Source organism: Streptomyces sp. NPDC018610, from assembly GCF_044391765.1.
Lineage (GTDB): Bacteria > Actinomycetota > Actinomycetes > Streptomycetales > Streptomycetaceae > Streptomyces.
Genome location: NZ_JBISAL010000004.1, coordinates 148,558 through 204,647, shown reverse-complemented (window position 1 = coordinate 204,647; position 56,090 = coordinate 148,558). Strand labels below are relative to the sequence as shown.

The following is a 56,090-nucleotide window of genomic DNA, read 5'->3' as shown; positions in this document are numbered from 1 at the left end:
CGAAGAAGATGACCATGTTGTAGCCGGTCCACTCCCACACCGCCATGTTGACCACGGCCGCCAGCGGATGGCCCAGCAGGTCGGCCTGGGCGCCGATCGAGTCGAGCGCTCCGATCACCGGGCTGATGCCGGGCGTGTAGAGGTACACCCAGATCAGGGCGGCGATGGTGCCGGGCACCGCGTGCGGCAGGAACAGGGCGAGCTGGAAGAAGCGGCGGGCCCTGACCAGGGCGGAGTCCAGCAGCAGGGCCAGCACCAGGGCGAGGCCGATCATGAGCGGGATATAGAGCAGGCAGTACTCGGCGAGGTTGACGAAACCGCCGCGGAAGGCGGCGTCGCCCAGCGCCCTGGTGTAGTTGCCGAGTCCGGTGAAGACGGTCTCGCTGCCGCCGAAGCCGAGACCGGAGCGGTGTTCGGCGTAGAGGCTGAGGTGGACGGCGTAGCCGATCGGTATCAGGGTGGCGCCGGTGAACAGGACGAAGAACGGGGTGAGCAGCACGGCGGGCGCCCCGTACCGCCTCCGCCGTCGCGGGGCGGCGGCGGTCCGGGAGGGTGCGGTGTCCACGTCGGCCGGGCGGGTGGCCGCCGGAGAGGTCGGAGTCACCGTGCGGAGACCTTCAGGCCGCGGTTCTTCAGTTCGGTGACGGTGTCCTTCTGCGCGGCGGCGAGTGCCTGGGCGAGGGTGCCGGAGTGGTCGGCGAGCTTGCCGAAGGAGTCCTTGAGGGAGTTGTTGGTGACGCCCATCGCCGGGCCCCAGGTCCACTTCTGTCCGATGGTGCGCGCGGCCCCCTGGTAGACGGCGTAGACGTCCTGCCCGCCGTAGAACTCGGCCTTGAACGCCTTCGCGGCGACCGGCACCAGGTCCGGGTCGGCCGGGTAGGTGGAGGAGTCGCCGGAGGAGATCCGGGCCTGGATGCCCTTCGAGGTGGTCGTGGCCCAGGTGGCGAACTCGACGGCGGCCTCCGCCTTGTCGCTGTCCTTGGAGACGGCGAAGGTGGTGCCGCCGAGCATGCCGCTGGCGGCGCCGTTCCAGGAGGGCAGCGGGGCGACGGCCCACTTCCCGGCCTGGTCCTCGGGCAGGGTGCCCTTGAGCACGCCGCCGCTCCAGGAGGCGCCGAGGTAGCCGGCGGTCCGGCCCTTCTGCAGCGAGGCGGTCCACTGCTGGCTGAACGACGGTTCGACCCGGACCAGGTCGTCGTCGATCATCTTCTGCCAGTAGTCGGCGGCCTTCTCGGTCTTGGGGCCGTCCAGGTCCACCTGCCAGGTGTCGCCGGAGGTGCCGAACCACTGGGCGCCGGCCTGCCAGGCCATCGCCTCGAAGGTGGTCGGGTCGTCGGGGAAGAAGGTGGCGATACGGCTTCCGGGATCCGCCTGCCTCAGCTTCACGGCGTCGGCGCGGAACTCCTCCCAGGTGGTGGGGGCCGCCGTGATGCCGGCCTTGGCGAACAGGTCCTTGCGGTAGTAGAAGACCTGCGGTGCGGCGTCCAACGGCAGCGCGTACGTGGCGCCGCCGAGGGTGGTCAACCGCACGGCCTGCGGGAGGTACTCGGCCTTCAGATCGGCGTCGACGTACTTGCTGATGTCCTGTACGGCGCCCTGGCTGACGAAGTCCGGCAGCTGCGGGTACTCGACGTTGAACACGTCGGGGGCGTTGCCGGCCTTGGCCGCGTTGGACAGCTTGGCGTAGCCGCCGGCCGCGCCGGAGGGGATCTCCTCGTAGCTGACGTGGACGTTCTTGTGGGAGGCGTTGAAGGCGTCCACCACTTGTCTCGTGCCCTTGGCCCAGCCCCAGAACGTGATGTCGACGGGCTTGTCCGAGCCCGTCGACGTGTCCTTGCCGTCGCTGCCGCAGGCGGCGAGGAGGGTGGCGGAGAGGGCGGCCGCGGTGAGCGCGGCGGCGGCACGCAGGGTTGTGCGACTACGGGCGGGGGCAGCGGACATGGCTCGGCTCCTGAGGAACGGGACGGTCGGATGTGCCCGGTGAGGCGCCGGCGAGGAGGTCGGCCGGACGCCGAGGCCATGGGGCACCGGCTGGCCCACATCTTGGGAGTACCTCAGGTCGAAGTCAACACTGTTGGATCGAACGATCGCATCCGATCAGAGCGACGGCGGCGTATCTTCTGCATTCGCCCAGTAATGTTCTCCCCTCCCGCCACTGATCCGTATCATTCGATCGGTCGTATTGACGAACGATCTGACGGCTCCTAGATTCGGGATCCCCTGAGCAAGGAGCCGCCGCCATGTCGCGCATCCCCTTCCCGCCCGAGGACCGCTCGCTCAGCGCGTACACCGGCTGGGGGCGCGCCCACTGGGAGGCGGCCGCGGACGGGCTGCTCACCGCGGCGCTGCGGCACGCTGGCCCGCACCACGCCCTGATCAACCTGCCCGGCCCGCGCCCGAGCCGGTCCGGTCCCCGCTCGGACGGCCTGGAGGGCTACGCCCGTACGTTCCTGATGGCCGCCTTCCGGGTCGCGGGCGCCGACGGTCAGGATCCGCCGGGTCTGCTCGACCGGTACGCCGAAGGGCTGGAGGCGGGCACGCGTTCCCCCACGGCGCTGCGGGAGGTGACCGACCGTGACCCGGTCTCCTGGCCGGCCGTCACCGACCGCGGACAGGCCATGGTGGAGGCGGCCTCGATCGCGCTCGCCCTCCGTCTGACCCGGCCCTGGCTGTGGGACGGCCTGTCCCCGCGGACCCGCGAGCGGGCCGCCGACTGGCTCGCCGGCGCGCTGCGTCACACCCCCGTCGACAACAACTGGTGGCTGTTCCAGGTCACCGTCGGCGGTTTCCTCGCCGAGACGGGCCACCACGTGAGGGCCGCCGAGGAGGCCGTGCGCCGGGGACTGGACAGGATCGAGCGGTGGTACACGGGTGACGGCTGGTACACGGACGGCCGCCCGCGCGCGTTCGACCACTACAACGGATGGGCCTTCCACCTCTACCCCGTCCTCCACGCCCACCTGTCCGACGACGCGCGGGCGCTGGACCGCTACGGCACCCGCCTCGCGGACCACCTGGAGCAGTACACGCGCACCTTCGGCGGCGACGGCGCGCCGCTGCACCAAGGGCGTTCCCTCACCTACCGGTTCGCCTCCACCACCGCGCTGTGGGCCGGCGCTCTGACCGGCCGCGGCCCGCTCGCTCCGGGCGCCACCCGACGGCTCGCCTCCGGCACCCTGCGCTACTTCCTCGACCGCGAGGAGGTGCGTGCCGACGGCCTGCTCACGCTCGGCTGGTTCGGCCCCTGCCCGCCGTTGGTGCAGTCGTACTCGGGGCCCGCCTCGCCCTACTGGGCGAGCAAGGGTTTCCTCGGTCTGCTGCTGCCGCCCGGGCATCCGGTGTGGACCGAGGCGGAGGAGCCCGCGCCCGCCGAACGCGCCGACTCCGTACTCCCGTTGGCCGGTCCGGGCTGGCTGGTGCAGTCCACCGCGGCGGACGGGCTCGTACGCGTCCACAACCACGGCAGCGACAACCAGCCCGAGGACGAGGTCCTGGCGGACGATCCGCTGTACGCGCGTCTGGCGTACTCCACCGCCACCGCACCGGCCTTCGCGGAAACGGCCGACAACCACTTCGCGCTGGTGGTCGACGGCGAGGCGAGCGAGCGCGGCCGGATCACGCCGCTGGGCACCGGAGAGAACTGGGCGGCCTCGGCCCACCGGCCCCGGGCCGGCGGCGTCGAACTGCCCGGTGTCCGCGTCACCTCGCTGGTGTTCGCCGCCGGCGCGCAGGAGGTCCACGCGCACCTGGTCACGGGGGCCACCGTGGGAGCCACGGTGCGCCACACCGGGTGGGCCGCGGCCGGCGACGCGGTCCGGACGTCGGTGACCGACGCCTCGGCGCGGGTGCGGGTCACCGGGCGGCCGCTGGTCTCCGAGGCGGTCGCCCTGCACGGTTTCACCGACGCGACGGTCATGACGCCGGAGGACGGCACCGCGTTCGGGCCCGCGGCCGCGTTCCCCGCCCTGACCGGCACGGTCACGGCGGCGGAGTGCCTGTTCGTCTCCGTGCTGCGGCTGAGCGGCGCCGACGCCGGCGGCGCCGAGCGGCCCGACGCCGGCGTCGCCGAAGGGACCCACGTCGGCGTCACGGTGCGGCGCTCGGCGACCGGGCACCGGCTGCTCGTGCAGTGGCCCGACGGCGGCCGGTGCGAGGCGCTGATCCGCTCGGGTGCCGTGGCCGTCACGCGGGACGACACTGACGGGCGGGGCGACAGCTGACGGGCCGGTCCGGCTCCCTCCGCTCGGCGCCTCCCGGACCGGCGGGTCCGAGCGGAGGAAGGCGCGGACAGGCATCCGGTGGACCGGCGCCCGACGGACCGGCGGCCCGTCGACCGACGGACCGGCGGCCGACGGGCCCGCGGCCGTGCCGGAGCCTTACAGGCCGGGTCCGTTGTCCGCCCCGCGGTTCGGCTTGGCGGTGGCGGAGACCGGGGCGCCCCAGTAGTCGCGTCCGCCGTTGTCCGCGACGACACCACCGTTGCCCAGCGCCGGCGAGGTCGCCCTCAGCCGGTAGCCGACGGCCGAGTCGAGGGTGTCGCCGCCCGTCCCCGGAGCCACGAACAGCGGGTCGCCCACGATGCCGTTGGCGGTGGGCCGCGGTACGCCCTGGAAGACGTTCCACTGCCAGGAGACGCCGGCTCCCGTGGGCAGCCGTGAATCCTCGCGGGCCACCCAGATGTTGTTCTCCAGCAGCGAGTTCGCGGGGACGGTGACGTCGAGCTTCCTGCCGGGGCAGTGGACGACGTTGCCGTAGAAGCGCAGGGCCGAGCGCCCGCCGCCGGCGCCGACCATCCGGCAGTCGTTCTGCGAGATGTTGTAGCGCACCACCTCGGTGGCCCCGCCGACGGTGCCGCAGCCGTCGCAGTCGAGGAAGAGACCGCCGGCGTTGTCCCGGCTGAGGTTGTACTGCACCGTGCAGGTGCCGGTGTTGCCCCAGTCGCAGTCGAAGGCCTCGCTGTCGTAGGCGGACATGACACTGCCGTGGACGACGTTCTTCTGGATGACCGCGTCGTGGTCGCCGAGCACCCAGATCCCGGCGAAGTTGCCGCCCGTCCACGGGTAGGCGCCGGTGCCGAGGTCGGCGGCCGTGTTGTACTCGATCAGCGGGGACTCGGCGTAGGAGACGATGATGCCGTCGCCGCCGACCTCGCTGACGGTGTTGTGGTCGACGTGGACGTTCTGGCCGAGACGGGTGTTGACGGTGCCGGTGCGGACCTTGATCCCGCCGCCGCCGCAGTCGCTGACGCGGGTGTTGTGGACGTGGACGTCACTGAGCAGGGAGCCGGCGCCGGACGCGCCGGTGCGGATGCAGGCGGACAGGGAGAAGGCGGTGGCGTGGGCGGCCTTGTCGGTCTGGCCGGCGACCCTGTCGACGATGAGCCCGTCGATGTCGAACCCGGAGTGCGTCCGGCCGTCCGTGGACTCGATCAGCAGTCCCTGGCGCTGGGCCGTGTCGGCGGCCGGATCGGTCAGTTCGATCGCCTTGACGGTCCAGTGGTCCTGGTCGGTCAGACGCAGCGCGTTCTCGGCGCCGTCCGCGTCGACGACCGGGGCGGCGCCGGGGCCGTAGGGGACGATCAGGACGGGTGCGGCGGCGGTGCCGCTGCCCTTCGGCGCGAGCGTGCCGTGGCAGGTCATGCCGGAGGCCAGGGCCAGCGTGTCACCGGGCCGGAACGTCAGGGCGTTCACGGAGGCCAGGTCGTTGTACGGCTCGTCCGCGGAGCCGGTGCCGTTGTGCGGGCGTGAGCAGTCCAGGTGGACGGTGACGGGCGAGCCGGGAGCGGCCGTGGCGGTGGTGAGCGCGGCGGCCGGGGTGCCGGTGAAGGCGGTGATCGCGGCCACCGCTGCGGCGGCCAGGGCGGTGGCCCGCGTCCCGGCTCTCCTGCGGTCGGTCATGGCGGTGCCCTTCTGCGCGGGGTTCGGGAGGCCAGAAGCTAGGATCGGCGATCCATCACGTCAACACATATGAACTATTCGATCGAATTCCGATCAGAAGAGGCTCGACTGAGGAGGCGTGATCTCCGGTCCTCGCGCCGGGCGAGGGTCGGCGCCATGTGCGCTGCGCCCACCCCAAACACCTTGTCCCACCAGGGGTTTCGAGGCCGACACCGAGGTCGGGCGTCCGCGCGGGCCGGAGTCGGTCGACTGCTGAGCAGTAGATCAACGACGTATCGAATGATAAAGTCGGGGGCGAGTCGGACCGGCCAGGAAGGGACCGTCATGTCGATCGCCGCTGACGAGCGCAGGACGCGGATCCTCGAGATCGTGCGGAAGCTCGGCACGGTGCGGGTGACCGACCTCGCGGACCGTCTGGACCTTCCGACGGTCACCGTGCGCCGGGACGTCGCGGCCCTAGCCGAGACCGGCCTCGTCCGCCGCTCCCACGGTTCCGTCTCCCGGCCCGAGACGGGCGCCGCCGCCCCGGCGGACGCCCGCACCATGGGGCTGATCGTGCCCACGGTGAGCCACACCGTCAGCCAGTACTTCGACGAGGTGATCGCCGGGGCGCGCGCCGCGGCCGCCGACGCCGGGGCGCATCTGGTGCTCGGCATCTCCTCCTACACGCCCGGGGCCGACCGGGCCCAGGCGGAACAACTGCTCAAGTCGGGGGCCGAGGGGCTGATGCTCACCCCCAACTGGATGACCGGGAACGAACCCGAGGACCGGCTCTGGGTGCACGATCTGCCGGTGCCGACCGTGCTGGTGGAGCGCAGGGCCGCGGCCGGCGACCCCGCCGTGGAACTCGACTCCGTCAGCTCCGACCACCACCACGGCGTGCTGCTCGCCCTGCGTCATCTGGCCGCGCTCGGCCACGACAGCGTCGTCCTCGCCGCCCGCTGCGACACCTGGACGGCGATGAAGGTGCGCAGCGGCTACACCGAGGCGTGCGAGGCGCTCGGACTGACGCCGCAGCCGGTGATCGACGTCGAGGATCCCGCCACGGCTCCCGAGGCGGTGGCCCGGCGACTCGCCGACGCCGTCGGGAACGGGGTGCGGGCGGCACTCGTGCACAACGACCAGGACGCCATCCAGCTTCCGGCGCTGTTGCGCGCGCGGGGCCTGTCCGTGCCCGAGGACCTGGCGCTGATCAGTTACGACGACGTCTTCGCGGCGCTCGGCGCACCGCCGCTGACCGCCGTCGCCCCGCCCAAGCGGGCCGTCGGCTCCGCCGCCGTCGACCTTCTCCTGCGCCGGCTGCGGCACGGGCACTCCCTGCCGGTCCACCGCCTCGAACTGCTCCCCGAGCTGAAGGTGCGCGCCTCGTGCGGCGGGGCGGCGTCCGCCTGAGGCGCGTGCGCCGCAGCCGGACGGCGCCCCGCCGCACCGCGTGAGCCGCACCGAGACCGGCGGTTCCGCGCGCCACACGACACATACACGCCGGTGACGGCGGCGGCGATCGCACCGCCTCGGTCTCGTTCCCCGTCCCGGCCCGGCTCCGTCCCGCCAAGGTCCGCCCGAGCCCGTTCCCGTTCCCGTCCCGTCCTCCCCAGCCGGACCCGGGTCCACCGGGCCGCCCGACACGTCACGGAGAACCTCATGTTCCAGGTGTCCCCCGAGGGCTTCACTCTCGACGGGCGTCCCATGCGCCTGCTCTCCGGCGCCCTGCACTACTTTCGGGTGCTGCCCGAGCAATGGCCGCACCGGTTGCGGATGTTGCGTGCGCTGGGCCTGAACACCGTGGAGACGTACGTGCCGTGGAACCTGCACGAGCCACGTCCGGGCCGGTACGACTTCGACGGGCCGGCCGATCTGGACGCCTTCCTGCGCGCCACCCGCGACGCCGGACTGCACGCGATCGTCCGCCCGTCGCCCTACATCTGCGCCGAGTGGGAGAACGGCGGCCTGCCCTGGTGGCTGCTGGCCGATCCCGAGGTGCGCGCGCTGCGCTGTCAGGATCCGGCCTATCTCGCGCACGTCGACCGCTGGTACGACGAACTGATCCCGCTCCTGGTGCCGCACCAGGCGTCCCGGGGCGGCAACGTGCTGATGATGCAGGTGGAGAACGAATACGGCTCCTACGGGACGGACACCGGCTACCTGGAACACCTGGCGGACGGGCTGCGGGCACGGGGCGTCGACGTGCCGCTGTTCACCTCGGACGGACCGGAGGACTTCTTCCTGACCGGCGGTACGCTCCCCGCGCACCTGGCCACCGTCAACTTCGGCAGCCGCGCCACGCAGGCCTTCGACCGCCTGGCGCGGCTGCGGCCGCAGGACCCGCCGATGTGCGCGGAGTTCTGGTGCGGCTGGTTCGACCACTGGGGCACCGAGCACACGGTCCGCGACGCCCGGGAGGCCGCCGAAGCGCTGGCGGAGACGCTCGGCGCCGGCGGCTCGGTGAACCTCTACATGGCGCACGGCGGCACCAACTTCTCCACCTGGGCGGGCGCCAACACCAAGGACCCCGCCACCGGTGAGGGCTACCTGCCGACGGTCACCTCGTACGACTACGACGCGCCGATCGACGAACGGGGCGCCGTCACCGAGAAGTTCGAGCGGTTCCGCGAGGTGCTGGCGCCGTACGCCGGCGGACCGCTGCCCGAACCGCCGCCCGCCGCACCGCTGCTGCCGCCCGGGCGGGTGGCGCTGACCGAGTCGGTGCGGCTCTTCGACGTCCTCGACCGTCTCGCGGCCGAGGAGGTACGGGCGCCGCAGCCGCCGTCCTTCGAGGAACTGGGCATCGGCCACGGGCTGGTGCTGTACGGCACCCGCATCCCCGGGCCCCGCGAACCGTACCCGCTGTCCGTGCACGGACTCGGCGACCGTGCCCATGTCTTCGTCGACGGGCGCCCGGCGGGCGTGCTGGAGCGGGACGCCGTCGAGTCGCTGCCCGGCCTCTCCGTCCCCGGGACGCACGCGCGCCTGGAACTGCTCGTGGAGTCGATGGGCCGCGTGAACTACGGCAGCGGCCCCGTCGACCGCAAGGGCGTCCGCCGGGTGCTGCACACCCAGCAGGTGCTGCACGGCTGGACGGCGCGGGCCGTGGAACTCGGCCACGGCACACCCCAGGGACTGCCCTGGGGCGCCGGGGCCGACAGCGGTGCCGGACCCGTCTTCCACCGGGGGTTCCTCGACGTGGCCGAACCGGGCGACGCATACGTGGCGCTGCCCGGTCTGCGCAAGGGCTACCTGTGGGTCAACGGCTTCTGCCTGGGGCGTCACTGGCAGGATCGGGGCCCCCAGCGCACGCTGTACCTGCCGTGGCCGCTGCTGCGGCCGGGCCGCAACGAGATCGTCGTCCTGGAACTGGACGGCGCCCAGGAGCCCGCCGCGGAACTGCGCCGCACCCCGGAACTGGGCTGAAGGAGAGGTGGGGCTCCGGTCCCATCCGGTCGGCCTGGCCGAGGCCGTCGTCGTGACAGGCGCGCGGACGCCGTGCGGGCACGGTCACCCCCACCTCGCCCGGCACGGTGGTCCCGTCGTCCTCGGCTGTGCCGCCGTGCACAGGCGTTCGGCCGCGCGCGACGACGCGTCCCGGATGCCGCGCCCGCGCGGCTGCGCCAGAATGCGGCTCGGGACGACAAGACCGCGACGGGCGGAGTGAGCGGACCGCAGCGGGGTACCCGCGGCTGCGTTCAGCGAGCGCATCGGGGAAGGCAGAGGTGATGGGCGTACGCACGTGGATCGACTCCTGGCCGGTCTACCGACAGCTCAAGGGCACCGACCCCCTGGGCCGCGGCGCCGCAGCCAAGAGCGGGCCCAGCTCACGGCTCACCCCCCGGGTGGCCTCCGCCGACCGGGTGGTCAAGTCCGTCTGCCCGTACTGCGCGGTGGGCTGCGGCCAGAACATCTACGTCGAGGAGGGCCGCGTCACCCAGATCGAGGGCGACCCCGACTCCCCCGTCTCCCGCGGCCGGCTGTGCCCGAAGGGCTCGGCGAGCCTGCAGCTCACCACGGGCGGCGCGCGTGAGCACCACGTGCTCTACCGGCGGCCGTACGGCGCCGAGTGGGAGCGGCTCGATCTGCACACCGCGATGGACATGATCGCCGACCGGGTGATCAAGGCCCGGCGGGCCGGCTGGCAGTGGGAGGTCGACCAGACCCGGACGCGGCGCACGCTCGGCATCGCCAGTCTGGGCGGGGCCACGCTGGACAACGAGGAGAACTACCTGATCAAAAAGCTGTTCACCGCGCTGGGAGCGGTGCAGATCGAGAATCAGGCACGTGTTTGACACTCTTCCACCGTTCCCGGTCTGGGAACCTCGTTCGGCCGCGGCGGCGCGACCACCTTCCAGCAGGACCTGCAGAACTCGGACTGCATCGTCATCCAGGGCTCGAACATGGCCGAGTGCCATCCGGTCGGGTTCCAGTGGGTGATGGAGGCCAAGGCCCGCGGCGCGAAGGTGATCCACATCGACCCGCGGTTCACCAGGACCAGCGCGCTGGCCGACGTGCACGTGCCGCTGCGCGCGGGCTCGGACATCGCCTTCCTCGGCGGCGTCATCAACCACGTCCTGAGCGCTGACAAGTACTTCCGTGACTACGTGGTGGCCTATACCAACGGTCCTATGATCCTCCGGGAGGACTTCCGCGACACCGAGGACCTCGACGGCGTCTTCTCCGGCCTCGACACCGACAGCCGCAGCTACGACAACAGCTCCTGGCAGTACGAGGGCACCGAGATGCAGGCCGCCTCGGGCGAGCGCGACCTGGAGTACGACAAGCGCACCAAGGGCGGCAGCACCGTGACGGAGGCGGCCCGCGGCGAGGCCCACGGCTCGGGCGGCGCCGACATCGGCCGGGGCGAACCCGAACGGGACGAGACGCTGACCCACCCGCGGTGTGTGTTCCAGGTGCTCAAGCGGCACTACGCCCGCTACACACCCGAGGTGGTCGAGGAGGTCTGCGGCGTGCCGCGGGACCTGTTCCGCCAGGTGTGCGAACTGGTCACGGAGAACTCCGGACGGGACCGGACGACGGCGTTCGCCTACGCCGTCGGCTGGACCCAGCACACGGTGGGCGTGCAGTACATCCGGGCGGCGAGCGTGCTGCAGAGCCTGCTGGGGAACATCGGCCGGCCGGGCGGCGGCATCCTCGCCCTGCGCGGCCACGCCTCCATCCAGGGGTCGACGGACATCCCCACCCTGTTCAACCTGCTGCCCGGGTACATCCCGATGCCGCACGCCCACCAGCAGCAGGACCTGGACTCCTTCGTCGAGGCCGAGGCGGCCCGCAAGGGCTACTGGGGCAACATGCGCTCGTACCTGGTGAGCCTGCTCAAGGCCTACTGGGGCCCGGCCGCCACCTCGGACAACGACTTCTGCTTCGACTACCTGCCGCGGCTGACCGGCTCCCACTCCACCTACGAGACGGTGATGGCCCAGTTGGAAGGGACCTGCAAGGGCTACTTCCTCATGGGCGAGAACCCGGCGGTCGGCTCGGCCAACGCCAAGATGCAGCGCCTCGGCATGGCCGCGCTGGACTGGCTGGTCGTCCGCGACTTCTCCCTCATCGAGTCGGCGACCTGGTGGAAGGACGGCCCGGAGATCGAGACCGGGGAGCTGCGCACCGAGGACATCGGCACCGAGGTGTTCTTCCTGCCGGCCGCCGCTCACACCGAGAAGGACGGCAGCTTCACCAACACCCAGCGGCTGCTGCAATGGCACCACCAGGCCGTCCAGCCGCCCGGCGAGTCGCGCAGCGACCTCTGGTTCACCTTCCACCTCGGCCGGATCATCCGGGAGAAGCTGGCCGCGTCCACCGATCCCATGGACCGGCCCGTGCTGGATCTGACCTGGGACTACCCCACGAAGGGCGAACACGTCGAGCCGGACGCGGAGGCCGTCCTCGCCGAGATCAACGGCCACGACGCCGAGGGGAACCCGCTGAGCTCGTACGAGCAGCTGAGCGACGACGGGTCGACGGCCTGCGGCTGCTGGATCTACTGCGGGGTCCACGCGGACGGCGTCAACCAGGCGGCGCGTCGCAAGCCGGGCGAGCAGCAGAACTGGGTCGCGAACGAGTGGGGCTGGGCCTGGCCCGCCAATCGCCGCATCCTGTACAACCGTGCCTCGGCCGATCCGGACGGAAGGCCGTGGAGCGAGCGCAAGGCCCTGGTGTGGTGGGACGAGGACGAGGGCTCCTGGACCGGCCACGACATCCCCGACTTCAAGGCGGACAAGTCCCCCGACCACGAGCCGCCCCCGGACGCGGAGGGACCCGAGGCGCTCACCGGGACGGACGCGTTCATCATGCAGGCGGACGGCAAGGCGTGGCTGTACGTGCCGTCCGGCGTCACCGACGGTCCGTTGCCCACCCACTACGAGCCGCAGGACTCGCCCTTCCCGAACCTGTTGTACACCCAGCAGCGCAATCCGGTACGGCAGTTGCTGCCGCCGCACCCGGACAACCGCTACCAGCCCAGCGGCACGGAACCCGGCTCGGAGGTCTTCCCCTACGTCGCCACCACCTACCGGCTCACCGAGCACCACACCGCGGGCGGCATGTCCCGCTGGCAGCCGTACCTCGCGGAGCTCCAGCCGGAGTTCTTCTGCGAGGTGTCGCCCGAACTGGCCGCCGAACGCGGGCTGGAGCACACCGGCTGGGCGACGATCGTCAGCGCGCGCGGGGTGGTCGAGGCGCGGGTGCTGGTCACCGACCGCATGGCGCCCCTCGATGTGCAGGGCCGGCGGCTGCACCAGGTGGGCCTGCCCTATCACTGGGGCCCGAACGGCTACACGACCGGCGACGCCGCGAACGAGCTGCTGCACATGTCCCTGGACCCGAACACCCACATCCAGGAGACCAAGGCGTTCGCCGTCGACGTCAGGCCGGGCCGCCGCCCGAGGGGACCGGCCGCGCCCGAGCTGGTGCGCGCCTACCGGATCCGGGCCGGCATCGACGAGAACACCGGCACCGAGCCCTGAGGAGGACCCCAGGCGCGGGCGTCGGCACGCGGCGGGGCGACGGCGTCATGGAGCGGTCGGGCAGCGGTCGGGCGTCCACGAGGACACGTCGGCCGCCGGTCGCCGTGAACGCCCGCGCCCCGATCGTCGCCGTCGGCCGATGACGGCGGGCCCGCCCCGTCGCGCACGGCCGCTCGGGGACCTCCGTCGCGGGCCGTGGTCGTCGTGAGCGGGCTGCCCGGGTTCACAGATGGACGGGCGGGTTGCCGGAACAGGTGAAGTACGGCGTGCCCGTGGTCGTGCCGGCGGTCGAGGTCAGCGCGCACAGGTACGAGGCCGCTTTGCCGCCCACGGAGGTGAGGCCGCCGCCGGTGTCGCCGTCGCCGGCGTGCGCGGGTGCCGCCAGGGCAGCGGCGGCCAGGACCAGCACGGCGGAAGTGATCGTCTTTCGCATACCTACTGCAACGATCACGGGGACTGGAGGGCACGTCGGCCGCGGGCGTCCCGATCACGGCGACGGGCGGGGCCGGGACCGGCCGGTCCCATCGACGGCTTCCTCGGGCACGGGCCCGCCTTTCCGGCCCGCGCCGCGGCGCGGGCCTCCGCACGGGACGACTGCGCCCCCGTGCGCTCAGTCGATGCAGAACTCGTTGCCCTCGATGTCCAGCATCGGGATGCACGAGTCGGTGCCGTCGTACAGCGTCCGCACGTGTACCGCGCCGAGCGGGACCAGTCGCGCGCGTTCGGCCTCGAGTGCGGCGAGGCGTTCCTCGCCCACGAGTCCGGTGCCGACCCGCACATCGAGGTGCACCCGGTTCTTGGCGGCCTTGCCTTCGGGGACGCGCTGGAAGTACAGCCGCGGCCCCGCACCCGAGGGGTCCACGCAGGCGAACCACGCGTCCCGCTCCTCCGGCGGCCGCGAACGCCAGTAGTCGTCCCAGGTGGCGCGCCCCTCCGGCGGCGACGGTACGACATACCCCAGCACCTCGCACCAGAAGCGGGCGAGACGCTCGGGTTCCGCGCAGTCGAAGGTGACCTGGAACTTCCTGATCGCTGACATCGGGGCACCGTACCAAGGGGATTCGGGACCGCGCCGCTGTTTTTCCGGCTCGCGGGACCGGGGCCGGGGCCGGGCGGGATGCGCACGGTCGGCATCAGGGGGCGGGCTCCGTCGCCCGCGCCACATAGGTGTGCGGGGCGTCATCGTCGGAGGCGGCGGCCCGGTGTCCGGGCGCCGATGCCCTTAACGCGGGTGTCCGTGCGGGCCCCCGCCGCTCCGAAGGACGCGCCGCCGGTCAGTGGTCGCCGGCGAGTTCGCCGCTGAGCCTGCCGTGCAGGCGGGCGCTGGAGTCGTTCAGGCCGACGATCTCGACGCTCTTGCCCCGCTGGGCGTACTTGGTCTCGATCGCGTCGAGCGCGGCGACGGAGGAGGCGTCCCAGACGTGAGTGCCGGTGAGGTCGATGACGACCTCGGCGGGGTCGCCGGCGTAGTCGAACCGGGTGACCAGGTCGTTCGAGGAGGCGAAGAAGAGCTGGCCGGTCACGGCGTAGACGACCTGGGCGCCGTCCGGGTCGGTGACCGAGGTGACCTCGGTGAAGCGGGCGACGCGCCGGGCGAAGACGATCATGGCGATGAGGGAGCCGACCACGACGCCGATGGAGAGGTTGCCGGTGGCCACCACGACGATCACGGTGATCACCATCACGGCGGTCTCACCGACCGGCATCCGCTTGAGCGTGGCCGGCTTGACCGAGTGCCAGTCGAAGGTGCCGACCGAGACCAGGACCATCACGGCGACGAGGGCCGCCATGGGGATCCGGGAGACGACCGGTCCGAGCCCGATGCACAGGACGAGCAGGAAGAACCCGGCGAGGAAGGTCGACAGACGGGTCCGGGCGCCGCTCTTGACGTTGATCATGGTCTGGCCGATCATGCCGCAGCCGCCCATGCCGCCGAAGACGCCGGTCACGATGTTGGCGATGCCCTGGCCGATCGCCTCACGGGCCTTGTTCGAGTGGGTGTCGGTGAGCTCGTCGACCAGTTTCGCGGTCATCATCGACTCCATGATCCCCACCAGCGCCACGGCGAAGGCGTACGGGGCGATCACGGCGAGCGTGTGCGGGGTGAACGGCACGTCCGGGAGGCCGGGGACGGGGAGGGAGGAGGGCAGCCTGCCCTTGTCGCCGACGGTCGGCACCGCGATCCCGGCGGCCACCGTGATCACGGTGAGGGTCGTGATGGCCACCAGCGGCGCGGGGACCGCCCGGGTCAGCTTCGGGAACAGGACCATCAGGAGGAGGCCGGCGGCCACGAGCGGGTAGACCGCCCAGGGCACGTCCCGCAGATTGGGGATCTGCGCCGTGAACAGCAGGATGCCCAGCGCGTTGACGAAGCCGACCATGACGCTGCGCGGCACGAACCGCATCAGCTTGGCGACGCCGAGCGCGCCGAGGATCACCTGGAAGATGCCGGCCAGGATGACGGTGGCGATGAGATAGCCGAGGCCGTGGGCACGGACGACGGGCGCGACGACGAGGGCGACCGCGCCGGTGGCCGCGGAGATCATCGCGGGCCGGCCGCCGACGAAGGCGATCACCATGGCCATGGTGCAGGCGGCGTAGAGCCCGACCTTCGGGTCGACACCGGCGATGACGGAGAAGGAGATCGCCTCCGGGATCAGGGCCAGACCGACGACCAGCCCCGCCAGCGTCTCGGTGCGCAGCACCTTGGCAGACAACCAGGAGGGCCTGTCGGGCCCGCGCAGAAGGCCTGCGGGCACGAGGCGGGAGGAGGAGACGGAGGCAGGCAAGGGTGTTCGACCTCGGATTCGGGCGCACCGGCGCGGCGGGGCACGAGGATGGAGCACGGGATGCCGGGCGGCAGGCCGTGGTCGGCCCGCTCGGTTCAGGGGCGGGCCGCGAGTCTTCGCGGGAGTGGGGGGCGGAGCGGGCGGATCACCCGGCTCAGGGGTCAGGGGTCACGGCGGGCAGACGCCCGCCTCGGGCATCATGGTCTCGCGCACGTGTGTCTCCCGGGGCGTCGCTGTCCTGCCGAAGACGGCATCGGCCCCGGCACGGCAGTGCGGGGCAGCAGACCGCCGCCCCGCCCGCACGACTCTACCCTAACGTTAGAGTAGAGATCGATGAGGCAGTCGCGAGAACCGCTCGCGGCACGGGAAAGGCTGGAACGACGGACGTGGACGGCACCTACATGCAGATCGGCGAGGTCGCCGCGCGCACCGAGCTGTCCCTGCGCACCATCCGCCACTACGAGGAGACCGGACTCGTCATCCCCTCGGCCCGCTCGCAGGGGGGCTTCCGCCTCTACACCGAGACCGACGTCGCCCGCCTCATGGTCATCCGCCGCATGAAGCCGCTCGGCTTCACGCTGGACCAGATGCGCGACCTGCTGGACGCCACCGATCGCCTCGACGCCTCCCCCGCCCCGGCAGACGAGGAACGGGAGGCCCTGCTCGCCCGTGTCCGCCGTTACGAGCGGACCGCGGCCGAGCAGATCGACACATTGCGCACCCGGCTCTCCCGCGCCGAGGACTTCGCCCAGACCCTCCGCGCCCGCCTCGCCCGCGAGGCCGCCACGGGCCGCACTCCCGAGCCCCGGACCGCACTCGAGCGGCCCACTCCCTGACCGGGGCGCTCGACGCGGGCGCGCGGGAGAGTGCGACGTCCGGCGGTCACGTTCGGCTTCCGCCGGGTCCGGCCTTCCGTGCGCCGTGGCGGATCCAAGGCCAACGGACGACGCAGGCCACCACGGGAGCGCCGAGCATGGACAGCATCCACAGCCCGACGCTGGCCGGCGAATAGACGTAGTACTGCCACCGGTCCGGCAACAGCGCCGGCAGGAGCACCAGGACGACCAGCGTCACCCAGGTCGCGATCCAGGTGAGCACCAAGCGCGCCACGACGACCATGCATCCCCCCGCACCGAACCCACCCCGGTTTGAACGTGTTCAATATAGCGGGGGCGGGGCGGCGGTGGGTCCGGCGGTCACCAGAGGGCCGGCACGGCAGCGACCACGGGGCACGGCAGCGACCACGCCCCAGGGGCCGTGAGGCTCTCAGTCGAGGCAGAATTCGTTGCCCTCGATGTCCCGCATCACGATGCAGGACTCGTTGTCGTCGTCGGCGGGCAGTACACGCTCGCACTCCGCGCCGAGCGCGACCAGTCGGTCGCATTCGGCCTGGAGCGTGGCCAGGCGTTCCTCGCCCACGAGTCCGGTGCCTGCCCGCACATCGAGGTGCACCCGGTTCTTGGCGACCTTGCCTTCGGGAACGCGCTGGAAGAACAGCCGTGGGCCCACACCCGTGGGATCGACACATGCGAACCGTGAACCCTGGTGCTCAGGCGGCAATGAGCCGTCGAACTCCTTCCAACTGGCGAACCCCTGCGGCGGCGGCGGAACGACGTACCCCAACACCTCACACCAGAAACGGGCGACGCGCTCGGGATCCGCGCAGTCGAAGGTGACCTGGAACTGCTTGACCGATGCCATCGGGTCACCGTAGCAGGGGGAATCCGCTGAGCAACTCCCTTTCGCGGGCCCCCCGCAGGGGTCCGCGAAAGCGGCACGTCGATGTCCATGACGGCCGCCTCAGGCGCTTCAAACCGGCGCGTGAGGCATGCCGGCGGCCCGCGGCGGCGGACGGCTGCGTCCTCGCACCCCCGGGAGCCGTTGTGTCGTCGGCCGGCGCGGGCAGCATGCTCTCGGCACCGCGAGTGAGGAGGCCGGTCATGGCCAGTGAGTTCCAGCGGAACAAGCTTCAGGCGATGTTCGACGCGTTCGATGTGGACGGCAACGGCTGTCTGGAGGAGGGGGACTTCGTGGCGTTGGCCGACCGCTGGGCGCGGTTGCCCCGTGTCGAGCCCGGATCGGAGCTGGCCGGACGGGTGAAGGACGTCATGCTGGGATGGTGGCGGCACCTGTCGGCGGCGGTCGACACCGATCAGGACGGCCGCGTCGACATGGACGACATCCTCTCCATGGTGGACCGGCTGCCGGCCATGCCCGAGCAGGTCACCGCCACCGCCGACACCATCTTCGACGCCGTGGACGAGAACGGCGACGGCCGGATCTCCCGCACCGAGCACCAACGGCTCGTCGACACCTGGCACGGGCGGAGCGTGCGCACCGGAGACGTCTTCGACCGTCTCGACCAGGACGGCGACGGATATCTCAGCCGTCCCCAATTCGCCCTGCTGTGGACCCAGTTCTGGACCAGCGACGACCCGGGAGAGCCCGGCAACCTGCTGTGCGGGCCGCTCCCCCGCGCGGCCGGCTGAACGCGCGACGGTACGGGCCTCCTCGCGGGAGACCCGTACCGTCCGGGCTGTCGGCGCCCTACTCGACGTCGATCTTGAACGTGCTGGTCGTGTTGCGGATGTCCTGGGCGTTGCCGCTCATCCGCAGATTGCGGAAGGTGGCTTCACCGACGGCGGGTCCCTGACCGGGCTCGGGGAGTTCGTTGGCCCAGATGCCGAACCCGGACTTGGCGTCGAACGCGTCTCCGCTCTTCTTGGAGTTCGTGATCGAGATGTCGGTGAAGATCGTGTCCTTCACCGGGAACTGCGGCTGTCCGCCTACGTAGTTGGTTTGGAACATCACGCCTCCGTAGGTGGAGTCGTCGATGTCGACGTCGTTGACGCGGATGCCCTGGAAGACCTTGGACGCGGAGAACGCCCAGATGGCGGGGAAGACCTGCGAGCCCCAGAAGTGGCCGCCGGTCCGCTCCAGGGAGACGTTCTCGATGGTCGTCGGATCGGTCCCGAAGCCGTTCATCGGGTAGCCGAAGTCCAGCGAGGAGATGGTGATGCCGGAGTACACCAGGGTGTCGGCGACGCGGATGTTGCGGAAGGTGTTGTCGTAGCCGCCGTAGACGGCGATCCCGGCCGCGCGCCAGGTGAGCGTGGCGGTGAGGTTCTCGTAGAGGTTGTTCTTCTCGTCGGCGCCGCCCGCGTCGATCGCCGAGAAGAGGGCGAAGCTGTCGTCGCCCGTGGCGCGGGCGTCGTTGTTGACGACGTGGTTGTCCGTGGAGCCGTTCGTCATGTTGACGCCGTCGGCGAACGTGTCACGGATGCGGGAGTTCTCGATGGTCATGCCGTCGGTGTTGGCGCCCCAGTACAGGCACACCATGTGCTCGACCCAGATGTTGTCGATGGTGATGTCGGAGACGTTGGCGAAGTCGAACACCTTGCCCGGGCCGTCGATGCGGGACGTATAGTTGCCGAAGTAGGCGAATCCGCTGAACACCGAGCCCTTGGCGGTGGCGTCGGCGCGGAAGCCGATGTCGGTGTTCTCCTGCGAGGACGGCGCGTGGAAGCGGGTGAACCACGGCCCGGCTCCGACGATCCTGACCGCCTTGCCGTAGACCTGGAACTTGCTGGAGGTCTCGTAGTCCCCGGCGGGCAGGTAGACGCCGACGAGCTTGCCGGTGGTGTCCATGCGTACCTTGTCGAGCGCGTTCTGCACGTCCTGCTGCGAGAATCCGGCCGGGACCGTGTAGGCGGCCGGGTCGGGGTTCGGGGCCGCCGTCGCCTGCTCGGTGTTGACGAAGTCGATGGCGTAGGTGGAGGTGTTGGCCGTGTCCTTCTGGAGGCGGATCCGGGAGCCGGCCGGAACGGTCCTGCCGAGCAGCAGGTTCGCCTCGTCGTAGATGTGGCGGGGCGCGCCGGAGCCGGGCGAGTTGCCGGGCGCGGTCTCGTTCCCGTACAGCCAGGCGTACTTGGACGTGAGGTCGATCGCCTTGAGGAACTGGCCGTCGACGTAGACGTCCAGCGTGGTGTTCGTGCCGTCGGGGATCGAGAAGCGGGTGACCAGGGTGTTGGTGTCGGCGCGGGTGGTCCACTCGACGTACTGGCCGGTGGCGCTCAGGGTGACCGCCTTGCGGCCGCTGGCCTCGCCTGCGAGGTCGCCGACGGTCCGGTTCGGGCCGACGACCTTGGCGCCGCCGCCGACCGTGCCGTCCTCGGCCTCGTACATGTCGTACGGCATGTCGGCGCCGCGGCCGACGAACAGGGGTTGCGTGGTGGTGTTGTTGGCGCGCTTGACCGGCGCTTCGTCGGCGTCGTCGGCGATGACGGTCTTCACGGTGTACTTGCCGTTGACGGCCGTCCACGAACCCAGGCTGACGGGTGCGGTCGTCTGGCCGGGCGCGATGGCGCCGTTGTAGGAGCCGGTCAGGGTCTTGACGGTGGCGCCCTTGGAGTCCTGGACCGACAGCGTCACGCCGTGGGCGCCGGAGGCCGAGGCCGTGGTGCCCTGGTTCTTGATGGCGATGGTGAACTTGACGGCGTCCCCCGCCGACGGGCTGGACGGTGACCAGGCCACCGGTGCGGCGACCAGGTCGGAGCTGGAGACGGGCTTGACGACGAGGGCGTCGGAGCGGGTGAAGGTGTTGTTGGCCTCGTTCTGCTCGATGACCTTGTTCGAGGGGTCCACCTCGGCGCCGAGGGTGTAACTGCCCGCGTCCCGGACGCCGATGCTCGCGGTGACCGTCTTCGACTCACCGGCGGCGAGCGCGGGGACGTCGGCCGTGGCGGCCTTGGTGCCGCCGAGCGTGAAGTTCAGGTCGGTGGCCTTCGACGCCTTGGTGCCGCTGTTGGTGACGGTCGCGGAGAGGCTGACGGCGTCCGTCTCCACCGGGGCGGCGGGCGAGTTGGTGATGCCGGTGACCTTGAGATCCGGATTGGCGGCCGGGATGCCGATCACCTGGAACTCGGCGACCTGCGCGCCCGGGGCACCGGAGTTGGACGTGAACTTCAGCTGGACGTCGGCGGCCGTGCCGGAGACCGGGATGGTCACGGTGTTGCCGCTCGCCGGGTTGAAGGTGTAGTCCTTCGCCGCCGCGAGGCTCGTGAAGCCGGTCGCGTCCTGGTCGCGGCCGAGGACCTGGATGTTCTGGGTGCGGGTGGACCAGGCGGCGTCCGGGTTGAGCTTGACGACGACCCGGCCGAGGTCGGCGTCGGCGCCCAGCCGGGTGGTGAGGGTGGCCGGGTAGGCGCCGCCCGCGCTCTCCCAGTACGTGCTGGTCTGGCCGTCGTTGGCGTTGGCGGCGACGTAGGTGAAGGTGTACGAGGAGGCCTCGACGGGCTTGCCCTGCGCGAGGTCCGAACCGGCGCCGGAGCCGGGCCGGGTGACGCTGTTGCCGGCCGCCGACACGTTCCCGGCCGCGTCCTTCGCCTTCACGTAGTAGGTGACGGTGGCTGCCGCCGACGGGGTGTCGGTGTACGTGGTGACGTCGCCCGCGACGGACTTGACGAGCTGGTCGTTGGCGTAGACGTCATAGCCGGTGACCTTGACGTTGTCGGTCGAGGCCTGCCAGGTGAGCTTCACGTCGTCGCCGGACTGGGTGTAGGTGAGGTTGCCCGGCGCCGTCGGGGCCTGGGTGTCGCCGCTCGCGCCCTTGCGGGTGACGCTGTTGCTGTTGGCGGAGACGTTGCCCGCGGCGTCCTTGGCCCGGACGTAGTAGGTGATGTCGCTGCCGGCCGGCTGGGTGTCGGTGTACGTCAGGACGTTCCCGGCGACACTCGCGCGCAACTGCCCGTCGGCGTAGACGTCGTAGCCGGTGACGCCGGTGTCGTCGGTGGCCGCGCTCCAGGTCAGCTTGATCTGGCCGGTGGCCGGCTCGGTGTAGCTCAGGTTGGACGGCGCGGTGGGCGCCTGGGTGTCGCCGGTGGCGGGTCCGTAGACCTCCAGCTCGGACAACTGGCCCGCCGGCCAGCCGGTGTTGGCGGTGATCAGCACGCGCACGTAGCGCGTGGTGGTGGTGTCGAAGCCGATGGTCGCCGACTGGTCGTCGCCGCTGTCGAAGGTGTACGCCTTCGAGACGGTCAGGTCGGTGAAGTTCCTGTTGTCCGTCGAGCCCTGGATCTTGAGGGTCTGGCTGCGGCTCGGCCAGCCGGCGGGCAGCCGCAGGGTCACCTGGTTGATCTTGACCGAGGATCCGAGGTCGACCTGGAGCCACTGGGGGAAGGCGTTGTTCGTGCTCTCCCAGTAGGTGTTGCGGTTGCCGTCACCGGCGTTGGCCGCCGGGTAGACGTCGGCGTGCCCGCTCTCGGTGAAGGGCCTGCCCTGAGCCAGGTTGGGTGTCGATGCGGTGGTGGTGAGGACCTGCATCTCGCCGAGCTGGGCGGTGGGGGCGGCCGAGTTGTCGCTGAAGTCGGCGCGCACGTACCGCGCGAGGGTCGCGGGGAAGGAGATCTCGACCGTGTTGCCGTTGCCGGGGCTGAAGACGTACCGCGCCGACGACTTGAGCGTGGTGAAGCTCTTCCCGTCGGTGCTGCCCTGGAGGGCCAGCGTCTGCTTGCGGGTCTGCCAGCCGGCGGGCAGACGCAGCACGACCCGGCGGACGCGCTCGGTCCTGCCGAGGTCGGTCTGCACCCACTGGGCGGCCTTGGTCCCGGCCTGCCAGTAGGTGTCGGCGTCGCCGTCGGCGACGTCGGCGGCCGTGTGGGCGCCGAGGGCGCTGCCGGACTTGACCGGGGCGTCGGCGGCGGCCTCGTGGCCGCCGGCCCCCTTTGCGCCGGCCGCCTGTGCGCCGACGGCGGGCAGGCCAAGCACCATGACGGTGGAGGCGAGCGCGGCGGTCGCCGCGCGTCGTCTCCAGGTTCTCGGCTTGTGTCGGATCATGTGGGGTCACTCCCTGCGGAGGTTCGCTCGCGCCGGTGAGGCGGCGAGGACGGCTCTTTCCTGGGCAGAGCGGTGGCGCGGTACGACAAGGCGGTGCGGAGGCTCCCCGGTGCGGAGAGGGCGTACCGGCCCGGATGTGCGTTCAGTTTTTTCGCTGTTTCATCGAAATATTGCAGACGGCTGTAAGCACGTCTACGGTCAGGACCACACACTTTTCAACGAGTACGGGCCAGGATCCCGTGCGGAACGTCGACGTCCGATCGCATGGCGAGCCGGTGAGCAGGGCAGGGGACCGCCACGGAGAGAGCCGGCGGCGAAGCGTCCCCTGAGCACCAACCCCCTCACCGGTACTCGGTTCTGGCGCTTCCCACCGTGTCCGGCACTCCTCCCGGGAGGACCGAACGGACCGCTGTCACCCGGTTCAGGAGCTTTGGGCGCGAAGGGAGTGAGGCCACGACCCACACGACGCAAGTTTACGCAAGAAGCGCAAGTTCTTGCGTGACACTACGGGTCCTGTGACGCAGATTTGCGTAAAGCGCCGCCGGACCTGGCGGCGCGGTGGCCGGCCCGGCTGCCGACGGGAGCGACGCTCCCGCACCCGCGCTCAGCGGGGCCCGGCCGGCCGGACGACGGGCGACGGGGCGTTCTCCGACCGGCGGTGGATGCTGACGGCATAGCCGCCGCCGTCATAGGGGTCGGCGTCCCAGGTGGCGAAGCGGTCGACGAGAAGGAGGCCGGCCGCCGCGCAGCACTCGTCGTACTCCGGCAGCGTGATGCCGGGCGGCACGGGCAGATGGGCCGCGTCCAGGCCGAAACCGGCGACCAGAAGACCGCCCGGACGCAGGGCCGCGGACAGTCGCGCGGCCACCAGGGCCTCGGTGCCGGGAGCGAGCAGCGGGAAGATGTTGCCCGCGGCGACGACGAGATCGAAGTCGCTCGCGACGCCGAGCCGGGCCGGTTCGAACTCGGTCAGATCGGCCCGCAACCAGGGCAGCCGCGGCGCCTGCTTCCGGGCCACCGCCAGCATCGACGCGTCGAGGTCCACCCCGACACAGTCGTACCCGAGCTCCGCCAGCCGGATCATGACCCGTCCGGTACCGCACCCGGCGTCCAGCACGCGCGCGCCGGCCGGCACCAGGGCCGCGCAGAACCGCGCTTCGCCGTGAACGTCCTCGCCGGTGCGGGCCAGGGCCGCGAAGCGTGCGGCGTAGTCCTCGCCGGACTTCTCCCCGGTCAACTCCGTCCAACGGCTCATGAGGCCAACTATAGGTCGGCCGTACGGCCGCTCGGGAAGCGGCCGTACTCGCGGCAGACCGCGCTCGGCCGGCGGTACAGGCTCAGCCGGCGGGTACGGCTCAGCCCGCGCGTACGGAGTGGTGGCGGGGTTCGGCACGCGGGGCGGGCGGCTCGGCGGCCGGCTCCGGGTGGTCCGCGGCCGGCGCCTCCCGCAGGGGGTGTGCGGACTCCAGCCGGAGCATGGCCCGCTCGTCCGGGCTCCCGGGAGCCGCCTGGTAGACCACCATCCGCTGGCCCCCCGTCCGCGCCAGGCGCATCACCTCGTACGTCAGGGTCATGGCCCCGACGTTCGGATGGCGGAAGCACTTCTGCCCGCCGCCGCGCTCGCAGACGTCGTACCGCTCCCAGATGCGCGCGAAGTCCTGTGACTTCAGGAGCAACTCGCCGACCAGCGTCGTCAGTTCGGGGTCGTCCGGGTCGGCCCCGGCGACCGCCCTCAGGTGTGCCACCGAGTGGGTGACCGTCTCCTCCCACGGCTCGTACAGCGTCCGGCCCACCGGATGGAGGAAGAGGTACCGGGTCAGGTTGCGCTGTTCCTCCGGCCAGTCCCAGAGCCCGGGCAGCAACCGCCGGCCGGGCGGGTTGGCGGCCAGGACGCGGTTGTGACGGCTCACCACGTAGGCCGGCAGCGGGCGCACCGACTCCAGCATCCGCAGGACCGAGTCACGGACGGTCCGGTCGGAGCAGGCCGGCAGCTCCGAGACCCGGCCGGAGGCCAGCTCGGCGAGCTCGTGCAGGCGCTCGTAGCCGTCGCCGCGCAGTCGCAGGGCGCGGCCGAGGGCGTCCACGACGGCGGGAGAGGGATTGGTCTCCCGCCCGCGCTCCAGGCGGATGTAGTAGTCGACGCTCACCCCGGCCAACGCGGCCAGCTCCTCCCTGCGCAGCCCGGGAGTGCGGCGCAGTCCCGCGCCGGCGGGGAGACCGACGTCCTGCGGGCGCACCTGCGCCCTGCGGGCTTTCAGGTACCTGCCGAGTTCGGTGCCTCGCACGTCAGTTGCTGCCATCCGGCCATTGTGACAGGGGGGCGGCACGACTGAGGGGGTGTGTCAGGGCCTGGAACGCGGCGCCCCGGAACAGCGCGGTCTGCCGGACGGCGCGTCCATGGCGCAGAGTCGTTCCCGGAGCGGGCGGCCCGGACGCCGGGGCCCAGGGGGTGCGCGACACCGGACCGCGGCCCGGCGACACCGCGGCCGCCCGCCCGACACGTCGCCGACGTGCCGCCCTCGACCTGCCGCGAAGGAGTTCACCATGCCCGCCACCCCTCGCCTGCCCTCCCCGCCGTCCTCCACGGCCACCCCCGGGCGCGGACCCGGAACCTCGGAGCGTCCGCCGCGTCAGCCGGCCCGGACTTCGCGGCGCCCGGGCGGAGCACGACCGGCCGCGCCTCCACCCGTGGTCACACCCCCGGCGCCCCGGCGCAGGGGCGTGGAGCTGATCGCCTCGCTGCTGGGCTTCACCGTGATCACCATCGACGTCTCGGCCGTGAACATCGCGCTGCCCGCGATCCGTGACTCCCTCAGCGGCGGCATGACCGGGCTGCAGTGGGTGGTGGACGCCTACACCCTGATGTTCGCGGCCCTGATGCTGTCCGCCGGCGCCCTCTCCGACCGTGCCGGCGCCCGCCGCGCCTACGCCTGGGGGGTCGCCCTGTTCACCCTGGCCTCCCTCGGCTGCGCGCTCGCTCCCGGCATCGGCCTCCTGGTCGCTGCGCGGGTGGCGCAGGGCGCCGCGGCGGCCGTCGTGATGCCGGCCTCGCTGGCACTGATCCGGCAGGCCTACGAGGACGCCCGGGCCCGGGCCCGGGCGATCGCGCTGTGGACGGTCGGCGGCTCGGTGGCGATGGCCGCGGGCCCGGTGCTGGGCGGGCTGCTCACCGACCTGGCCGGCTGGCGGTCGGTGTTCCTGCTGAACCTCCCGGTCGGGGCGGTGATCCTCGGCCTGCTGGTCCGGGTGCCGCGCTCGCCGCGCCGGCCCGCCGCGCTGGACGTCGGCGGCCAGGTCACCGCCGTACTGGCCCTGGCCGGACTGGCGTTCGCGGTGATCGAGGGCGGCCGTCTCGGCTGGACCGAGGCCCCCGTCGTGGCCGCCGCCGTGCTCGCCGTCGTCTCCGGTTTCGCCTTCCGTGCGGTCGAGGCCCGGCACCCGCGGCCGATGGTCCCCCTCGGCATGCTGACGGACCGCCGGGTGGCCGTCGCGCTCGCCGTCGGCTTCGCCCTCAACGCCGCCTTCTACGGCGGGATCTTCCTCCTCGGCCTGTACTACCAGCAGCTACGCGGGATGTCGGGGATCGAGGCGGGGCTGATGTTCGTCCCGATGTCGGCGGTGGTGACGGCGACCAATCTGGTCTCTCCCCGGCTGGCGGAGCGGATCGGACGCCGACAGGTCATCGTCGCCGGGCAGTTGGTCTTCGCCGGGGCGATGGCGGCGATGTGGCCGCTGACCGTGCACACCCCGGTCTGGCTGGTACTGGTCCTGCTGCTGCCGCTGAGCGTCGGCGGGGCGCTCGCGGTTCCGGCGTTGACCGCGCTGTTGATGGACGCCGTTCCGGCGGAGCGGGCGGGGACGGCCTCGGGGCTGCTCAACGCCCTGCGGCAGACCGGTGGCGCGCTCGCCGTCGCCCTGTTCGGCAGTCTGCTGGCCGGCGCCGGTGACGGCTTCTCCCTCCCGGGCATGCGCCTCGGACTCCTCGCCGTCGCCGTCGTCCTGCTCGTCACCACCGCGCTCACCCGCCTGCTGCTGCCGCGCGCCTGACGCCCAGCGGCGCTGACACCCGGCCGCGCCGACGCCCCGCCGCGGTGTCCGTGCGGCTGGGCGTCGGCGCTCGGTGCGTCGGCGCCGCGGTAGGTCAGGCTGCGCTACGTGGGCGCCGCGGGGTGGTGCCGGCACCGCGGGATGTCAGCGCGCCGTGGCCCGGGCGCGCCGGTGGGTCGTGCTCCGGTGGCGCGTGGCCTCCCGCTCGGCCGGTTCCGTCGCGGTACCGGCCTTCACTTCCTGCTGACGCCCTTCCCGCCGATGCCCTTCTCCCCGATGTGGAAGATCTTGTGGCTGTCGCGGGTCATGTCGACGACGAGTGTGGTCGTGCTGGAACTGCTCCAGGTGAGGGTGACCAGGGCCTCCGTGCGGTCGGCGGTGCCGTTGTCGGTGACCTTCCAGGCGATCGGCACGTTCTGGGCGCGCAGGACGCCGTTGGCGTGGTTCTTCTCCTCCCAGGCGTTCAGCTCCTTCTGGAAGTCGGCGGTGAGGTAGTGGCCGCGCAGGGCTTCACCGAGGCCGCCGCTGTCCTCGTCGGTCACCGCGTCGATGTAGGCGCCGTAGAAGTCGGCGATGCGGGTGATGCCGTCGGACGGCTTGCCGCTGACGCTGCGCGGGGTGCCCGCGGAGGCCTGGACGGTGACGCCGAGGCCGAGAGCGACGGCGAGGACGCCGGCGGTGAGCGCGGTGCGGGTCTTGCTGTTCATGTCTGTCCCCTGTTTTCGAGTGTCCGAGTGATCGGATGGCCGTGTGATCGGATGGCCGAGTGACGGGATGGCCGGCCCGTCGCCGTGGTCGTCGGCGCCGGGCCCCCTCCCGACCCCCGTGGCGGGAGGGCGGCCCGGCGTGGTGGGCGGTTCGGTCAGTGGAGCTTGTTCACGGCCTCGACGGTCGTCTTCTCGAAGGCCTTCACCGGAGCGCCCTCGAAGCCGCCGAGCCCCGCCCAGTTCACGACCGTGACGGTGCGGCCGTCCCGGCCGACCGAGAGGAGGCGGACGTCGCTCGCGCCCCAGGAGGTCTCGGTGTGGACGCCGTGGACGCGGGCGCCTTCCTCGACGGGCAGCTTCCCGTAGTCCTTCCCGGTGGCCTCGGTGTCCGGGTCCCGCTGCTCGATGCGGGCCGGGCAGGACTCGATGTCCTCGTCCAGCCACGAGGTCAGCTGCTTCGCCGAACGCGTGTCCGGCAGGACCAGGGTGATCTGCCGTGCGTTCGTGTCGAGGTCGGTTCGGAAGTCGCGGTGCCATGCCGGCGCACGGCCGGGCAGCGCCCGCAGACAGGTGTCCCAGGCCGTCTCCTCCGGCACGCCGGCGGTGACCTTGTCGGCCGTCCAGGACGAGGTGGGGTGCGGCGGCAGGTCCGCGGCCGTGAGGAAGCCGGGCGCCTCGGCAGCGGCGGTGGCAGGTGCGGCGAGCGCCATGGTCAGGCCCGTGAGGGCGACCGCGAGGAGCGCGCCTGCTCGGGTGTGCTTGGGCATGGGTGTCCCCCGTGGACGGGTGCGGTGATGGAGCGTGGTGAGTGAGTGCGAGGCATGCATGCCGGTGCGGTGCATGCGTGTCGGATGCCACCCGGCGCCGTTCGGTCGGTCCGGCGCCGGTCGGCCCGGCACCAAGAGCATCGGCGGTCCCCGGAGTCCAGCGCAACGACTGCCGCGCGATCGGTGACGGTGGAACCGTCCCAGCCCGTCTGACGTGCAGGTATATGAGTGCCTGGGATACGGGATCGCGTGCGGACGACGGGGGAACGGTGTCGATCGGGGACGATGTCGAGGAGTTCGCCGCGCTGCTGCGCCGGCTGAAGGGCCGCACGGACCGGAGCTACGGCTCGCTGGCCCGCCGCCTCAACATGAACACCTCCACGCTGCACCGGTACTGCGCGGGCGAAGCGGTGCCGCAGGACTTCGCGCCCGTGGAACGACTCGCGGCCTTCTGTGGAGCGACTCCGGAGGAAAGGCTGGAACTGCACCGGCTGTGGATATCGGCGGTGGCGGCTCGGCAGCGGGGGCGTACGGCCGGTTCCGATACGGGTGCGGGTGCGGAGCTTCCGGCGCCGACACCGGCACCGACACCGGATGCGGACACGAACACGGACGCCAACGCCGACGGGACGCTCGTCGAGGAGAGCGCCTCCGTGGAACGGCCCGGAGACGATCCCGCCCCACGCGACCCCGCCCCCTCCCCCGCTCCCCTCCCCTGGTTCCGCCGTCGACGGGTCCTCGCGTCCACCGCCGTCGCCTGCGCGCTGCTTGCCACCCTGGGCATCACCTCCGCCCTGTCGGACGACCGCTCCTCCGAGGCGGACGCCCCCCGCTCCGCCGGCCCGCGGACGACCGCTCCCGGCATGCCCCACCGGTCGGCGGACCCGTCGGCCGCCCCGCTCCCCTCCTCCTCCCGCGCCCGGAACTCCGCGGCACCCGGCCCCCGGCGGCAGGCTCCCGCCGCGTCCACCACCGCTACCGGCAACAGCAGCGATCCCACCTCGGCCGCGAAGCCGACCACCGGCCCGCCCCTCGCCTGGAACGCCGACTCCCAGGTCTGGGACATGGGCTGCGGCCACGACTACGTCATCGACAAGCCGCCCTCGCAGGTGCCCCCGCCGCCGGTGCAGCAGGACGCCGGGGCCTGGGCTGCGACACAGGCCGCCGTGCACGGGCGGCGGACGCTGGTGCAGATCTCGGTGCAGGGGCGATCGTCGACGGCCGTGGTCCTGGAGGCGCTCCGCGTCCGCACCGTCAGCCGCGGCAACCCGGCCACCGGGAGCGCGTACGCCATGGACCAGGGCTGTGGTGGCGAGTTGACGCCCCGTCGCTTCACCGTGAACCTCGACGCCGACCGCCCCGTCGCCCGCCCGAAGGACGGCGCCGACAGCGAACGCACCCTCCCGGCCGTGCACTTCCCGTACCGCGTCTCCGCGGAGGACCCGGAGGTGCTGCTCGTCGACGCGACGACACAGACCTACGACGCCCGTTGGTACCTCGAACTCGAATGGTCCTCCCAGGGCCGCACCGGCACGATCCGCATCGACGACCACGGCCGCCCGTTCCGCACCACCAGCATCAACGGACTGCCGCGCTACTGGTACGGCACCGACGACGCGGGCGGGCGTGCCTGGCGCCCGTACGACGGCTAGGGCGTGTTTCGAAAGTCCCGCCTGCCCCGCGACGCCTGGCACGCGCGCTCGCCGCGTTGTAGGGATCGTCCACGTACGCCCAGTACGAGGACGACCCTCCGCCTTGCGATCACACGCACGCCGCGGGGCCCGCCCTTCGGGCGGACAGCGCCACTTTCGAAACACGCCCTAGTGCTGTGACCGGGGCTGGACCGGGTGGCGGTCTCCGGGGTCACCGATTCCGGGAGTGCGGGCCCGGGGCGCCGGGCCTGTGCTTCGAGGACGTCGACGACGGCCGGACCCTCACCTCGGGACCGCCTCCCCCGATAAGGCCCGCCGTGCAGGAAGTCCGCCGTGGAGGAGGTCCGTCGGCCGTGGTGCGGCTTCAGCCGGCGGCCTTCTTGACGAGCGCGCTGATCAGCTGTTCGTCGGCCGCGCTCAGTTCCTTCAGGGCGTAGGCGGTCGGCCACACGGCGCCGTCGTCGAGCGCCGCCTGGTCGCTGAAGCCGAGCGTGGCGTACCGCGTCTTGAACTTGTACGCGCCCTGGAAGTGGCAGACGACCTTGCCGTCCCTGGCGTACGCGGGCATCCCGTACCAGAGCTTGGGCGTGAGGTCCGGAGCGGCGGTCTTGACGATGTCGTGGATCCGTTCGGCGAGGACCCGGTCCGATTCCGGCATCTCGGCGATCTTCGCGAGCACGTCCTGCTCCGCTGCCGCTTCCTTCTCCGCCCGGGAAAGACCGCGCCGCGCGGCCGTCTTCCGCTGTTCCTGCGCGTGGGCCTTCATCGCGGCCCGTTCCTCGGCGGTGAATCCGTCGTGCTGTCCGGCGGTCTTGTCGGGGGTCTTCGCGGAAGGCTTCGTGGGCATGGCGGGTGTCCTCTCGTGCGGGGCGGGGCGGGGCGGGGCGGGTCGGAGCGGGGTGCGGCGCCGGGGTCAGGACGGCACGGAAGTGGGCGCGGCGACGGTCTCCCAGACGAATCCGTCCGGATCGGTGAAGGAACCGGCGGTGCCGCCGAGGACGACGCGGTGCGAGCCGGTGCCCTCCGCGGGGACGCCGAGGTCCTTGGCCAGGCCGCGACGCTTGTACAACGCCAGTTTCACGGTGCCGGCCTCCTCGGAGGCGAACTCGGCGTACTTGCCGCCGAAGCTCCTGGCCACGGTCAGGCCCCGGTCGGCGTAGAACTGCTTGCCGGCCTTCACGTCCTCGACGCCGAGCAGGAGAACGACCTCGTCGATCTCCGTGGTGGCCGGGCCGGTGTCCTTCTTCGCCGAGGTCGCGACCTTCCAGATCGTCCCGTCCGGGGCCTGGACGACGCCGCCGTATCCCCACAGCGACTTCGCGGCGGGCTTCAGCGGTGTGGCGCCGGCGCCCGTCGCGGCGTCGAGGAACCTGTCGACGGTGGCCGGCCGGGACACCGTGAGCGCCAGGGTGAAGCCGCGGAACCCGGTGGAGTCCGCCTCGGACTCCCGGAGGCGTATGCGCGTGTGCACTCCGAAGGCGGTGTAGAAGCGGTGGGCCGCCTCGGGGTCGGTCACCTCCAGGGTGACGGACGCCAGGGAAGTACCACGCGTGGCGGCCGGGCCGGCCACGGGGGAAGCGGTGGAAGCGGTGAGTGCCATGACCATCACGTTAGGGCCTGGCCGGCGCCCGGGGCTTCTCGATTCCTGACCGTTCTCGTCACCTGCCTCGCCACCCGCGGACCGGCCACCGGCATCGCACGGGCGTTCGTCCTGCTCCTGCGGCGTCTGTCCCCCTCCGGCCGGAGGGGGCGGACGCAGGCGGGTTCAGTCGTCGGTCTCGTCCGGCGCGTCGAGGAGGGCGAGCTCCTCCTCGGTCAGGCGAAGGGCGCCGGCGGCGATGTTCTCGGCGAGGTGGGCGGGGTCGGTCGTACCGGGGATGGCCAGGATGTGCGGACCGCGGTGGAGGGTCCAGGCGAGACGTATCTGGGCGGGCGTCGCGCCGTGGGCGCGGGCGACCGTGTGGAGGCGGGCGTCCCGGTCCCGGGCCGCCGCCGCCTCGCGACGCAGCCCGGAGATCGCGAAGAACGGGACGAAGGCGATGCCCTGCTCCCCGCACAGGTCGACGAGCCCGCTCTCGTCGGAACGGCGCCAGTCCAGGCCGTAGGCGTTCTGCACACAGACCACGGGCGCGATCTTTCCGGCCTCGGCGACGTGGCACGGCCGGACGTTGGACAGCCCCAGGTGCCGGACCAGGCCCGCCGCGCGCAGCTCGGCGAGGGCGCCGAAGTGCTCGGCGATCGAGTCCATGCCGTCGCTCCGCAGGTTCACCACGTCCAGGTGGTCCTGGCCGAGCTGGCGCAGGTTCTCCTCGACCTGGCCGCGCAGTTCCTCGGGGCGGGCCATGGCGAGCCACTCGCCGGAGGGGGCGCGTCCCGGGCCGACCTTGGTCACCACGACCACGTCGTCGCGCCAGGAGGCGAGGGCCCGGTTGACGAGCTCGTTCGCGGAGCGCAGCGGCGAGAAGTAGAACGCCGCCGTGTCGATGTGGTTGACGCCCTGCTCGAACGCGCTGTGCAGCAGCCGCACCGCGGCGGCGCGGTCGATCGGCGGGCCGTCGGAGTTGCCCATCATGCCGTTGCCCGTCAGCCGCATCGCGCCGTAGCCGACGCGGTTGACCTCCAGGTCACCGAGTTTCCAAGTCCCTGCCGCCGCTGCCGCTTTCACCGTGCTCCTTCGCCTGTCGGTTCGTCGGGTCCTGGAGTATGCGACGGCTGAGGGGAGTCCCGACAGGCCGGAAGGCTGGGCGAAACGTCACACCCGCATCGGGAACGAATCGCCCCCGCACGGCCGTTGGAAGTGTCGAGAGACGCCGGTCAGGACGCCGGGCACGCTGCCCCGGCCGCGCGGCGTCGGCCCGTCACGGAGGCGACCGCTGTCCAGGGAAGAGACCGTCCCGGGGGCGGGTCGTGCGCGCCGGTGCCGGACCCCTCTCGCCCGTACGACTCCTTGGCCGGTGCCGGGCGGGTGTCCGCGCCGTCCGCCGGGGCACCCGTACGCAGTACGGGCCTCGCCGGCCGGGCGGGGAACGGGACGCCGAAGGCACGGGAGGGACGCCACGTGTCCGTTGAACTTCCTCGGGACGGCGCCGTGGGTGATCGTCGAGGTCGCCTCATGACAGCGAGTCCGAAGCGCCGGGCGTCGCGGTCCTCCGCCTGGGCGGAAGCGGTCCCGCGCACGGCTCAACTCGCCTGCCTCGCCTTCCTGGTGCTCACCGCCGGCCTCCTGGCCTCCGCGGTCGCCACCGGGGCCGGCGTGCGCGCCGTGCTCGGTCTCGCGGTCCAGGCGGCCTTGTGGGCGGCGCTGCTGCTGCTCGACCCCATGGAGCCGCGCCGTGGTGGACACTCCCGCCACGACAGGCACGCGTGACAGGTCGGCCCTCTCCGCCGGCCGACCGCCGACCGGCCGAGTCGCAACGCTGACTTCTGCGCCTCGTCGACGCGGATCGGCCGTCGCGCGATCGGCTGTGCACATCGCCGGTATGCCGACGTAGCGGCGGCCGGACACACCCCACCCTCGCCCTCTCCGCGAACCGGTCCCGGAAGCGGCGCCTCGCGTGACCTGCCCGGAAAGCCATCCGCAGACCTTGACGAACTGTTAGGTTCCGAGCGTCGCCCCCGAGGGCGGCGAACGTCACGACGACAGTGGGGGGAACCACGTGACCCGATACAGCCGTGTCCGCTCCAGACGCGCGAAGGGGCTGCTCGCGGCGTTCGCGATCTGCGCCGTCGCGCTGGTCACCGGCGCGCCGGCCGCGCAGGCGACCGAACCGGGCGAACCGTCCGACACCACGGTCAGGCTGCCGACCGCCTCCTACTCGCGCATGCTGGTGGACCAAGCACGCGGCCGGGTGTACGTCAGTACGGGCGGCCTCTCGTCGACCGTCGGCGAAGTGCTCGTCTACGACTTCGACGGCAATCTGCTCAGGACGGTCAAGACCGGTTCCACGGACGGCGCGAGCGCCATGATGCTCTCCGCGGACGGCGCCATCCTCTACGTGGCCACCTCCAGTTACCTGCTGGTCTTCGACGCCGACACCTTCGCCTACGCGGGCGGCGGATGGGTGAGCAACGACTTCTTCCGGGGTCGGTGCCCCGGTGACATCGGGACCGCCGGCGGGAAACTCTGGTTCACCAGGATGACCAGCCAGTACCTTCCGAAGGACTGCGCCACCGAGCCGCAGGCGCTGTACAGCGGCGACTTCCTGGGCGGCGCCCACAAGCAGGCGGGCGACTCGCTGGTGGACGCGAAGTTCGCCACCTCGCCGGGGATCCCCGACAAACTCGTCGAGACGTACGCGACCTACGGGACGCCCAAGCTGGTCGTCGGTGTCTACGACGCCACCACCGGCGCCGCCCGGCAGCTGGCCCTTCGGACGTACACCGCCGCCACCGATCCGGCGGCCCCGCCCCGGGACATCGCGGTCAGCCCCGACGGCGCCCTGGTGGCGGTCGCGGCCGGGACCTCGGGTGTCAAGACGCTGTCCACCACGGGCCTCGCCGACGCGGCGCCCGGCTACGGCGCGCTGCCCGCTGGAACCGACTCCACGGCGGTCGCCTTCAGCCCGGACGGCTCGCTCGTCGCCCGCGGCGGGGCGGCCGACGGCGCCTCGGCCGACCTGCTGGTGCAGCAGGCCGACCCCACCCGGGGCGACACGCCGCGGGAGTACGCCTTCACGGACGGGACGACGGGCGGCGACCGGGTGGCCGACCGCGGACTCGCCTTCAGCGCCGACGGCTCGCGGCTGTTCGCGATGACGACGAACGCCGCCGGTGACGCGTACTGGCTGCACGTCATCTCCCGCCCCGACGCGCGCTACCATTCCGCCTTCGACGCCCCGCCGACCGTGGCGCCCGGCACTCCTTTCGCGGGCCAGGCGGTGCGGATCTCCGGCACGTTGCGGCTGAACGGACCGGCGCCCGCCACGCCCGCGCGGGTGACCGCGGTCCGCCACGACGCGGACGGCGACCACACCGTTCCGGCGGCGACCGTCGGTCCGGACGGCGGCTTCACCCTGGACGACACGCCGTCCACCACCGGGACGGCCACGTACACCGTCTCCTTCGCCGGGGACGCCGCGCACGATCCCGCCCCGGACACCACGGTGAGCGTGGATGTGGCCAAGGCCCCCACGGAACTGGTGATCGAGACGCCGTCCGGGGCGAGCACCTCGGGCGTCCTCCTGCACGGCACCCTGAGCACGGCCGGGGTGCCCCTGCCGACCGGGACCGTCGTCGACGTCCAGCGGCTGACGAAGAAGGGCGCCACCGACCTGCCCGCCGTCACCGTCGGTCCCGACGGCGGCTTCACCGTGAACGACGTGCCGCCCGCCGCCGGCAGCACCCTGTACACGGTCTCCTACGCCGGTGACGCGCTGCACGACCCGTCGGCGGACTGGGTGACGGTCTCGGTCGCCGGCGACTGAGCCGGCCGTCCGAGCGGATGCGGCGGACATCGGACCGGCGCCGCCCGGTCGGTGTCCGCCGCCGCCCGGCCGGTGTCCGCCACCGGAATCAGCCGGCGGTCGCTGCCGGTGTCGGCCGGGGCCGGTGTCAGCCGGTGGCCGGGGCCGCGGCGTACTCCTCGTCGGTGACGGGGGTCGACCAGTGCACGACGTCGTGATCGACGTCCGCTTCGTTGATGGCCAGGTGAACCATGAGCCGGTTCGGGGCGGCGCCGTGCCAGTGCTCCTCATCGGCTTCGAACAGGACGCGGTCGCCGGGGCGGATGACCTCGACGGGCCCGCCCCGCCGCTGGCACAGGCCGATCCCTTCGGTGACGAAGACGGTCTGGCTCAGCGGGTGGCGGTGCCAGTGGGTGCGGGCGCCGGGCATGAAGTGGACCAGGTTGGCGCTGACCCGGGACGGGGCGGGGGCCGCGGCGACGGCGTCGATGTAGACGTCGCCGGTGAACCAGTCGGCGGGACCCTTGACGGTGTCGATCGAGCTACGGGTGATCTGCACGGTCGTTCCTTCTCCAGTGGCTGTGAGGTGGGTGTCAGGGCTTGAGGAGGGTCTTGACGGCGCGGCGCTCGTCCATGGCCCGGTAGCCCTCGGCGACCTGTTCCAGGGGCAGGGTGAGATCGAAGACCTTGCCCGGGTCGATCCGGCGGGTGAGGACGCGGTCGATCAGGTCGGGCAGGTAGCGGCGCACGGGCGCGGGCCCGCCGCGCAGGCCGACGTGGGAGAAGAACAGCTCCTGTCCGTCGATCGCGACCCCGTGGGGGACGCCGACGAAGCCGACGTTGCCGCCGGGCCGCGCCGAGTGCAGCGCCTGGCTCATGGCCTGGGCGGTGCCCACGCACTCCAGGACGCTGTCGGCGCCGATCCCGCCGGTCAGCTCCTTGATCCTGGCGACGCCCTCCTCGCCGCGCTCGGTGACGATGTCGGTCGCGCCGAACTCCCGGGCGAGCTTCTGGCGCGGCTCGTGCCGGGACATGGCGATGACGCGCTCGGCACCGAACTCCTTGGCCGCGATCACCGCGCACAGGCCGACCGCGCCGTCGCCGACGACCACGGCCGTGGAGCCGGGCTTCACCTCGGCGGCCTCCGCGGCCCACCAGCCGGTGCCCATCACGTCGGAGACGGCCAGCAGGCCGGGCCACAGTTCCTCGTCCGGCACCTCGTCGGTGGCGACCAGGGTGCCCTGGGCGTCGGGGACGCGTACGTACTCGGCCTGGCAGGTGCTCATGAACTCGCGGTTCAGGCAGTTGGACTGGAAGCCGTTGCGGCAGTTGGGGCAGGTGTTGTCCGAGGTCGCGAACGAGCCGACGACGAACTGGCCCGGCCTGACCGAGGTGACCTCGGCTCCTACCTCCTCGACGAAGCCGACGTACTCGTGCCCCATCGGGTGCGCCTCGTCGGTCGCGTCCAGGCCGCGCCAGGGCCACAGGTCGGAGCCGCACACGCAGGTCACGGCCGTCCGGATGATCGCGTCCGTCGGCTTCAGGATCTTCGGGTCGGCGAGGGCCTCGAAGCGCACATCGCCAGGGGCGTGGATGACTGCTCCGCGCATCGGAAAAGTCCTTACATGGGGAAGGGCGGGGCTCGGGGCGGTCCTCGGGGCCGCCACCGTGCCCGGGTACGGGCATGAGCCTGCGGTGCGTGCGAAAGGGGCGCCGTCGTCCCTCGCGCACCGCCCGGCAGGGCACCTCGCGCCGGACGGTCGCGCCGCCCGGGAAGTGCCTCGTTCCAGGTAACCGCCGATGCCGGCGGCGAGCCAGTCACCGTCGAGAGGTGTACTGCCGGTACACCCCTTCTCCTGCGGGCACGACGTACGGTCGGGGACATGGACAACCGTGAGGAGGTCCGCGAGTTCCTCACCTCGCGGCGAGCGAAGATCACCCCGGAGCTGGCCGGTCTGCCGGCCGGGCCCCGGCGGCGGGTGCCGGGGCTGCGCAGGAGCGAGGTCGCCGCGCTGGCCGACATGAGCGTGGAGTACTACGCGAAGCTGGAGCGCGGCAGCCTCGCCGGCGTCTCCCCGGCCGTCCTCGAAGCCGTCGCCCGCGCACTTCAGCTGGACGACGCCGAACGCGCCCACCTGCTGCACCTGGCCCAGGCCGCCGCCGGCTCCGACGCCCTCAGCCGCCCCCGGCGCCGGTCCACCGTCCGGCAGTGGAGCCCGCACCGCAGCCTGCAGTGGACGCTGGACGCGATCACGGCGGGACCCGCGGTCGTGAGCAACGGCCGGATGGACGTCCTGGCCGTCAACCCGCTCGCCCGGGTCTTCTACGCCGACCTCTTCGCCAACGCGGACAACCAGCGCAACCTGGCCCGTTTCAACTTCCTCGACCCGGCCTCCCGCCGGTTCTACCCCGACTGGGAGCTGTTCGGGGACATGGCGGTGGCCATCCTGCGCCGGGAGGCCGGCCGCGACCCCCACGACAAGGAGCTGCACGACCTCGTCGGGGAGCTGTCCACCCGCAGCAGGGAGTTCCGCACCCGCTGGGGCGCCCACGACGTCCGCCGCCACGGGACCGGCACCAAGCGGTTCCGCCACCCCGCGGTCGGCGACCTCACCCTCGCCTACGAGGCCCTGGACCTGGCCGCCGAACCCGGACTGGGCATGACCGTCTACACCGCCGAGCCCGGCTCGTCCTCGGAGGAGGGGCTGCGCCTGCTCGCCTCCCTGGCCGCCACCGAGGACGCCGGCACGGCGGCCCGGCGCCCCACCGGCTGAGGACCCGCTCCCGGGAGCGGGTGATCCGGTCCTCGCACACCCACCACCAGCGCCCGACGGCCGAAACGCGAAGCTCGAGCCGAAGCACGAAGCCGAAGCCCGACGTCAGTTCATGGGCCGGTCAGCCCAGTGCCGCGGTCGCCGCGCGCAGCTCCTCCAGGGCCGCCAGGACGTGCCCTGCGAGCTCGTCCTCGCCCTCACGGTCACCCTCGGACCACTGGGCGTACCCCCGCTTGAAGGCGAGGACGCCCAGCTCGCCGGCGAGGGCGGCGATCGGATCGGGCACACCGCGGGCGGCCAGGGCTGTCGTCATCGCCGCCGCGAGGCTGAGGCTCTTGAGGGCGTCGCGCTCCTGGAGTTCGGTGCTGGCGGCGACGGCCGCCTTGAGACGAGGGGCGATTTCGCGGTTCACGGGGCCCATCGTGGCCGTGGCGCGCTCGAGACCGGCGGCGACCGCGTCGAGCGGGCCGGCGTCACCGGGCGCCTCGGCGATGCCCTCGGCCAGCAGCCGGCACAGCGTCTCCTGCCCGGCCACCAGCAGTTCGCGCTTGTCGGGGAAGTGCCGGAAGAAGGTGCTCTTGGTGACCCCGGCCCGCTCGGCGATCTGCGCGACGGTCGTGGCGTCGTACCCCTGCTCGGCGAACAGGTCGACGGCGGCCACGACGAGGCGTTCACGCGCTCCCGGTTCCCATCTGCCCATGGCGCCATCCTATGTGATGGGACAAGAGTCCCATCACTCGGGTATGGTGACGGGACAAGAGTCCCATCGATTGCGGGAGAGTTCCATGCACGTCTTCGTCACCGGTGGCACCGGCCTGATCGGGTCCGCCGTCCTCGCCGAACTCCTCGGCAACGGCCACACCGTCCTCGCGCTCGCCCGTTCCGACGCGTCGGCGCGGGCCGCCGAGGCGGCCGGCGCCGAGCCGCTCAGGGGAGCCCTCCGCGATCTGGACGTCCTGCGCGCGGGCGCCGCCCGGGCCGACGGGGTGATCCACCTGGCGTTCGCCAACGACTTCAGCAGCGCCGACGCCCTCGCGAACGCGATAACCGAGGAGAGCGCCGCCCTCGCCGCCATCGGCGAGGAACTCGTCGGCAGCGACCGCCCCTTCGTGGCCGCCTCGGGTACGCCCCTCGTGCCGGGCCGCCCCTCCACGGAGAGCGACCCGCTGCCGACCGACGGGCCGGTCGGTGGCCGCGGCCGCGCGGTCACGGCGGTCCTGGGCCTCGCCTCGCGCGGGGTCCGCAGCACGGCCGTACGCCTGCCGCGCACGGTCCACAACCAGGGCGCGGGCGGATTCGCCGGCCTGCTGACCGACATCGCGCGCCGGACCGGGGTCTCGGGCTACCCGGGCGACGGCGCACAGCGCTGGCCGGCCGTGCACGCGCTCGACGCGGCCGTCCTCTTCCGGCTGGCCCTGGAGCGGGCGGAAGCGGGCACCTCCTGGCACGCGGTGGCCGACGAGGGGGACGCGGTGCGTGACATCGCGGCGGTCATCGGCCGGCGGCTGGGCCTGCCCGTCGAGTCGGTGCCGACGCAGACGTACGGCCCCCTCGGTCCCGTCTTCGCGGCCGACCAGCCCTCGTCCGGCGCTCACACCCGGCGGGCGCTCGGCTGGGAGCCGAAGCACCCCGGCCTTCTGGACGACCTGGAGAACGTCCGGCCCTGACCGGAGGAGGAGACGGGGCCGGCCGGCCCGTCGGCGCCCGCACCGACAGGACCGCGTCGCGGTGTGGGCGGAGGAAGTCGCGGTGCGAGCGGAAAAAGGGGAGGCGGGTTCCGACGAGCCGTTGGCAGGATGTCCGCGCCCGACACCCGAGGGGAAAGGACCCCAGGACCATGGCCCGTGCCGTCACCCTGATCCGCTGCGCCGCCCTGTCCGACGTCGCCGAGTACGCCTACGCGGCCACGGCGCCCGCCGACTCCCGCCTGATCTTCCTGGCGGGAGCGTGTCCCCTGAACGACGACGGCTCGACGGCGGCGGTCGGCGACTACGCGGGGCAGGCGCTGAAAGCGGTCGAGAACATGCGGGCCGCCCTCGCCGCCTCCGGTGCGTCGCTCCAGGACGTCATCAGCACGAGGGTTCTCGTCGCGTCGTCCCGCCAGGAGGATCTGGTGACCGCCTGGAATGTGGTCCGGGACGCGTTCGGTGACCATGACGTTCCCAGCACCTTGATGGGCGTCACGGTGCTGGGTTACGCCGATCAGCTCGTCGAGATCGAGGCCGTCGCCGCCGTACTCGACTCCTGAGCCCGGCGACACACCTGCCGGGTCCCTCGTCCGCGACGCGGCCGGCGTGATGCCGCGGGATCCGCGGATCAGCCTCGTCAGCCCGGGGTCGATCGAGTAGGGCAAAGGCAGGGACTCGGCCGACGGCACTCCCGTCTGCGAGGTGGCCCGCGCCCATGTGGACGCCGTCGAAGGCCGCGCGCAGGGCCAGGTCATCCGTCCGTGACGTGCCGGAAAAGGAGGGGGCCCGCCGTCGGATTCGGTGGCGGGCCGTCGGATTCGGTGGCGGGCCGTCGGAGCCCCACCGGCAGGGTGCGGGAACGCGGTCCGGCGTTGCCCGGGCCGCGGTGCGCGGTGGGATCGTCGCACCGGGATCTTCCCGGGGTCACGGTGAGTGCCCGGCGCGACCGTCGCGCCGGGGCTTCCCGAGGCCGGCCGCGGAGCCGGGTGCGAGCGTCACCGAGCGGCTACGGCTTCCTCGGTCCGGCCGGTACGCACAGCCGTGCCAGGCCGGCGGCCACGAGGTAGGCGAGCGCTCCGGCGGCCATGCCGGCGCGCAGCCCTCCGCCGGAGCCGGCGCCCATGGAGAGCAGGCTGCCGCCGAGGGCCACCCCCGTCGCGCTGCCGATCTGGCGGGTGGTGTTGAACAGGGCGGAGGCGACCCCCGGATACCCGGGCGGTGCGGCCCCCATCACCGTGGCGGTCGAACCGGTCAGCGCGAAGGAGGTGCCGAACCCCGCGGCCATCATGGGCGGCACCAGCAGCGGGTAGCCGGCGTCGGGGCCGGCCACCGCCCAGCCGGCCAGGCCCAGCGCGGCCAGCAGCATGCCGGAGACCACCAGCGGCCGGTCGCCGGTGCGGCGGGACAGCCGCCCGGACAGGGCCGAGGCGAACATGGTCATCGCGACCGCCGGGAACAGCGCCGCCCCGGTCTCCAGGGCGCTCAGGCCACGCCGGCGCTGGAAGTCCAGGCTGGCGGTGAACACCATGCCGTAGAAGCCGAAGTTGAACAGCAGACCGATGACGGCTCCGCCGCTCATCGCCCGTGAGCGCAGCAGGTCCAGCGGCAGGGCGGGCGACCTGGCCAGCCGCTCGCGCAGCGCGAACACCGCGGCGGCCAGGACGGCCAGCCCCGCTCCGGCGAGGACGGCGGGGTCGGTCCAGCCGCGCCGTCCGGCCTCGTTGAGCGCGGCGGTCAGCAGGGCCGCCGTCGCCACCACCGCGCACTGCGCCGGCCAGTCCAGGGCCCGTCCGGCGTCGCGGGACGAGGGCGCCACGTGCCGCAGCGTCAGGGCCAGACACGCCACGCCGACCGGCAGGTTGATGAGGAAGACCCAGCGCCAGCCCACCGTGGAGACCAGCAGGCCGCCCAGCAGCGGCCCGGCGGAGGCCGCGACGCCCGCCATCGAACCCCACAGCCCGAAGGCGCGTGCGCGTGCCGCCGGAGCGGGATACGCCTGCTGGAGCAGGGCCAGGGAACCGGGCACGATCAACGCCGCGCCGACGCCCTCCACCACCCGGGCCGCGACGAGGAAGCGGGCGTTCGGCGCGAACGCGCACCCGGCCGACGAAGCGACGAACACCACGACGCCCCAGCCGAAGACCCGCCGGTTGCCCAGCCGGTCCCCCAGCGCCCCTCCGGTCATGAGGAATCCGGCGAAGGCCAGGGTGTAGCCGTCCGTGATCCACTGGATGCCGGTGACCGAGACGGACAGCTCGCGGCCGATGACCGGCGCGGCCACGTTGATGATCGTCACGTCCAGGATCACCATGAAGTACCCGGCGCACACGGCGAGGAGGGGCGCCAAGGACCGCCGTCCGCGTTCCGGGGCCGGCCGGGCGGCGGGCACCGGCCCCTCGGCACCACCGGACTCCGCGAACGTCACGCCCCTGGCTCCCTCCTCCGTCCACGGGCGAACCGCGTGAAACATCGACGTCAGCGATACGTATTCCACACCGGGAGGCGGTCGGGGCCGGGACGGCGCCCCGCCGCGCCCAGGATCCGCCTTCCGGGCGTCCGGTCGGAGTACTCCGCCTCCTCCCTGGCGTCGGCCGCGCCGCCGCCCCCGACCTCGGACCGCCGTCCGGCCGGCGTGGTGTCAGGGCCGCGTGGAGGCGTCGATCCCGCGCTCCGGCAGTTCGGCCAGTCGCAGCGGGGTGCGATCCTCGAACAGGCAGGCCGTCAGGTCGGCTGTCCGATGCAGCTCTACGCCCCTCTGGGTCCGGCCCAGGGGGGCTTTTTTCATGGCGGGCGCCCCCCGGTGCGGACGGGGCGGACGACGTGCCGCGCGGGAACGGCCGGCGGACGCCCGTGACCGACCGCCGCCCGCGCCGGGCCGCGGCTCACCCACCGCCCCGCACGAGCACCAGCGGCACGCCCGCGCAGGGCAGCAGTGCCGCCGGGGCCGATCCGGCGGGCCGGGCGGCCCCCTCCAGCACGGCCGCGAAGTCGGGCCCCCGGGTGAGGGATCCGGCCAGATGGGCGGGGTCGGCGGAGGCGGCCACCCGTCCTCGGGCGTTGACCAGGTGCGCCGGCGCGGGCAGGCGGCGCAGCAGGGGCAGCACGGCCGCCTCGAAGTCCCGTAGGTACACGTCGGCCGCGGCGACCCCCGCGAAGCGGCCCGCCACCCGTACCGGTGCGGAGAGCGTCAGGCTGTACTGGTCGGAGCAGAGGTAGTCGACGTACGGCCCGGCCACCGCACGCCGTCCGGTGTCCCGGGGGAGCGTGAACCAGTCCCAGTGCGTGTAGTCCGCGTAGGCGGACCGGCCCGGGTCCAGGTCGGGCAGCAGCGGCCGGACGTCTCCCGAGGCGGTGCTCTGCCACCACTCCAGCCACGCCGGCACGTCGCCCAGCAGTCCCGGCGCCGCGATGAAGCCGACGCCCGAGACCAACTCCTGTCGGGTCAGCCTGAGATGCAGTGCGGGCCGCAGCGCCGCCAGGTCCGCGCCGACGGGGCTCCGCCCCTCGGCACGCACCCGTGCCAGCAGCGCCGCCGTGTCGGAGCGGATCTCGGCCACCGTCTCGAACACGGCCTCCAGCACGCGGCCCACCTCCTCGGCCACCCGCTCGGCGGTGAGCGGCGCCGGGGTCGGCGCGCCGGGTGCCACCGGCGATGTGGCGAGTGCCGGGCTCGGGTCCATGGCGCCCCCTCCAACGGACGGGCCCGGCCGGCCGGGGCGCCGCGTCCCAGTGCCGCGCCGGCGACGTTCGCCCCGTCGCGCGAACGTCGCCTGCCGCGGCGCTAGAGGGTCAGCCGCAGGGCGGCGAGCCGTCCCGCCGACTCCTCGACGCACCGCTCGGCCAGTGTCCGGGCCGGATCAGGGGCACCATCCTGCACGGCGCGGACGACGGCGCGGTGCAGGTCCGCGACTTCTTCACGATATGCGTCGTCGCCGAGCACGAGACACAACAGCGCCCCGATCTCGGTCTGCAGCGCCACCTGGGCCCGCGTGAGCCGGGCGGACTGCGCGGCGGCGGCCAGCTCCACGTGGAACCGCCCGTACACCCGGCTGTGCGCCGCCCCGTCCGCGGCGCCCGCCAACTCCTCGGCCGTCCGCTCCAGTCGGCGCAGGTCGCCGGGTTCCGTGCGGTCGGCGGCGAGCCGCGCCGCCGTCCCCGACAGCGCGGCCCAGTGATCGCCGAGATCGCGCAGCTCCGTACTGCTCCAGTCGCGCAGCCGGTCCAACAGCCGCTGCTGCTCGGGTGCCTCGGGCCGGGAGACGAAGCTGCCGCCGCCACGTCCGCGGCGGGTGGTGACCAGGCCCTGCTGCCGCAGCGCCATCAGCGCCTCCCGCAGGGTCACGGTGGAGACGCCGAGCCGGCCGGCCAGCTCGCTCTCCCCGGGCAGTTGCTCCCCGTCGGCGAGCAGGCCGAGTTCTATGGCGTCGCCGATCCTGCTGACCACCGTGTCCACCCGTGCCCGCCGCTCCACCGGGGCGAACACCGCCCCGTGCGCGCCGAGACCGCCGCGCCCGCCGCCGCGTATGCCGTCCGTGTCGCCACGGTGCGTCCCGTCCGCGTCGCCCTCGCGTAGGCCGGCCGTGCCGTCCGCGCCGCCGCGGCGTATGCCGTCCGCGGCGTCCGCGCCGCCGCCGGGGCTCACGGGCCCACTCCTGGTGTGTCGTCGTTCCACGGTCTCCACCCTGCCGGTTGACCCAAGCTTTGCCCGGAGGCGGTCTTGAGATTTGAACTATGGGTTCATAGGTTTTCGTTCAACGTCCGTGAGCGTCAGAAGGGTTCCCGTATGGAGGGAAGTGCCGTCCGGTTGCAGGGTCTGCGCAAGACGTTCTCGGAGACGGTGGCCGTGGCCGGCGTCGACCTGGAGATCCGGGACGGGGAGTTCTTCTCCATGCTCGGCCCGTCCGGGTCGGGCAAGACCACGGTGCTGCGCCTGATCGCGGGCTTCGAGACGCCCACCGCGGGGCGCGTCGAACTCGCCGGCCAGGACGTCACGCGCCTCGCGCCCTTCGAGCGGGACGTCCACACCGTCTTCCAGGACTACGCCCTCTTCCCGCACATGACGGTCGAGCAGAACGTCGCCTACGCGCTGAAGGTCCGCAAGGTGCCGCGCTCCGAGCGGCCGGCCCGCGTCCGGGAGGCGCTCGCCGGCGTACGCCTCGACGGCTACGGCGCCCGGCGCCCCGCCCAGCTCTCCGGCGGCCAGCGTCAGCGGGTCGCCCTCGCCCGGGCCCTCGTGGGCCGCCCCCGCGTCCTGCTGCTCGACGAACCGCTCGGCGCGCTCGACCTCAAGCTGCGCGAGCGGATGCAGCTGGAACTCAAGGCGCTCCAGCGCGAGGTCGGCATCACGTTCGTCTTCGTCACCCACGACCAGGAGGAGGCCCTGACGATGAGCGACCGCATCGCCGTCTTCCACCAGGGCCGCCTCGAACAGGTCGGCTCCCCCGCCGAGATCTACGAACGTCCGGCCACCCCCTTCGTGGCCTCCTTCGTCGGCGCCTCCAACCTGCTGCGCGGCGAGTCGGCCCGGCGCGTCCTCGGGGAGGAGGCCACCCACAGCGTCCGGCCGGAGAAGATCCGCGTCCTGAAGGAGTCCGCCGCGGCCGACGAGCCCGGGGTCGTCTCCGCCGCGGGCACCGTCGCCGAGGTCGTCTACCTGGGCGACTCCACCCGCTTCCTGGTGGACCTCGACGCCGGGGGCCGCCTCACCGCGCTGCAGCAGAACCTGGAGACCTCGGCCGAGGACGTCGCGGCCTACCGCGGGACCCGGGTGCGCCTGGCCTGGCGCCGCCGCCACGCCGTCCGGATACCCGACGCCGCCGCCCTCCGTCCGGGCGCCGACGAGATCCCCGCGCCCGCCGAGCCCCCCGGCACCGCCCAGGTCCCCGACGCCCGCTGAACCGTCCCCTTCCCGTTGGGAGTCACGCCGTGCGCCTCACCCGAACCCTTCGAGCGGCGGCCACCGCCGCGCTGCTGCTCGCCGCCACCGCCTGCGGATCCTCCGGCGGCGGCTCCCCGTCCGGCGGCCTCAACCCGCCCGACCTCAAGGCTCCGTCCCATCTCGGCGAGGGCGAGGGCGAGGTCGACCTGATCGCCTGGGCCGGTTACGTCGAGGACGGCTCCAACGACCCCAAGGCCGACTGGGTCGGCGGCTTCGAGAAGAAGACCGGCTGCCGGGTGCGCTCCAAGGTCGCGGCCAGCTCCGACGAGATGGTCAAGCTGATGAAGACCGGTGACTACGACGCCGTGTCGGCCTCCGGGGACGCCTCCCTGCGCCTGATCGCCTCCGGCGACGCCGCCCCGGTCAACACGGACCTCGTCCCCAACTACCGTGACGTCTTCCCCGATCTGAAGAAGCAGCCCTGGAACTCCGTCAAGGGCACGGCGTACGGCATCCCGCACGGCCGCGGCGCCAACCTGCTGATGTACGACACCGAGAAGGTGAAACCGGCGCCCACCTCCTGGTCCGCCGTCTTCGACGGCGCCGCCGCGTACAAGGGGCACGTCACCGCCTACGACTCGCCCATCTACATCGCCGACGCGGCCCTGTATCTGAAGGCCACCAGGCCCGAGTTGGGGATCAAGGATCCCTACGCCCTCGACCAGAGGCAGTTCGACGCCGCCGTGGCCCTGCTGAAGAAGCAGAACGCGTCGGTGGGCGAGTACTGGAGCGACTACCTGAAGGAGGTCTCCGCCTTCAAGAGCGGCGACTCGGTGATCGGCACCACCTGGCAGGTCATCGCCAACCTCGCCGCCTCCGAGGGTGCGAAGGTCGCGGCGTCCGTGCCGAAGGAGGGATCGACCGGCTGGTCCGACACCTGGATGGTCTCCGCCAAGGCCGAGCACCCCGACTGCGCCTACAAGTGGCTCGACTGGATCGTCTCGCCGAAGGTCAACGCCCAGGTCGCCGAGTACTTCGGCGAGGCCCCCGCCAACGCGAAGGCCTGCGCGCTGACGAGCGACAAGAACTTCTGCGCCACCTACCACGCCGCCGACACCGCCTACTGGAAGCGGATCGCCTTCTGGAACACGCCCATCGAGCAGTGCCTGGACGGCCGCAGGGACGTGAAGTGCGTCCCGTACGCGAAGTGGGTTCAGGCCTGGACCGAGATCAAGGGCTGAGCCGTGACCGCCACCGCCCAGGCCGGCCCGAGCGCCGGACGCAGACCCCCGGGGCTGCCGCGGCGCACGGCCGGGGCGCTGCACCGCCGCCCCCGCCTCAGGCTCGCCCTCCTGCTGGCCGCCCCGCTGCTGTGGCTGGCCGTGCTCTACCTCGGCTCGCTGGGCGTGCTGTTCGTCTCCGCGTTCTGGACCACGGACTCCTTCACCTCGGCGGTCGTCCGGGTCTGGTCGGCCGACAACTTCCACGCGCTGCTGACCACACCCGTCTACCGCCAGGTGATCGTGCGCAGTGTCGGCGTGGCCCTGGCGGTCACCGTCCTGTGCGCGGTGATCGCCTTCCCGCTCGCGTTCTACACCGCGCGCGTGGCGCGGCCCCGGTGGCGTCCGCTGCTGGTGGTGGCCATCCTGACGCCGCTGTGGGCCAGTTACCTGGTCAAGGTGTACGCCTGGCGGCTGATCCTGTCCCAGGGCGGGCTCGCCGACTGGATGCTGAGGCCGTTCGGACTCAGCGGCCCTGGGTTCGGGCTCCCGGCGGCCGTGCTCACCCTCACCTACCTGTGGCTGCCGTACATGATCCTGCCCGTTCACACCGCGCTGCGGCAGCTGCCCGACGGGCTGCTCGACGCATCGGCCGACCTGGGCGCGCGGCCCGGCCGCACCTTCCGGTCGGTCGTCCTGCCGCTGGTGCTGCCGTCCGTCGCCGCCGGCTCGGTCTTCACCTTCTCGCTCAGCCTCGGCGACTACATCACCGTGCAGATCGTCGGCGGCAAGACCCAGCTGATCGGCAATCTCGTCTACTCCGACATCGAGCTGAACCTGCCCATGGCCGCGGCCCTCGGCACGGTCCCCGTCGTCGTCATCGTGCTCTACCTGCTGGCGATACGCCGCACCGGCGCCCTCAGCAGTCTCTGACCGGCTCCACCGAGTCCCCAGGGGGTCCCCCGCATGCGGCTCACCCGCGGCACGCGCATCGCCCTGCGCACCGCCGCCGCCCTCGGCTTCGCGGTGATCTACGTCCCGCTCCTGCTGGTCCTGGTCAACTCGCTCAACCCGGACCGCAGCGCGAGCTGGCCGCCGCCCGGCCTGACCCTGCACTGGTGGTCCGTGGCCTGGGAGAACTCCGGCGCCCGCGGCGCGCTGTGGACGTCGGTGAGGGCCGGTCTCGGCGCCACCGCGATCGCCCTGGTCCTGGGCACGCTCATCGCGTTCGCGGTCGCCCGGCACCGCTTCTTCGGCCGCGACGCGATCTCCTTCGTGGTGATCCTGCCCATCGCGCTGCCCGGCATCGTCACCGGCATCGCCCTCAACTCCGCCTTCTCCACGGTGCTGAAACCGCTCGGGGTCGGGCTCGGCCTGTTCACGGTCGTCATCGGTCACGCGACCTTCTGCATCGTGATCGTCTTCAACAACGTCGTCGCCCGGCTGCGCCGCACCTCGCCCTCGTACGAGGAGGCGGCGATGGATCTCGGCGCCCACACCTTCCGCGCCTTCGCCGACGTCACCTTCCCGCTGGTGCGTTCGGCGCTGTGGGCGGGCGGGCTGCTGGCCTTCGCCCTGTCCTTCGACGAGATCGTGGTGACCACGTTCACCGCCGGGCCCGGGGTGGAGACCCTGCCCGTGTGGATCTACGGCAACATGACCCGGCCGCAGCAGGCGCCGGTGGTCAACGTGGTCGCGGCGGTCCTCGTCCTGCTGTCCGTCGTTCCGATCCACCTCGCCCAGCGGCTGTCGTCGGACACGGCGACGGACAGCCGCGGGTGACCGCGGGCGGGCGCGCCCGCCCGCGGCCGTGCCCGGCGCCGCATCGAGAACTCAGCGCAGCCGGCGGGCGCGCAGCACCAGGTCGTCGGTGTGGTGGGCGCCCGCGCCGCCGTCGGGCGCCACGCGCGGCCGCTGCTCGTTCACCTCGACCTCCCAGTCGTCGTCGAGCAGAGCGGCGACCATCGAGGGCCACACGTAGTCGGCCGGGTCGAACCCGCTGTCGTCGGCCTGACGGGTGTCCATCCCCGCGTGGTGCACGAGCAGCAGCACGCCGCCGGGCGCGACGGCCGCGAGCAGTGCTCGTTCGGCCGCGGCGTCGGGGGTGCGCAGCAGGGCCGGGTACTGGGCGGAGACGAGGTCGAAGGCGGCCGGCGGGAGGGGCGCCCGGGTCAGTGCGGCGTGGATCCAGCGGACGGTGACGCCGGCGTCCCGGGCGTGCCCGGCCGCCCGTTGGAGCGCCACGCCCGAGACCTCGAGCGCGGTCACGTCCCAGCCGGTGCGTGCGAGCCAGACGGCGTCCGCGCCCTCGCCGCAGCCGACGTCGAGCACCCGCCCGGGTGTCAGTCCGGCGACTTCGGCCACGAGCGCGCCGTTGGGCCGGCCGCTCCACAGTTGTCGCCGCTCGGCGTACCGCTTGTCCCATTCGGCCCGCACCGCCGGGTCTCCGGCGTAGCCGTCGGCGGGCCGGGGGGCGTCGGGCGCGGGCGAGTCCTCTGTCGTCTTCTCGGTCACGGGCTCACCGTCGCCCATGGTCTCCCGGTCGCGCCACCTGTGTTGCCGGTTCGGCAAGAACGCCTGCGCGGGCGAGCGGCCGCCGTACGCGGGCCGGAGGTGAGGGGCCGCGGTTCGTGGAGTCGGAGCGCCGCCCCCTCGCTCGCGGGAAGCCGCCGGCATCGCGGAAGCCGTCCGTCCACCCGCCTGACCGCGACGGGGCCGGCGGCGTGTCGGGCGGTGGTGCGCCGCCTCGCCGGGCAAGGGTGGCCGGCACACCTTGTGGAAGGACGAAGGATGGTCGAAGTCACCGCTCCGTACGCGACCGGTATCCCGTGCTGGGTCGATCTGATGGCGAAGGACCAGCAGGCCGCGCTGGATTTCTACCGTGATCTGTTCGGCTGGCAGGGGCAGCCCGGTCCGGCCGAGTTCGGCGGGTACGCGGTCTGCGAGCTCCGCGGCAGGGCCGCCGCCGGCATCGGCCCGGCGATGGCCCCGGAGGGGATGCCGGCGCCGCCGACGGTCTGGACGAGCTACCTGGCCGGTGCGGACGCCGAGGCGGTCCAGGAGGCGATCGCCGTCGCCGGCGGCACGGTGCTGGTCCCGGTGATGGACGTCGGGAACCTCGGCCGGATGCTGATCGCCGCCGATCCCCAGGGCGCGGTGTTCGGCGTCTGGCAGCCGGGCGAGTTCTCCGGCGCGCGGGTGGTCAACGAGGCGGGTGCGCTGACGTGGAACGAGCTGCACACCAGCGACGTGCCCGCCGCCACCGCCTTCTACGGCGAGGTGTTCGGCATCGAGATCGAACCGCTCGACGGCGCGGACGCCTACTGGGAACTCCGGGTGGGCGGCCGCGCGGTCGGCGGCGTCACCCTGCTCGCCGACGATCCGCCCGGCACCCCGGCGCACTGGCTGACCTACTTCGCGGTCGACGACGTCGACTCCGCCGTCGACGCCCTGGTCAAGCGCGACGGCACGGTCCTCGCACCGCCGTTCGACATGATGGCCGGCCGGATGACCGTGGTCGCCGACCCGCAGGGCGCCCCGTTCGCGATGATCAAGCCGGCTCCCCTGTAGACGCCCGCTCGTCCCGCTCCCGGGCCATGGGCGCCGGACGGCCCACGTCCCCGGGGCGCGGCCGCATGCGCGGGCCGCGCCCTTCAGGGCCTCTCGTTCGGATCACGCCGGGCTCGCGGGCCCAGGCCCCGCTCCCTGGCCCGGCCTGATCCGGACGAGAGACCCTGGAGCCGGTCCGCGTCAGCCGTACTCCGGTGTGCCGCGGGCGGGTAGGACGGGTGAGTCGGACGATCGAACCGGACGGCTGGTCAGCGGACCCGGACGGTCGCCGTCGGGGAGACCTGGTGGATCGAGGTGTGCCGGGACGTCCGGGACGACGCCTCGGTGAGCACACCGCGGAACTGCCACTGGCCGCGGTGCGCCGGGCGCACCGAGAACTTGAGGCTGCCGCCGCCGTTGTACCCGCCGCTCGAGCACCGCAGCGTCACCCACTTGCCCGTGCCGGAGCGTTCCTGCACGCAGAACCTGTTGTAGGTGGAGTTGTCGTCCGTGCCGTTTCCGGCGAGGTGGACGGACGAGCCGAGGCGCACGGTGTGCGGGCCCGCCGTGAAGGAGATGTCGGACTTCGCCCAGGCACCGGCCGCCGCGAGTCCGACGGTGGCCGCCGCCACCGCGCCGATGACCGTCCCCCGCAGTGCCGTACGGCGATCACGCTTGTTCATGGTTTCCCTCTCCCGGGATCGGTGAGTCGACCGCCGGGCCGGGCGGGACTGGTCAGGCTCCCGGCCGGTCCGGCGGACTTTCGCGAAGGAAGACAGTTCGTGCACGGCGGTCGTTGCCTCGGAAATGTCACCGTTTCGGAACACGCGCCGGTGTCCGTCCGAAGCCGTCCGGCGTGTGACACGTGTGTCCGCGCGTCCGGCGTGTCACGGCCGGGCGTCGGTGTAGCCGCGGGCCTGGACGAGCTCGCGGGCGAGGTCGGTGAAGGCACGTGCCGCGGCGCTCTCGTAGCCGCCGCGGCGACGCAGCAGGGTGACGGTGCGGGCGGGCAGTGCGGGTTCGAGGGGGACGGGGACGAGACGGAGGTGGTCGTGGGTCACGGCGTCAGGCAGCACGGTGGCGATCGGGGTGCGCCGGACGATCTCGACGAGGGCCTGCACGGAGTTGGCCTCCACCGCGATGCGCGGCTGCACGCGGTGGGCCGCGAAGTGCGCGTCGATGTGGCCCCGGGTGGCGAAGTCGCCGCTGAGCAGCGCGAGTTGCCGCTCCGCCAGTTCCTCGACGGGCAGCGGCCGGGGTGGGCCGTCCTCGGGGCGGCGCGCGCCGGTGACGAGGCTCAGGGTCTCCGTGAACAGCGTCGCGGCGTCGACGCCGGGCAGGTGGGCGCCGGCGAAGGCGATGCCCAGGTCGATGTCGTCGGCGAGCAGGGCCGACTCGATGCGGTCCTGGGGCATCTCCATGACGTTCAGGGTGACGCCCGGGTGGCGGTCGTACAGCTCGGCGACCAGGGGACCGACCAGATACGCGGTGAACGTCGGCGTCACGGCCAGGCGCAGATGACCTCGGGAGAGGTCCTGGACGTCCCGCAGGGCGCGCTGTCCGGCCGCAAGGTCCCGCAGGGCGCGGCGGGCGTGGCGCGCGTAGGTCTCGCCGGCGTCGGTGAGCCGCACCCGGCGGGCGGTGCGGTCGAGGAGCTGCGCGCCCACCGTCCGCTCCAGCTGCCTGACCTGCTGGGAAAGGGTCGGCTGGGAGATGCGCAGGTCCTCCGCGGCGCGAGTGAAGCTGCCGTGGTCGGCGACGGCGAGCAGATAACGCAGATGACGCAGCTCCGGAGTCATGGCGCAACTATAGATGTGAGCGATGGGAGTCATGCCCAAGGCGTCTTGGACTCTATAGACGCAGGTCATGCAAGGTGGACGCATCGGTCCGACGGGCCGGAAACCCACCGGAAGGAAGTGACCCATGCGCGACCTCGCCGAGGGCGTCAGGCGTTACCAGCGGGAGGTCCATCCCGCCAAGGCGGACCTGTTCGCCCGGCTCGCCGAGCACCACGGCCCGCACACGCTGTTCATCGGCTGCTCCGACGCCCGGGTGGTCCCCGAGCTGATCACGGCGAGCGAGCCGGGTGAGCTGTTCGTCGTGCGCACCGCGGGCAACCTGGTGCCGGCCCACGCGCCGGTCCCCGACGCCGTGACGGCCGCCGTCGAATACGCCGTCGCCGTGCTCGGGGTGTCCGACATCGTGGTGTGCGGGCACTCCGGCTGCGGCGCCATGACGGCACTGGCCCGGGCGCACGACCTCAGCGGTGTGCCTGCGCTCGCCCGGTGGCTGCGGCACGCCGACGCCTCGCGGGCCCGTACCGCCGCGTCCGGGGACGTCGCGGCGCTGGTGCGGCACAACGTGCTCGCCCAGCTGGCGAACCTGGCGACCCATCCCCCGGTCGCCCGCGGTCTGGCCGAGCGCACCCTCGCGCTGCACGGTTGGGTCTACGACATCGCCGGCGGCGGCGTCGAGACCCTCGGCGCCGTCCCCGAGGTCAACACGTCCGCGGCCTGACCTCCGGGCCCGGTCCCCTGGCCGCGCCCCTCGTCCCGGTCCCCGCCGTGCGGCAGCGGACCGGATGTTCCCCCACTCTTGAACCCAGGAAGGAAACACCTCTCATGGTGCACGCACAGTTCGACCCCGCCGCCCGGCAGGCCCTCGCCGTGACCGCCGTCGAGGCCAAGATCCGCAAGGACCTGAGCTGGCAGCGGATCGCGGACGCGGCCGGCCTGTCGGTGGCCTTCACCACCGCCGCCGTGCTCGGCCAGCACGCCCTGCCCGAGCCGGCCGCACAGGCCGTCGGCGAGCTGCTGGAGCTGGACGCCGACGCGGTGGCCCTGCTCCGGACGATCCCGACCCGGGGATCCGTCCCCGGCGGCGTCCCCACCGACCCGACCATCTACCGCTTCTACGAGATGCTCCAGGTGTACGGAACCACGCTCAAGGCGCTGGTGCACGAACAGTTCGGCGACGGCATCATCTCCGCGATCAACTTCAGGCTGGACGTGAAGAAGGTCGCCGACCCCGAGGGCGGCGAGCGGGCGGTCATCACCCTGGACGGCAAGTACCTCCCCACCCAGCCCTTCTGACCGCGGGGCCTTCCCCGACGCGGGATCGCACCGTCCGGCCCCGCATCCCACCACCGGGCCGGCGCGCGGGGGCGAACCGGCGGTCGACTCCGCCGGCCCGCCCCCTCGCCCGCCCGCTTCACCGAGAGACACGTGTGATGGACTTCGCGCAGCACACCATCGACATCGCCCGCCGCAACGTGGACGAGGGCGGCCGTCCGTTCGCCACCGTCGTCGTCAAGGACGGCGAGATCCTCGCCGAGAGCCCGAACCGGGTCGCCCAGACCGACGATCCCACCGCGCACGCCGAGATCCTCGCCATCCGTGCGGCGTGCACCGCCCTCGGCACCGAACACCTCGTCGGCGCCACGATCTACGTCCTGGCCCACCCCTGCCCGATGTGCCTGGGCGCGCTGTACTACTGCTCGCCCGACGAGGTCGTCTTCCTCACCACCCGCGACGCCTACGAACCGCACTACGTCGACGACCGCAAGTACTTCGAGCTCGACACCTTCTACGACGAGTTCGCCAAGAACTGGGACGAGCGCCGGCTGCCGATGCGGCACGAGCCCCGCGAGGACGCGGTCGACGTCTACCGGCGCTGGCAGGAGCACAACGGCGGCGAACGCCGGGTCGCCGGCGTGCCCACCGCGAACTGAGGGGGCGACCATGGGTCCCACCGTGCCGACCGCCGCCGAACTGCCGTTCCTGGAGCGTGCCGTCGAACTGGCGGCCGAAGCACTGCGGGCCGGGGACGAGCCGTTCGGCTCGGTCCTCGTCGGTCCCGACGGGCGGATCCCGGCGGAGGACCGCAACCGGGTGCGCACGCTCGACGACAGGACCCGGCACCCGGAGTTCACACCGGTCCGCTGGGCCACGGAACACCTCACCCCGCGAGAGCGGGCGGCGGCCGCCGTCCACCCCTCCCGGGAGCACTGCCCCATGTGCGCCGCCGCGCACGGCTGGGCCGGCCTCGGCCCCGTCGTCTACGCTCACTCGGCCGCCCAGTCGGCGCAGTGGCCGACCGAGCTGGGCGTGCCGCCGTCCCCGGTGCGCTGCCCGCCGATCCACGACCTGGTGCCCGGTCTGGAGGTGCGCGGACCGGTCCCGGCCCTGGCCGGCCGGGTGCGCGCGCTGCACCGCGACTTCCACGCACGGGTCGGCTCAGGCCGGCGCCTGAGGCCGGGCGCCGGAACGTGCTGGACCCCTTCGGGAACCGGGCGGGCGCAGCGGGGGCCGGGACGACCGAGGGCTCATGGTTCCCTCGGGAGCGGATGCCGTGGTCCTGTGGCGCCGGACGCCCCGTCGTCCCCGCCGCCGGCGCCGGCGATGCGGGTCAGGTCGGTCATCAGCGAGGCGAGCCAGGACGTCGTCGCGTAGTACAGGCGGGGTGCGCCCGGCGGCTGCGCGGTGTCCTCCGCGAGGGAGGGGTCGATCAGCGGCACCGGTGCGGTCGGGGTGTCGCCGCCGGGGTCCAGGGCCGCGGAGACCTGGAGCATCCGCCCGGCGACGCGGTCCCCCAGGGCGCCGACCGACTCGGCCGCCGCCGGACCGAGCTCCGTCCGGGGCGGCTCCACCAGGCGGGCGGAGCCCCACAGGGTGTGATGGGCGGCCATCAGCGTCGCCTGCCAGTCCACCACGGGCGACGCCGGCCGGCCCCCGCGTCCCGCGAAGGTGGCCGGTTCGCTCTGGTACTGGGCGTACGCGGACTCGGCGAGGACCAGTTCGTGGTGCAGCGACCGGTGGCCGGGCGCGGCGGGGGACGCGTCCGTGCCCGCGCCGCCCGCCACCGAGGCGCTGGTCGCCACGACGATCTCGGCGGCGCGGCGCATGAGTTCGGCGGTGACGCGGCGCAGCTCGTCGTGTGCGCCGCGGGGCCAGGCCAGCAGGCCGCAGACCATGCCGATCGCGCTGCCGACCAGCACGTCCAGCAGCCGGACCTCCGCCAGCCGCCAGGTCGTCGCCGCCAGTTGGGCGAAGACCAGGGCCACCAGCACGGTGAACATGCCCTGGGACCAGCCGACGCCCTTGACCGGTCCCACGGTGAAGGCGCACAGCATCACCATCGGCAGCACGGCGGCGTACACGACGGTGTGGGTGCCCACCAGGGTGAGGATTCCCGCGGTCACCAGGGCGCCGGCCAGCGTGCCCGTGAGCGCGCGGCGGACGGTGCTGCGGGTCTCGTCCAGAGTGGTCCGGGTGAGGGTGAGGGCGGCCAGCGTCGCCCAGAAGCCGTGCGACAGCGTGTCCACGCCTGCCACGAGGCGGGCCGCGGTCAGGGCCAGGGCGAGACGGACCGCGTTCTGGAAGAACACCGACCGGCGCCCGGCGTGGCCGCACGCCCGGTGCCACCACAGGGCCGGGAGCCGGACCCTGGCGTACCAGAAGCGGTTCGCGGGCACCTCCAGGGCGGTCCTCCGGCCGCGTACGGCGATGTCGGCCGCCATGGCCATGGCGAGCGTGGCGTCCGCGACGTCCAGCACGGCGGCGTGTTCGCGCAGTACGGCGGGCGGGAAGTCCGGCCCGGCCGCGGGCACCGTGGCCGCCTCCGGATCCGGGCCGGCCGCGAGGGACGCCAAGTGGGCGCGGGCGTCGGCCAGTTCCTCGTAGGCCGTCGTGGGCGACGGACCCGACCCCAGGCAGCTCGCGGTCGCCGTGGCGAGCGCGGCCACCGCGTTCAGCACCTCCTTCACGCAGGGCACGGGCGGGCGGCAGGCGGTGACGGGCAGCAGCGTCAGCCTGCTGAGCAGGGCCCGGGTGGCCAGTCCGGTCTGGGCCAGGGCGCGGTCGTGGACCCCGGGGCCGGCCGGGCGCTCCGCCTCCGGCACGTTCAGGGAGCGCAGG

The 56,090-nt window shown here is 72.8% G+C and carries 48 protein-coding genes and 1 pseudogene (2 of these 49 only partly in view); 22 read left to right on the top strand and 27 right to left on the bottom strand.

Translation table 11 applies throughout. From position 1 onward, the window contains the following. Both ACH5A8_RS12760 and ACH5A8_RS12755 read right to left on the bottom strand, forming a co-directional pair. On the bottom strand, positions 1-604 hold the 5' portion of the coding sequence (locus tag ACH5A8_RS12760) for a carbohydrate ABC transporter permease (RefSeq protein ID WP_399000987.1). 389 nt of this gene lie to the left of the window's left edge; 604 of the gene's 993 nt are visible here — the first part of the coding sequence; its start codon is at positions 602-604; its stop codon lies off the left edge, out of view. Beyond that, the gene (locus tag ACH5A8_RS12755; RefSeq protein ID WP_399000985.1) at positions 601-1,941 is read right to left on the bottom strand and encodes an ABC transporter substrate-binding protein; all 1,341 of its coding nucleotides are present in this window, start codon (positions 1,939-1,941) and stop codon (positions 601-603) included. The genes ACH5A8_RS12760 and ACH5A8_RS12755 overlap by 4 nt, the downstream gene beginning before the upstream one ends. A gap of 299 nt (positions 1,942-2,240) precedes the next feature. On the opposite strand from ACH5A8_RS12755, the gene ACH5A8_RS12750 reads away from it, so the two are divergent. Beyond that, a complete protein-coding gene (locus ACH5A8_RS12750) occupies positions 2,241-4,220 on the top strand; it encodes a DUF2264 domain-containing protein (protein ID WP_399000983.1) in 1,980 nt (659 codons plus the stop codon). 156 nt (positions 4,221-4,376) lie between these two features. On the opposite strand, the gene ACH5A8_RS12745 is transcribed toward ACH5A8_RS12750, so the two are convergent. Continuing rightward, positions 4,377-5,897 carry a right-handed parallel beta-helix repeat-containing protein gene (locus ACH5A8_RS12745; RefSeq protein ID WP_399000981.1) on the bottom strand — a complete coding sequence of 507 codons (1,521 nt, stop codon included), beginning with the start codon at positions 5,895-5,897 and terminating at the stop codon, positions 4,377-4,379. Positions 5,898-6,221: 324 nt separating this feature from the next. Here ACH5A8_RS12745 and ACH5A8_RS12740 point away from each other — a divergent pair, with 324 nt between their 5' ends. From ACH5A8_RS12740 to fdh, 3 genes are all read left to right on the top strand, one after another. Beyond that, the gene (locus ACH5A8_RS12740) at positions 6,222-7,289 is read left to right on the top strand and encodes a substrate-binding domain-containing protein (RefSeq protein WP_399000979.1); all 1,068 of its coding nucleotides are present in this window, start codon (positions 6,222-6,224) and stop codon (positions 7,287-7,289) included. A 249-nt stretch (positions 7,290-7,538) separates the two neighbouring features. Then, positions 7,539-9,305, top strand: a complete 1,767-nt coding sequence (locus ACH5A8_RS12735; protein ID WP_399000977.1) for a beta-galactosidase — start codon at positions 7,539-7,541, stop codon at positions 9,303-9,305. A gap of 302 nt (positions 9,306-9,607) precedes the next feature. Further along, positions 9,608-12,868: a formate dehydrogenase gene (gene fdh, locus ACH5A8_RS12730; RefSeq protein WP_399000975.1), complete on the top strand. Its 3,261-nt coding sequence runs from the start codon at positions 9,608-9,610 to the stop codon at positions 12,866-12,868. 223 nt (positions 12,869-13,091) lie between these two features. On the opposite strand, the gene ACH5A8_RS12725 is transcribed toward fdh, so the two are convergent. From ACH5A8_RS12725 to ACH5A8_RS12715, 3 genes are all read right to left on the bottom strand, one after another. Then, positions 13,092-13,301, bottom strand: a complete 210-nt coding sequence (locus ACH5A8_RS12725; RefSeq protein ID WP_399000973.1) for a hypothetical protein — start codon at positions 13,299-13,301, stop codon at positions 13,092-13,094. Positions 13,302-13,478: 177 nt separating this feature from the next. Then, positions 13,479-13,907: a VOC family protein gene (locus tag ACH5A8_RS12720; RefSeq protein ID WP_399000971.1), complete on the bottom strand. Its 429-nt coding sequence runs from the start codon at positions 13,905-13,907 to the stop codon at positions 13,479-13,481. A gap of 235 nt (positions 13,908-14,142) precedes the next feature. Continuing rightward, the gene (locus ACH5A8_RS12715; protein WP_399000969.1) at positions 14,143-15,657 is read right to left on the bottom strand and encodes a SulP family inorganic anion transporter; all 1,515 of its coding nucleotides are present in this window, start codon (positions 15,655-15,657) and stop codon (positions 14,143-14,145) included. 386 nt (positions 15,658-16,043) lie between these two features. Between ACH5A8_RS12715 and ACH5A8_RS12710 the strand changes: the two genes are divergently transcribed. After that, entirely contained in the window at positions 16,044-16,493 is a 450-nt protein-coding gene (locus ACH5A8_RS12710) for a MerR family transcriptional regulator (RefSeq protein ID WP_399000967.1), read from the top strand. A gap of 46 nt (positions 16,494-16,539) precedes the next feature. Here the strand turns inward: ACH5A8_RS12710 and ACH5A8_RS12705 are convergent, their stop codons facing one another. Then, on the bottom strand, positions 16,540-16,767 hold the full coding sequence (locus ACH5A8_RS12705) for a hypothetical protein (protein ID WP_399000965.1): 228 nt from the start codon (positions 16,765-16,767) through the stop codon (positions 16,540-16,542). 156 nt (positions 16,768-16,923) lie between these two features. After that, entirely contained in the window at positions 16,924-17,358 is a 435-nt protein-coding gene (locus tag ACH5A8_RS12700) for a VOC family protein (protein WP_399000963.1), read from the bottom strand. Between the two features lie 239 nt (positions 17,359-17,597). Between ACH5A8_RS12700 and ACH5A8_RS12695 the strand changes: the two genes are divergently transcribed. After that, positions 17,598-18,146 (top strand): EF-hand domain-containing protein, encoded by a 549-nt coding sequence (locus ACH5A8_RS12695; protein ID WP_399000961.1) that lies wholly within the window; start codon positions 17,598-17,600, stop codon positions 18,144-18,146. A 58-nt stretch (positions 18,147-18,204) separates the two neighbouring features. Here the strand turns inward: ACH5A8_RS12695 and ACH5A8_RS12690 are convergent, their stop codons facing one another. From ACH5A8_RS12690 to ACH5A8_RS12680, 3 genes are all read right to left on the bottom strand, one after another. Beyond that, entirely contained in the window at positions 18,205-22,491 is a 4,287-nt protein-coding gene (locus tag ACH5A8_RS12690) for a discoidin domain-containing protein (RefSeq protein WP_399000959.1), read from the bottom strand. 604 nt (positions 22,492-23,095) lie between these two features. Beyond that, positions 23,096-23,746 (bottom strand): class I SAM-dependent methyltransferase, encoded by a 651-nt coding sequence (locus tag ACH5A8_RS12685; protein WP_399000957.1) that lies wholly within the window; start codon positions 23,744-23,746, stop codon positions 23,096-23,098. Positions 23,747-23,846: 100 nt separating this feature from the next. Next, a complete protein-coding gene (locus ACH5A8_RS12680) occupies positions 23,847-24,791 on the bottom strand; it encodes a helix-turn-helix domain-containing protein (protein ID WP_399000955.1) in 945 nt (314 codons plus the stop codon). Between the two features lie 244 nt (positions 24,792-25,035). On the opposite strand from ACH5A8_RS12680, the gene ACH5A8_RS12675 reads away from it, so the two are divergent. After that, entirely contained in the window at positions 25,036-26,538 is a 1,503-nt protein-coding gene (locus ACH5A8_RS12675) for an MFS transporter (protein WP_399000953.1), read from the top strand. Between the two features lie 233 nt (positions 26,539-26,771). Here the strand turns inward: ACH5A8_RS12675 and ACH5A8_RS12670 are convergent, their stop codons facing one another. Then, entirely contained in the window at positions 26,772-27,245 is a 474-nt protein-coding gene (locus ACH5A8_RS12670) for a hypothetical protein (RefSeq protein ID WP_399000951.1), read from the bottom strand. 155 nt (positions 27,246-27,400) lie between these two features. Then, on the bottom strand, positions 27,401-28,012 hold the full coding sequence (locus tag ACH5A8_RS12665; protein ID WP_399000949.1) for a hypothetical protein: 612 nt from the start codon (positions 28,010-28,012) through the stop codon (positions 27,401-27,403). Positions 28,013-28,236: 224 nt separating this feature from the next. Here ACH5A8_RS12665 and ACH5A8_RS12660 point away from each other — a divergent pair, with 224 nt between their 5' ends. After that, entirely contained in the window at positions 28,237-29,664 is a 1,428-nt protein-coding gene (locus tag ACH5A8_RS12660) for a helix-turn-helix domain-containing protein (protein WP_399000947.1), read from the top strand. 364 nt (positions 29,665-30,028) lie between these two features. Here the strand turns inward: ACH5A8_RS12660 and ACH5A8_RS12655 are convergent, their stop codons facing one another. From ACH5A8_RS12655 to ACH5A8_RS12645, 3 genes are all read right to left on the bottom strand, one after another. Continuing rightward, positions 30,029-30,511, bottom strand: a complete 483-nt coding sequence (locus ACH5A8_RS12655) for an iron chaperone (RefSeq protein ID WP_399000944.1) — start codon at positions 30,509-30,511, stop codon at positions 30,029-30,031. Positions 30,512-30,577: 66 nt separating this feature from the next. Beyond that, positions 30,578-31,264 carry a glyoxalase gene (locus ACH5A8_RS12650; RefSeq protein ID WP_399000942.1) on the bottom strand — a complete coding sequence of 229 codons (687 nt, stop codon included), beginning with the start codon at positions 31,262-31,264 and terminating at the stop codon, positions 30,578-30,580. A 165-nt stretch (positions 31,265-31,429) separates the two neighbouring features. Next, on the bottom strand, positions 31,430-32,329 hold the full coding sequence (locus ACH5A8_RS12645; protein WP_399000940.1) for an oxidoreductase: 900 nt from the start codon (positions 32,327-32,329) through the stop codon (positions 31,430-31,432). 447 nt (positions 32,330-32,776) lie between these two features. On the opposite strand from ACH5A8_RS12645, the gene ACH5A8_RS12640 reads away from it, so the two are divergent. Beyond that, positions 32,777-33,031: a hypothetical protein gene (locus ACH5A8_RS12640; RefSeq protein ID WP_399000938.1), complete on the top strand. Its 255-nt coding sequence runs from the start codon at positions 32,777-32,779 to the stop codon at positions 33,029-33,031. A gap of 289 nt (positions 33,032-33,320) precedes the next feature. Next, positions 33,321-35,087 carry an Ig-like domain repeat protein gene (locus ACH5A8_RS12635; protein WP_399000936.1) on the top strand — a complete coding sequence of 589 codons (1,767 nt, stop codon included), beginning with the start codon at positions 33,321-33,323 and terminating at the stop codon, positions 35,085-35,087. A gap of 127 nt (positions 35,088-35,214) precedes the next feature. Here the strand turns inward: ACH5A8_RS12635 and ACH5A8_RS12630 are convergent, their stop codons facing one another. Together ACH5A8_RS12630 and ACH5A8_RS12625 are read right to left on the bottom strand one after the other, a co-directional pair. Next, on the bottom strand, positions 35,215-35,625 hold the full coding sequence (locus ACH5A8_RS12630) for a cupin domain-containing protein (protein ID WP_399000934.1): 411 nt from the start codon (positions 35,623-35,625) through the stop codon (positions 35,215-35,217). 34 nt (positions 35,626-35,659) lie between these two features. Then, entirely contained in the window at positions 35,660-36,676 is a 1,017-nt protein-coding gene (locus ACH5A8_RS12625; RefSeq protein WP_399000932.1) for a zinc-dependent alcohol dehydrogenase family protein, read from the bottom strand. Positions 36,677-36,949: 273 nt separating this feature from the next. Between ACH5A8_RS12625 and ACH5A8_RS12620 the strand changes: the two genes are divergently transcribed. Beyond that, positions 36,950-37,840 (top strand): helix-turn-helix transcriptional regulator, encoded by an 891-nt coding sequence (locus ACH5A8_RS12620; protein ID WP_399000930.1) that lies wholly within the window; start codon positions 36,950-36,952, stop codon positions 37,838-37,840. A 121-nt stretch (positions 37,841-37,961) separates the two neighbouring features. Here the strand turns inward: ACH5A8_RS12620 and ACH5A8_RS12615 are convergent, their stop codons facing one another. After that, entirely contained in the window at positions 37,962-38,540 is a 579-nt protein-coding gene (locus tag ACH5A8_RS12615) for a TetR/AcrR family transcriptional regulator (protein WP_399000928.1), read from the bottom strand. Positions 38,541-38,625: 85 nt separating this feature from the next. On the opposite strand from ACH5A8_RS12615, the gene ACH5A8_RS12610 reads away from it, so the two are divergent. Both ACH5A8_RS12610 and ACH5A8_RS12605 read left to right on the top strand, forming a co-directional pair. Further along, a complete protein-coding gene (locus ACH5A8_RS12610; protein WP_399000926.1) occupies positions 38,626-39,507 on the top strand; it encodes an SDR family oxidoreductase in 882 nt (293 codons plus the stop codon). A gap of 170 nt (positions 39,508-39,677) precedes the next feature. Beyond that, the gene (locus ACH5A8_RS12605; RefSeq protein ID WP_399000924.1) at positions 39,678-40,088 is read left to right on the top strand and encodes a RidA family protein; all 411 of its coding nucleotides are present in this window, start codon (positions 39,678-39,680) and stop codon (positions 40,086-40,088) included. A gap of 446 nt (positions 40,089-40,534) precedes the next feature. On the opposite strand, the gene ACH5A8_RS12600 is transcribed toward ACH5A8_RS12605, so the two are convergent. From ACH5A8_RS12600 to ACH5A8_RS12585, 4 genes are all read right to left on the bottom strand, one after another. Next, a complete protein-coding gene (locus ACH5A8_RS12600; protein WP_399000922.1) occupies positions 40,535-41,953 on the bottom strand; it encodes an MFS transporter in 1,419 nt (472 codons plus the stop codon). Between the two features lie 213 nt (positions 41,954-42,166). Beyond that, on the bottom strand, positions 42,167-42,313 hold the full coding sequence (locus ACH5A8_RS12595) for a hypothetical protein (RefSeq protein ID WP_399000920.1): 147 nt from the start codon (positions 42,311-42,313) through the stop codon (positions 42,167-42,169). Between the two features lie 97 nt (positions 42,314-42,410). Continuing rightward, on the bottom strand, positions 42,411-43,208 hold the full coding sequence (locus tag ACH5A8_RS12590; RefSeq protein WP_399000919.1) for a cache domain-containing protein: 798 nt from the start codon (positions 43,206-43,208) through the stop codon (positions 42,411-42,413). Positions 43,209-43,309: 101 nt separating this feature from the next. Then, positions 43,310-44,053: a FadR/GntR family transcriptional regulator gene (locus ACH5A8_RS12585; RefSeq protein WP_399001492.1), complete on the bottom strand. Its 744-nt coding sequence runs from the start codon at positions 44,051-44,053 to the stop codon at positions 43,310-43,312. Positions 44,054-44,311: 258 nt separating this feature from the next. On the opposite strand from ACH5A8_RS12585, the gene ACH5A8_RS12580 reads away from it, so the two are divergent. From ACH5A8_RS12580 to ACH5A8_RS12565, 4 genes are read left to right on the top strand one after another with little or no spacing between them, the layout of a single operon-like run. After that, positions 44,312-45,424, top strand: coding sequence for an ABC transporter ATP-binding protein (locus ACH5A8_RS12580; RefSeq protein WP_399000917.1), 1,113 nt, complete (start codon positions 44,312-44,314; stop codon positions 45,422-45,424). Between the two features lie 29 nt (positions 45,425-45,453). After that, complete coding sequence (locus ACH5A8_RS12575) at positions 45,454-46,647, top strand: ABC transporter substrate-binding protein (protein ID WP_399000915.1); 1,194 nt, start codon at positions 45,454-45,456, stop codon at positions 46,645-46,647. A gap of 3 nt (positions 46,648-46,650) precedes the next feature. Beyond that, positions 46,651-47,559, top strand: a complete 909-nt coding sequence (locus tag ACH5A8_RS12570; protein WP_399000913.1) for an ABC transporter permease — start codon at positions 46,651-46,653, stop codon at positions 47,557-47,559. 33 nt (positions 47,560-47,592) lie between these two features. Next, the gene (locus tag ACH5A8_RS12565) at positions 47,593-48,408 is read left to right on the top strand and encodes an ABC transporter permease (RefSeq protein WP_399000911.1); all 816 of its coding nucleotides are present in this window, start codon (positions 47,593-47,595) and stop codon (positions 48,406-48,408) included. Between the two features lie 51 nt (positions 48,409-48,459). On the opposite strand, the gene ACH5A8_RS12560 is transcribed toward ACH5A8_RS12565, so the two are convergent. Continuing rightward, the gene (locus ACH5A8_RS12560; RefSeq protein ID WP_399000909.1) at positions 48,460-49,140 is read right to left on the bottom strand and encodes a class I SAM-dependent methyltransferase; all 681 of its coding nucleotides are present in this window, start codon (positions 49,138-49,140) and stop codon (positions 48,460-48,462) included. A 276-nt stretch (positions 49,141-49,416) separates the two neighbouring features. On the opposite strand from ACH5A8_RS12560, the gene ACH5A8_RS12555 reads away from it, so the two are divergent. Continuing rightward, positions 49,417-50,196, top strand: a complete 780-nt coding sequence (locus ACH5A8_RS12555; RefSeq protein ID WP_399000906.1) for a VOC family protein — start codon at positions 49,417-49,419, stop codon at positions 50,194-50,196. A gap of 248 nt (positions 50,197-50,444) precedes the next feature. On the opposite strand, the gene ACH5A8_RS12550 is transcribed toward ACH5A8_RS12555, so the two are convergent. Together ACH5A8_RS12550 and cynR are read right to left on the bottom strand one after the other, a co-directional pair. Then, complete coding sequence (locus tag ACH5A8_RS12550) at positions 50,445-50,858, bottom strand: hypothetical protein (protein ID WP_399000904.1); 414 nt, start codon at positions 50,856-50,858, stop codon at positions 50,445-50,447. Between the two features lie 204 nt (positions 50,859-51,062). Next, complete coding sequence (gene cynR / locus ACH5A8_RS12545; protein ID WP_399000903.1) at positions 51,063-51,974, bottom strand: transcriptional regulator CynR; 912 nt, start codon at positions 51,972-51,974, stop codon at positions 51,063-51,065. Between the two features lie 124 nt (positions 51,975-52,098). On the opposite strand from cynR, the gene ACH5A8_RS12540 reads away from it, so the two are divergent. The 4 genes and pseudogenes from ACH5A8_RS12540 to ACH5A8_RS12525 form a co-directional block, all read left to right on the top strand. Continuing rightward, complete coding sequence (locus tag ACH5A8_RS12540) at positions 52,099-52,692, top strand: carbonic anhydrase (RefSeq protein ID WP_399000900.1); 594 nt, start codon at positions 52,099-52,101, stop codon at positions 52,690-52,692. A gap of 104 nt (positions 52,693-52,796) precedes the next feature. Then, positions 52,797-53,267 carry a cyanase gene (cynS, locus tag ACH5A8_RS12535; protein WP_399000898.1) on the top strand — a complete coding sequence of 157 codons (471 nt, stop codon included), beginning with the start codon at positions 52,797-52,799 and terminating at the stop codon, positions 53,265-53,267. 137 nt (positions 53,268-53,404) lie between these two features. Next, positions 53,405-53,905, top strand: coding sequence for a nucleoside deaminase (locus ACH5A8_RS12530; protein ID WP_399000895.1), 501 nt, complete (start codon positions 53,405-53,407; stop codon positions 53,903-53,905). Between the two features lie 10 nt (positions 53,906-53,915). Then, positions 53,916-54,236, top strand: a pseudogene (locus ACH5A8_RS12525) (nucleoside deaminase); the annotation flags it as partial. A gap of 263 nt (positions 54,237-54,499) precedes the next feature. Here the strand turns inward: ACH5A8_RS12525 and ACH5A8_RS12520 are convergent. Continuing rightward, positions 54,500-56,090: the 3' portion of an FUSC family protein gene (locus tag ACH5A8_RS12520; RefSeq protein ID WP_399000893.1), read on the bottom strand. The gene runs 626 nt beyond the window's last position; 1,591 of the gene's 2,217 nt are visible here — the last part of the coding sequence; the start codon falls outside the window, past its right edge; its stop codon occupies positions 54,500-54,502.

What these genes read in the sequence shown, in the direction of transcription:
- ACH5A8_RS12700 (WP_399000963.1), bottom strand. Translation starts at nt 17,358, where the DNA reads ATGGCATCGGTCAAGCAGTTCCAGGTCACCTTCGACTGCGCGGATCCC.
- ACH5A8_RS12620 (WP_399000930.1), top strand. Translation starts at nt 36,950, where the DNA reads ATGGACAACCGTGAGGAGGTCCGCGAGTTCCTCACCTCGCGGCGAGCG.
- ACH5A8_RS12650 (WP_399000942.1), bottom strand. Translation starts at nt 31,264, where the DNA reads ATGGCACTCACCGCTTCCACCGCTTCCCCCGTGGCCGGCCCGGCCGCC.
- ACH5A8_RS12595 (WP_399000920.1), bottom strand. Translation starts at nt 42,313, where the DNA reads ATGAAAAAAGCCCCCCTGGGCCGGACCCAGAGGGGCGTAGAGCTGCAT.
- ACH5A8_RS12610 (WP_399000926.1), top strand. Translation starts at nt 38,626, where the DNA reads ATGCACGTCTTCGTCACCGGTGGCACCGGCCTGATCGGGTCCGCCGTC.
- ACH5A8_RS12605 (WP_399000924.1), top strand. Translation starts at nt 39,678, where the DNA reads ATGGCCCGTGCCGTCACCCTGATCCGCTGCGCCGCCCTGTCCGACGTC.
- ACH5A8_RS12580 (WP_399000917.1), top strand. Translation starts at nt 44,312, where the DNA reads ATGGAGGGAAGTGCCGTCCGGTTGCAGGGTCTGCGCAAGACGTTCTCG.
- ACH5A8_RS12625 (WP_399000932.1), bottom strand. Translation starts at nt 36,676, where the DNA reads ATGCGCGGAGCAGTCATCCACGCCCCTGGCGATGTGCGCTTCGAGGCC.
- ACH5A8_RS12660 (WP_399000947.1), top strand. Translation starts at nt 28,237, where the DNA reads ATGAGTGCCTGGGATACGGGATCGCGTGCGGACGACGGGGGAACGGTG.
- ACH5A8_RS12690 (WP_399000959.1), bottom strand. Translation starts at nt 22,491, where the DNA reads ATGATCCGACACAAGCCGAGAACCTGGAGACGACGCGCGGCGACCGCC.
- ACH5A8_RS12590 (WP_399000919.1), bottom strand. Translation starts at nt 43,208, where the DNA reads ATGGACCCGAGCCCGGCACTCGCCACATCGCCGGTGGCACCCGGCGCG.
- ACH5A8_RS12720 (WP_399000971.1), bottom strand. Translation starts at nt 13,907, where the DNA reads ATGTCAGCGATCAGGAAGTTCCAGGTCACCTTCGACTGCGCGGAACCC.
- ACH5A8_RS12555 (WP_399000906.1), top strand. Translation starts at nt 49,417, where the DNA reads ATGGTCGAAGTCACCGCTCCGTACGCGACCGGTATCCCGTGCTGGGTC.
- ACH5A8_RS12640 (WP_399000938.1), top strand. Translation starts at nt 32,777, where the DNA reads ATGACAGCGAGTCCGAAGCGCCGGGCGTCGCGGTCCTCCGCCTGGGCG.
- cynS (WP_399000898.1), top strand. Translation starts at nt 52,797, where the DNA reads ATGGTGCACGCACAGTTCGACCCCGCCGCCCGGCAGGCCCTCGCCGTG.
- ACH5A8_RS12680 (WP_399000955.1), bottom strand. Translation starts at nt 24,791, where the DNA reads ATGGCAGCAACTGACGTGCGAGGCACCGAACTCGGCAGGTACCTGAAA.
- ACH5A8_RS12750 (WP_399000983.1), top strand. Translation starts at nt 2,241, where the DNA reads ATGTCGCGCATCCCCTTCCCGCCCGAGGACCGCTCGCTCAGCGCGTAC.
- ACH5A8_RS12695 (WP_399000961.1), top strand. Translation starts at nt 17,598, where the DNA reads ATGGCCAGTGAGTTCCAGCGGAACAAGCTTCAGGCGATGTTCGACGCG.
- ACH5A8_RS12740 (WP_399000979.1), top strand. Translation starts at nt 6,222, where the DNA reads ATGTCGATCGCCGCTGACGAGCGCAGGACGCGGATCCTCGAGATCGTG.
- ACH5A8_RS12745 (WP_399000981.1), bottom strand. Translation starts at nt 5,897, where the DNA reads ATGACCGACCGCAGGAGAGCCGGGACGCGGGCCACCGCCCTGGCCGCC.
- ACH5A8_RS12665 (WP_399000949.1), bottom strand. Translation starts at nt 28,012, where the DNA reads ATGCCCAAGCACACCCGAGCAGGCGCGCTCCTCGCGGTCGCCCTCACG.
- cynR (WP_399000903.1), bottom strand. Translation starts at nt 51,974, where the DNA reads ATGACTCCGGAGCTGCGTCATCTGCGTTATCTGCTCGCCGTCGCCGAC.
- ACH5A8_RS12655 (WP_399000944.1), bottom strand. Translation starts at nt 30,511, where the DNA reads ATGCCCACGAAGCCTTCCGCGAAGACCCCCGACAAGACCGCCGGACAG.
- ACH5A8_RS12725 (WP_399000973.1), bottom strand. Translation starts at nt 13,301, where the DNA reads ATGCGAAAGACGATCACTTCCGCCGTGCTGGTCCTGGCCGCCGCTGCC.
- ACH5A8_RS12755 (WP_399000985.1), bottom strand. Translation starts at nt 1,941, where the DNA reads ATGTCCGCTGCCCCCGCCCGTAGTCGCACAACCCTGCGTGCCGCCGCC.
- ACH5A8_RS12615 (WP_399000928.1), bottom strand. Translation starts at nt 38,540, where the DNA reads ATGGGCAGATGGGAACCGGGAGCGCGTGAACGCCTCGTCGTGGCCGCC.
- ACH5A8_RS12550 (WP_399000904.1), bottom strand. Translation starts at nt 50,858, where the DNA reads ATGAACAAGCGTGATCGCCGTACGGCACTGCGGGGGACGGTCATCGGC.
- ACH5A8_RS12685 (WP_399000957.1), bottom strand. Translation starts at nt 23,746, where the DNA reads ATGAGCCGTTGGACGGAGTTGACCGGGGAGAAGTCCGGCGAGGACTAC.
- ACH5A8_RS12735 (WP_399000977.1), top strand. Translation starts at nt 7,539, where the DNA reads ATGTTCCAGGTGTCCCCCGAGGGCTTCACTCTCGACGGGCGTCCCATG.
- ACH5A8_RS12530 (WP_399000895.1), top strand. Translation starts at nt 53,405, where the DNA reads ATGGACTTCGCGCAGCACACCATCGACATCGCCCGCCGCAACGTGGAC.
- ACH5A8_RS12565 (WP_399000911.1), top strand. Translation starts at nt 47,593, where the DNA reads ATGCGGCTCACCCGCGGCACGCGCATCGCCCTGCGCACCGCCGCCGCC.
- ACH5A8_RS12670 (WP_399000951.1), bottom strand. Translation starts at nt 27,245, where the DNA reads ATGAACAGCAAGACCCGCACCGCGCTCACCGCCGGCGTCCTCGCCGTC.
- ACH5A8_RS12675 (WP_399000953.1), top strand. Translation starts at nt 25,036, where the DNA reads ATGCCCGCCACCCCTCGCCTGCCCTCCCCGCCGTCCTCCACGGCCACC.
- ACH5A8_RS12540 (WP_399000900.1), top strand. Translation starts at nt 52,099, where the DNA reads ATGCGCGACCTCGCCGAGGGCGTCAGGCGTTACCAGCGGGAGGTCCAT.